Source organism: Brevibacterium sediminis (assembly GCF_013623905.1).
GTDB classification, from domain to species: domain Bacteria; phylum Actinomycetota; class Actinomycetes; order Actinomycetales; family Brevibacteriaceae; genus Brevibacterium; species Brevibacterium sediminis.
Genome location: NZ_JABKDD010000022.1, coordinates 1 through 42,297, shown reverse-complemented (window position 1 = coordinate 42,297; position 42,297 = coordinate 1). Strand labels below are relative to the sequence as shown.

At 65.8% G+C, this 42,297-nt stretch carries 36 protein-coding genes, 1 pseudogene and 1 riboswitch; of the genes and pseudogenes, 12 read left to right on the top strand and 25 right to left on the bottom strand.

Annotation, left to right across the window (positions count from 1 at the left end; translation table 11 throughout):
• Positions 1-150: 150 nt before the first annotated feature.
• Complete coding sequence (locus tag HK108_RS17520; protein WP_181272469.1) at positions 151-1,056, bottom strand: LysR family transcriptional regulator; 906 nt, start codon at positions 1,054-1,056, stop codon at positions 151-153.
• 190 nt (positions 1,057-1,246) lie between these two features.
• On the opposite strand from HK108_RS17520, the gene HK108_RS17515 reads away from it, so the two are divergent.
• Complete coding sequence (locus HK108_RS17515; RefSeq protein ID WP_229664243.1) at positions 1,247-1,972, top strand: LysE family translocator; 726 nt, start codon at positions 1,247-1,249, stop codon at positions 1,970-1,972.
• A gap of 91 nt (positions 1,973-2,063) precedes the next feature.
• Here the strand turns inward: HK108_RS17515 and HK108_RS19010 are convergent, their stop codons facing one another.
• The 4 genes and pseudogenes from HK108_RS19010 to panB form a co-directional block, all read right to left on the bottom strand.
• On the bottom strand, positions 2,064-2,837 hold the full coding sequence (locus HK108_RS19010; RefSeq protein WP_229664244.1) for a mechanosensitive ion channel: 774 nt from the start codon (positions 2,835-2,837) through the stop codon (positions 2,064-2,066).
• Positions 2,838-3,106: 269 nt separating this feature from the next.
• Positions 3,107-3,463 (bottom strand): annotated as a pseudogene (locus HK108_RS19005) (mechanosensitive ion channel); the annotation flags it as partial.
• A 211-nt stretch (positions 3,464-3,674) separates the two neighbouring features.
• Positions 3,675-4,586: a pantoate--beta-alanine ligase gene (panC, locus tag HK108_RS17505; RefSeq protein WP_181272467.1), complete on the bottom strand. Its 912-nt coding sequence runs from the start codon at positions 4,584-4,586 to the stop codon at positions 3,675-3,677.
• Entirely contained in the window at positions 4,586-5,572 is a 987-nt protein-coding gene (gene panB, locus HK108_RS17500; RefSeq protein ID WP_219922536.1) for a 3-methyl-2-oxobutanoate hydroxymethyltransferase, read from the bottom strand. Before panB ends, panC begins: the two co-directional genes overlap by 1 nt.
• A gap of 316 nt (positions 5,573-5,888) precedes the next feature.
• Here panB and nadA point away from each other — a divergent pair, with 316 nt between their 5' ends.
• The 5 genes from nadA to HK108_RS17475 all read left to right on the top strand — a co-directional run bounded on the left by nadA (position 5,889) and on the right by HK108_RS17475 (position 11,223).
• On the top strand, positions 5,889-7,172 hold the full coding sequence (gene nadA, locus HK108_RS17495; RefSeq protein WP_181272466.1) for a quinolinate synthase NadA: 1,284 nt from the start codon (positions 5,889-5,891) through the stop codon (positions 7,170-7,172).
• Positions 7,172-8,803, top strand: a complete 1,632-nt coding sequence (nadB, locus tag HK108_RS17490) for an L-aspartate oxidase (protein ID WP_181272465.1) — start codon at positions 7,172-7,174, stop codon at positions 8,801-8,803. Before nadA ends, nadB begins: the two co-directional genes overlap by 1 nt.
• Entirely contained in the window at positions 8,797-9,648 is an 852-nt protein-coding gene (nadC, locus tag HK108_RS17485) for a carboxylating nicotinate-nucleotide diphosphorylase (protein ID WP_181272464.1), read from the top strand. The genes nadB and nadC overlap by 7 nt, the downstream gene beginning before the upstream one ends.
• Before the next feature lies 1 nt (position 9,649).
• Positions 9,650-10,879 (top strand): cysteine desulfurase family protein, encoded by a 1,230-nt coding sequence (locus tag HK108_RS17480; RefSeq protein WP_181272463.1) that lies wholly within the window; start codon positions 9,650-9,652, stop codon positions 10,877-10,879.
• Between the two features lie 128 nt (positions 10,880-11,007).
• A complete protein-coding gene (locus HK108_RS17475; protein WP_181272462.1) occupies positions 11,008-11,223 on the top strand; it encodes a hypothetical protein in 216 nt (71 codons plus the stop codon).
• An 85-nt stretch (positions 11,224-11,308) separates the two neighbouring features.
• On the opposite strand, the gene HK108_RS17470 is transcribed toward HK108_RS17475, so the two are convergent.
• The 13 genes from HK108_RS17470 to guaB form a co-directional block, all read right to left on the bottom strand.
• Positions 11,309-12,049, bottom strand: a complete 741-nt coding sequence (locus HK108_RS17470) for a TenA family protein (RefSeq protein ID WP_181272461.1) — start codon at positions 12,047-12,049, stop codon at positions 11,309-11,311.
• 84 nt (positions 12,050-12,133) lie between these two features.
• The gene (gene thiD / locus HK108_RS17465) at positions 12,134-13,003 is read right to left on the bottom strand and encodes a bifunctional hydroxymethylpyrimidine kinase/phosphomethylpyrimidine kinase (RefSeq protein ID WP_181272460.1); all 870 of its coding nucleotides are present in this window, start codon (positions 13,001-13,003) and stop codon (positions 12,134-12,136) included.
• Positions 13,000-13,758 carry a thiamine phosphate synthase gene (gene thiE / locus HK108_RS17460; protein ID WP_181272459.1) on the bottom strand — a complete coding sequence of 253 codons (759 nt, stop codon included), beginning with the start codon at positions 13,756-13,758 and terminating at the stop codon, positions 13,000-13,002. The genes thiD and thiE overlap by 4 nt, the downstream gene beginning before the upstream one ends.
• The gene (gene thiM, locus HK108_RS17455; protein ID WP_181272458.1) at positions 13,755-14,684 is read right to left on the bottom strand and encodes a hydroxyethylthiazole kinase; all 930 of its coding nucleotides are present in this window, start codon (positions 14,682-14,684) and stop codon (positions 13,755-13,757) included. Before thiM ends, thiE begins: the two co-directional genes overlap by 4 nt.
• Positions 14,672-14,805: riboswitch (TPP riboswitch) on the bottom strand. (Overlaps the previous gene by 13 nt.)
• Before the next feature lie 151 nt (positions 14,806-14,956).
• The gene (locus HK108_RS17450; protein WP_139468402.1) at positions 14,957-16,168 is read right to left on the bottom strand and encodes a sugar ABC transporter permease; all 1,212 of its coding nucleotides are present in this window, start codon (positions 16,166-16,168) and stop codon (positions 14,957-14,959) included.
• Positions 16,165-16,989 carry an ATP-binding cassette domain-containing protein gene (locus tag HK108_RS17445; protein WP_181272457.1) on the bottom strand — a complete coding sequence of 275 codons (825 nt, stop codon included), beginning with the start codon at positions 16,987-16,989 and terminating at the stop codon, positions 16,165-16,167. Before HK108_RS17445 ends, HK108_RS17450 begins: the two co-directional genes overlap by 4 nt.
• A 98-nt stretch (positions 16,990-17,087) precedes the next feature.
• Entirely contained in the window at positions 17,088-18,182 is a 1,095-nt protein-coding gene (locus HK108_RS17440; RefSeq protein ID WP_139468400.1) for a substrate-binding domain-containing protein, read from the bottom strand.
• Between the two features lie 92 nt (positions 18,183-18,274).
• Positions 18,275-19,372, bottom strand: coding sequence for a LacI family DNA-binding transcriptional regulator (locus tag HK108_RS17435; RefSeq protein WP_181272456.1), 1,098 nt, complete (start codon positions 19,370-19,372; stop codon positions 18,275-18,277).
• Positions 19,373-19,465: 93 nt separating this feature from the next.
• Positions 19,466-19,813, bottom strand: a complete 348-nt coding sequence (locus HK108_RS17430; protein WP_181272455.1) for a TfoX/Sxy family protein — start codon at positions 19,811-19,813, stop codon at positions 19,466-19,468.
• 258 nt (positions 19,814-20,071) lie between these two features.
• Positions 20,072-22,702, bottom strand: coding sequence for a GNAT family N-acetyltransferase (locus HK108_RS17425; protein WP_229664245.1), 2,631 nt, complete (start codon positions 22,700-22,702; stop codon positions 20,072-20,074).
• Positions 22,699-24,132, bottom strand: a complete 1,434-nt coding sequence (locus tag HK108_RS17420) for a lysine N(6)-hydroxylase/L-ornithine N(5)-oxygenase family protein (protein WP_181272454.1) — start codon at positions 24,130-24,132, stop codon at positions 22,699-22,701. The genes HK108_RS17425 and HK108_RS17420 overlap by 4 nt, the downstream gene beginning before the upstream one ends.
• The gene (locus tag HK108_RS17415; protein ID WP_308423791.1) at positions 24,129-25,781 is read right to left on the bottom strand and encodes a pyridoxal phosphate-dependent decarboxylase family protein; all 1,653 of its coding nucleotides are present in this window, start codon (positions 25,779-25,781) and stop codon (positions 24,129-24,131) included. Before HK108_RS17415 ends, HK108_RS17420 begins: the two co-directional genes overlap by 4 nt.
• Before the next feature lie 499 nt (positions 25,782-26,280).
• Entirely contained in the window at positions 26,281-27,807 is a 1,527-nt protein-coding gene (gene guaB / locus HK108_RS17410) for an IMP dehydrogenase (protein WP_139468395.1), read from the bottom strand.
• Positions 27,808-27,978: 171 nt separating this feature from the next.
• On the opposite strand from guaB, the gene HK108_RS17405 reads away from it, so the two are divergent.
• Positions 27,979-28,293: a hypothetical protein gene (locus tag HK108_RS17405; RefSeq protein ID WP_181272453.1), complete on the top strand. Its 315-nt coding sequence runs from the start codon at positions 27,979-27,981 to the stop codon at positions 28,291-28,293.
• A gap of 64 nt (positions 28,294-28,357) precedes the next feature.
• On the opposite strand, the gene HK108_RS17400 is transcribed toward HK108_RS17405, so the two are convergent.
• A complete protein-coding gene (locus HK108_RS17400) occupies positions 28,358-29,020 on the bottom strand; it encodes a GntR family transcriptional regulator (RefSeq protein WP_025776861.1) in 663 nt (220 codons plus the stop codon).
• Positions 29,021-29,029: 9 nt separating this feature from the next.
• Positions 29,030-30,115: a pseudouridine synthase gene (locus HK108_RS17395; RefSeq protein ID WP_181272452.1), complete on the bottom strand. Its 1,086-nt coding sequence runs from the start codon at positions 30,113-30,115 to the stop codon at positions 29,030-29,032.
• Between the two features lie 207 nt (positions 30,116-30,322).
• On the opposite strand from HK108_RS17395, the gene HK108_RS17390 reads away from it, so the two are divergent.
• Positions 30,323-30,775, top strand: coding sequence for a hypothetical protein (locus HK108_RS17390; protein ID WP_181272451.1), 453 nt, complete (start codon positions 30,323-30,325; stop codon positions 30,773-30,775).
• Between the two features lie 139 nt (positions 30,776-30,914).
• Here HK108_RS17390 and HK108_RS17385 read toward each other — a convergent pair whose 3' ends face one another.
• Positions 30,915-32,588 carry an acyl-CoA dehydrogenase family protein gene (locus HK108_RS17385; protein ID WP_181272450.1) on the bottom strand — a complete coding sequence of 558 codons (1,674 nt, stop codon included), beginning with the start codon at positions 32,586-32,588 and terminating at the stop codon, positions 30,915-30,917.
• The gene (locus tag HK108_RS17380) at positions 32,585-33,187 is read right to left on the bottom strand and encodes a TetR family transcriptional regulator (protein WP_181272449.1); all 603 of its coding nucleotides are present in this window, start codon (positions 33,185-33,187) and stop codon (positions 32,585-32,587) included. The genes HK108_RS17385 and HK108_RS17380 overlap by 4 nt, the downstream gene beginning before the upstream one ends.
• 135 nt (positions 33,188-33,322) lie before the next feature.
• Here HK108_RS17380 and HK108_RS17375 point away from each other — a divergent pair, with 135 nt between their 5' ends.
• From HK108_RS17375 to HK108_RS17365, 3 genes are all read left to right on the top strand, one after another.
• A complete protein-coding gene (locus HK108_RS17375; protein WP_181272448.1) occupies positions 33,323-34,840 on the top strand; it encodes a class I adenylate-forming enzyme family protein in 1,518 nt (505 codons plus the stop codon).
• A 90-nt stretch (positions 34,841-34,930) separates the two neighbouring features.
• Complete coding sequence (locus HK108_RS17370) at positions 34,931-36,145, top strand: lysophospholipid acyltransferase family protein (RefSeq protein ID WP_181272447.1); 1,215 nt, start codon at positions 34,931-34,933, stop codon at positions 36,143-36,145.
• Between the two features lie 158 nt (positions 36,146-36,303).
• Positions 36,304-39,075: a PEP/pyruvate-binding domain-containing protein gene (locus HK108_RS17365; protein WP_181272446.1), complete on the top strand. Its 2,772-nt coding sequence runs from the start codon at positions 36,304-36,306 to the stop codon at positions 39,073-39,075.
• A 149-nt stretch (positions 39,076-39,224) separates the two neighbouring features.
• Here the strand turns inward: HK108_RS17365 and HK108_RS17360 are convergent, their stop codons facing one another.
• On the bottom strand, positions 39,225-40,646 hold the full coding sequence (locus tag HK108_RS17360) for an FtsX-like permease family protein (protein WP_181272445.1): 1,422 nt from the start codon (positions 40,644-40,646) through the stop codon (positions 39,225-39,227).
• Positions 40,643-41,419 (bottom strand): ABC transporter ATP-binding protein, encoded by a 777-nt coding sequence (locus tag HK108_RS17355; protein ID WP_181272444.1) that lies wholly within the window; start codon positions 41,417-41,419, stop codon positions 40,643-40,645. The genes HK108_RS17360 and HK108_RS17355 overlap by 4 nt, the downstream gene beginning before the upstream one ends.
• A 264-nt stretch (positions 41,420-41,683) precedes the next feature.
• On the opposite strand from HK108_RS17355, the gene HK108_RS17350 reads away from it, so the two are divergent.
• On the top strand, positions 41,684-42,088 hold the full coding sequence (locus tag HK108_RS17350; protein WP_181272443.1) for an SRPBCC family protein: 405 nt from the start codon (positions 41,684-41,686) through the stop codon (positions 42,086-42,088).
• Between the two features lie 88 nt (positions 42,089-42,176).
• Here the strand turns inward: HK108_RS17350 and HK108_RS17345 are convergent.
• Positions 42,177-42,297, bottom strand: a 121-nt coding sequence (locus tag HK108_RS17345) for an integrase core domain-containing protein (RefSeq protein WP_181272442.1), incomplete at its 5' end; no start/stop codon positions are given.

Genomic DNA, 42,297 nt, shown 5'->3' with positions numbered 1-42,297 from the left:
GAGCTCAAACGCAAGCTCAAATGGTATCTAGCGCGTCGGGTCTTCAGGATTCTCAACGGGTTAGAAACTAGTCCCGCGCCGGCTTGACAGACATAGAAGGATCGGCCCAGCAACCTGGCGCCAGGTTGCTGGGCCGCCGTCGGGTAGCAATTAGAGGGTGGCGAGGTGAGACTCGACCGCTTTCGACGTGGCTGCGGCGAAGGCGCGGACGTGGGGTAAGTGCGCGTCTTTGTCGCGGATGTGCATGACGACCCGGCGCATCGGGACGGGGTCGGTGAGGTCGACGGCGACGAGGCCGGGCGGCAGCTGCAGAGTCGAGAGCCGTGGGAGGACCGTGATGCCCATGTTTGAGGCGATGAGGGCCAATGCCGCGAAGTCGTCCTCGCAGGCGGCGAAGCTTCTGCGTTCGAATCCGGCCGCGGCGCACGCATGGTCGACGACCTTGCTCGAGGGGCCGGCCCACATGTCGTAGTCGACCCAGTGCTCGTCCTCGAGGTCGATGAACGGCACGGACTCACGGCCTGCGAATCGGTGCCCCTCTTCGACGACGACCCGATAGTCGTCGTCGAAGAGCGGGATGCGCGTCATCTCCGGCAGATGGTTCTCCCCGTCCTGCGGAGCCTCGGCGCGGATCTCGATGAGGCAGTGCCCGCGGCGGTTCTTCGCCGGTTCGTTGAGCTGGATGTCGAAACGCAGATCCGGATGTTCCAGGGCCACAGCATCGATGATGCCCGGCAGCAGGCGCGCATTGAATGAAGTGAACGCCGCGATCCGCAGCCGGGGCCTGCTGACGCTGCGGAAGCCTTCGACCAGATCGTCGAGGCGGCCGACCGCAGTGAAGACCTCCGCCGAATCATCGGCCAGACGCCGGCCGAGCTCGGTGATCTCGATGCCGCGCCCCGACCGCCGGTAGAGCGGCGCCCCGACGGCCTTCTGCAGCGTGGTGATGTGCTGACTGACGGTCGCCGGTGTGTAGTTGAGATTCTTCGCCGCGTCGACCACGGAACCGGTGGCCGCGACGGCCCGCCACACCCGCAGACGATTGAGATCCCACATGCCTCCAAGAGTAGCCGCTGAGCGCCGGATAAATCATTAGGCACTGCCTGATGATCATTCGTGATCAATTGCTTTTCCCGATTGATCGGTTCCGGCAGAATGGTGTTCGTTCCCGATGCCATCGAACGATGCCCCGAGACACCCGTGCACCATCCCCGCTGACCATTCCCATCATCCCCGAAGGAGTGCCGTGACCGGACCCGAGATCCTCACCATCACCGGAGCAGCGGCCGCGCTTGCCGTTACCCCCGGACCCGAGACGATCCTGACGATCCGCCTGTCCTCGCTGCGCCGCAAGGCCGGACTCGTCTATGCGCTCGGCACGGCCACGGGCACCGTGATCTGGATGGTCCTCGCGCTCACCGGCGTCTCCGCACTGCTGACCGTCTACCCGGCTGCCGTGCAGGTGCTCAAGATCGGCGGCGGCCTCTATCTGTGCCTCCTCGGCGTCCTCGCCGGTCGGCAGGCGCTTCGCCTGCGTCGGGATCTGATGGCCGCCGAGGCGACCGACCGCCCCACCACGAACGCCATCCCCACCCCATCGACCGCCCCCGACTCCCCAGACGGGCCCGTGACCGAGATCGCTCACGTCATGGAGTCGACCTCGTGGGGCCACTTGCGCTCGTTCGTGTCGTATCGCCGCGGCATCATCTCGTCGCTGTCCAACCCGAAGGTCGGCCTGTTCTTCCTCGCGATCCTGCCGACCCTCGTCCCTGCTTCCCCGACCGGCATCGACTACACCGTGCTCGTCGCCCTGATCCTCGGCGTGCTTCTGTCGTACCAGCTTGTCCTCGCATGCCTGGCCAGTCTCGCGGCATCGGCGATGGCCCACCGCAGCGCCGACTTCTTCATCGAAGCCGCCTCCACGCTCATCCTGCTCAGCATCGGCATCGCCGTCATCGCGATCCCCATCTGAGCCGCGGTTGCCCGGAAAACAAGATAAGGGCGGGGCACCGAGGTCGATCCTCGGTGCCCCGCCCCTTTCGGTTCGGTGGGCAGACCCTCACTCAGCTCTCATTCGCCGAGGAGGCTCCCCCGTTCCCGCTGCCACCTCCGTCAGTGCGCGTTCCGGTCCCCGGTGCGCCGCTGTCCACGGCGTCCGGGTTCGTCTTTTCGGCCGTCTCGGCAAGGTCGACCTTGTCGAGCATCTTCGCGGCCGCCTCTCGTCCGCCGAGGCCGAAGGCCAGAGCGGCCGCTGCGGCACCGCCGATGACGACGGCTCCGAAGGCGAGGTTGATGATCGAATCGGCCAGGCCCATGTAGCGCAGGCCCATGGCGATGAACAGGGCGATCGCCGAGTAGCGCAGCACCTTGCTGGCGAGGTTGCTCGTGATGAACTTGCCGATGATCGCAGCGATGAGGAATCCTGCGGCGATGATCGCAGCGCCGAAGAGCACGCTGCCGCCGAGGTCGAGGATCTCGTTGAGGATGTTCGTGATCTCGGGGAATCCGAGCATCCGGGCGGCCATGATCGCGAAGAAGATCATGATCGCCACCTGCACGAGGCGGGTGATCACGTTGGAGGCGCTGATGCCTTCGGGCACGATCCCGATCTCGTTGATGGCTTTGTCGGTGCCGATGCCCTGGAGGATCTGTTCGAGCAGATTGCCGAGGAACTTGGCGATGACTAAGCCGATGGCCAGCAGGATGCCGGCGGCGATGATGAGCGGGATCGCGTTGAGGAAGATCTGTAGCATCTGCTGGGCAGGCTCCGAGATCGCCTTGATGCCGAGGACCTGCAGCGCCGAGATCGCAACGACGATGATGATGATTCCGAACACCAGGTTGCCGATGAGGTTCGAGATCTTCGCGTTCGCCTCGCGTTCGGGTTCGGTGCATGACCGGGGTGTCCGCCCTGCGGCGGCATACCCTGCTGCCCCTGCGGCGGCATGCCCTGCTGACCCTGTGCGGCGTACTGCTGAGTGGCGTCGGGATGCGGTTGAGCATTTCCGGCGCCCTCGGCCACTCCGGTGGCTTTGTCGCCGAGCGAGCGGAACTTCGACGTCAGCTTCGTCAGATCCACGGCGTTGAGAGCGGTCTGGACGAGCTGTTTGGCGATCTTCGCGAAGACATAGCCGATGAAGAAGATGAATCCCGCGCCGATGATATTGGGCAGGAATCCGAAGATTCCATCGAGCAGACCCTGCAGCGGAGTCAGCACCTGATCGAGCTTGAACAGCTGGAGCACGGTGATGAGTCCGAGCAGCCAGATGCCGAGACCGGCGATCTGCCCGACCGACTTTCCGATCTGCTGACCATTGCTTCCATCGCGTTGAAGTGCGGGAACCTTGGTGACGAGTTTGCCGATCGCCCATTTGACGATGGCGGCGAGAATCCAGGTGACAATGAGAATGACGATTGCCAGTCTGACTTTCGTCAGGACCGACCAGATATCCAGATCTCGCATGTCGCCTATCTCCTTCGAACTCAGCGAATCGGCAAGTTTCATTTTCTCTTGCTGATTTTGAGTCTATTCTCAGCGAACACTGAGAACAAGGGCCCGGCGACTGATAGCCGACATTTGAAACCACAGTTGTCGATGATTCTCGATCGGTTACATATGCATATGTCGATCGCTCAACAGAATCTTCACAAACTCATCACAATTGCGTACCGCGTCAGAATTCCAGCGGCAGATTGTCGATGAGATGAGTCCCACCGACCGTCGCGGAGACGAGCAGCAGAGCCGATCCCGTGAAGTCCGGCGGGCACGGCCGCAGGGTCGCGGCCTCGACGAGACTGCAGTAGACGATCTCGAGATCCCCACGTTCAGCAGCCGGCTCCAGCTCGGCGAGCGCGGCCGCCTCGACGGCAGCGGGCAAGCCAGCAGAGATACCACTGGTGCCGGCCCCAGAGCCAGAACCGCCACCGATGCCGGACTCCGCCGCCCCACGGCCTCGCTCGGCCACCTCGGAGGCGGCGGTGAGAGCCCGTGGAATCGCCAGAGCACGGGCACGGTCGTCCGGCGCCAGGTAGGAGTTGCGGCTCGACATGGCCAGCCCGTCGGCGTCCCGGACGACGGGTAGGCCGATGAGTTCGATATCGAAGTTGAGGTCGGCGATCATGCGTTTGACCAGGACGAACTGTTGGATGTCCTTGAGGCCAAATACCGTGACGTCGGGGGCGATGAGGGTGAAGAGCTTCGCCACGACGGTGAGCACGCCGTCGAAGTGCCCGGGCCTGGCCGCGCCTTCGAACACGGCCCCCATGCGCCCGGCGACGACTCGCACTTCGGGTGCGGACGGGTATAGCTCGGCCAGCGCCGGGGCGAAGACGAAGTCGACTCCGGCCTCTTCGCACTTCCTTAGATCCTCTTCGATCGGCCTCGGGTACTGGACGAAGTCCTCGTCGGCACCGAATTGGAGCGGATTGACGAAGATCGAGGCCACGACGAGTTCGGACTCTGCGCGTGCACGTGTCATGAGTGCCTGATGCCCGGAGTGCAGGGCGCCCATCGTCGGGACGAGACCGATGCGGCCCGACTGCTCGGCCCGCCACCGGCGCAGTGCCTGGATGCCGCCGACCTCCATCAGTCGAAGCTCCTCTCGGGCTCGGGGAAGACCCCGGACTTCACTTCGTCGACATAGGTGCCGACCGCCTCGGTGAGCACGGAATGCAGGTCTGCGTAGCGCTTGACGAAGCGCGGGGCCTTCCCCGTACGCAGGCCCGCCATGTCCTGCCATACGAGGACCTGGGCGTCGCAGTCCGCACCGGCGCCGATCCCGACGGTGGGGATCGTCAGTTCGGATGTGACCTGGCCGGCCAGCCCGGAGGGCACCATCTCCATGACCACGGAGAAGGCTCCGGCTTCGGCCACGGCGCGGGCATCGTCGAGCAGGGCGCTGCCTGCGTCGCCGCGGCCCTGGACCTTGTAGCCGCCGAGGTTGTGCTCGGCCTGCGGGGTGAAGCCGATGTGCGCCATGACCGGGATCCCCGCCGTCGTGATCGCCTTGATCCGCGAGGCCATCCGCGCCCCGCCCTCGAGTTTGACCGCGTGGACTCCGGCTTCCTTCATGAACCGCACGGCCGTGGCCACGGCCTGTTCATCGGAGATCTCGTAGCTGCCGAATGGAAGGTCGGCGACGATGAGCGCCCGGCTCGTCGCCGAGGCGACTGCTCTGGCCAGCGGGATGAGTTCGTCGACGGTGACCGGCAGGGTCGTCGTGTGGCCATAGACATTGTTCGCCGCCGAATCGCCGATGAGCAGGGCCTCGACACCGGCCTGCTCGAACAGGGCCGCCGTGTACTGGTCGTAGCTGGTCAGCATCGCCCACCGCCGGCCTTCGGCCTTGGCCTTGATGAGATCGAGGGTCCGGATTCGCCGAGTCGGCGCTGCCGGTGCGGACACCGGACCGCCGTACGGGGCTGGTTGTTCCGCCGAGGCGGCCCCTGCCGTCGCGTCGGGGCTGGCCGGGGCGCCGAGGCCGGCCGGGGCATTGTCACCGGCAGCAGCGTTGCCCGCGATGCCGGTGGTGGAGGGGGAGGTGAACTGGTTCGAGTGTGCCGCTTCGGGCATGAGAATCCTTCAGATATGCGATGTCGTCGGTGCCGGCGCGGGCGGGGCGAGACCGACGCTTCGGTCCGAAGCCTCGGTGACTCTCACGGGGGCGCCCACCGCAGTGCGCATCGACTCGGATTGCGAGCCAGACCACAGCCTATTGCATCCCCCGGCGCAGAGCCATCGCCGGCGAGTTGTACATCGCCCGCCGACAGGATTAAGCTCAAATCTGCGCAAAGAAATAAACGCACAATTGCGCAAAAGATTTCGGGCGGCTCTCACCACGTGCGAGGCACTTCAGGCACGGGTCCCGCCCACCGAGCGAAGGACGATGATGACCACAACAGCTTCGATCGAACTCACCCTCAAGGACATCTCTGCCTCGGGAGCGAACGACGAAATGTGCTCGACGGACCTGCTCGATGCCCCGTGGGATGTCGACGAACGTCCCGGCTACGGTCCCGGTTCCTCGATGGCCGACCCGATTCCGGTCGCCGCCCCACGTCAGGGCGATATCCCCGAGGAGTACAAGCAGGCCGCGCCTGAGGAGCTCGATGCCCGCATCCGCGCCGCCAAGGCCGCCCTCGGCGATCGTGTCGTCATGCTCGGCCACCACTACCAGCGAGTCGAGGTCGTCGAACACGCCGACTACATCGGCGACTCGTTCATGCTCGCCCAGGCCGCCCAGAACCATCCGGAGGCCGAGGCCATCGTCTTCTGCGGCGTCCACTTCATGGCCGAGACCGCCGACCTGCTGTCGAAGCCGGAGCAGTCGGTCATCCTGCCCAACCTCGCCGCAGGCTGTTCGATGGCCGATATGGCCAGCATCGACCAGGTCGAAGACTGCTGGGAGCAGCTCGCCGAGGTCTTCGGCACCGAAGCCGATGCCGACGGTCGCGTCCCGGTCATCCCCGTCACCTACATGAACTCCTCGGCCGCGATCAAGGGCTTCTGCGGCCGCAACGGCGGAATCGTGTGCACCTCGTCGAACGCCGAGGTGGTTCTGGAATGGGCGTTCGAACGCGGGCAGCGGGTCCTGTTCTTCCCCGATCAGCACCTGGGCCGCAACACCGCGGTGAACATGGGCATCGGTCTCGACGAGATGCCGCTGTGGAACCCCGCCAGGCCAATGGGCAACAACGACGAGCAGACGCTGCGTGAGGCTCGGGTCATCTTGTGGCAGGGATTCTGCTCCGTGCACAAACGCTTCACCCCCGCCCAGATCGACAAGGCCCGCACTGAGCACCCGGACGTGCGCGTGATCGTTCACCCCGAATGCCCGCGTGAGACCGTCGAGGCCGCCGATGAGGCCGGATCGACCGCGTACATCACGAAGGCCATCGAACAGGCGACCGAACCGACGACGTTCGCCATCGGCACCGAGATCAACCTGGTCCAGCGGCTGGCCGCCGAACACCCTCAGCACGAGATCTTCTGCCTCGACCCCGTCATCTGCCCGTGCTCGACGATGTACCGCATCCACCCCGGCTATATCGCCTGGGTCCTCGAATCGCTCATCGACGGACAGGTCGTCAATCAGATCTCCGTCGACGCCGAGGTGGCCGAACCTGCCCGTGTGTCCCTGGAGCGGATGCTCGCCGCGAAGCCGCGGATCTGATGAGCCGCGTCATCGTCGCAGGCTCCGGGATCGCGGGGCTGACCGCGGCACTGCACCTGTCCGGCCGCCACACGGTCACGCTCGTGACGAAGGGCCGCCTCGGCGAGTCGAACACCGAGTGGGCGCAGGGCGGCATCGCCGGTGTCATCGGACCCGACGACACGGTCGATTCCCATATCGCCGATACGCTCACGGCCGGCGCCGGGCACTGTGATCCGGAGGCCGTGCGCTCCCTGTGCGAAGCCGGTGGGGACGCGATCGTCTCCCTCGCCGAGGCGGGGGTGGACTTCGACACCGATCCGACCGGAGCCTGGGCCAGGGGTATAGAAGGGGCGCATTCCTATCCGCGCATCTTCCATTCCGGAGGTGATGCGACCGGTCGGGCGATCAGCACCGCCCTGGCGCAGAAGCTGCGCACCGAAGTCGCCGCAGGGCGAATCACCCTCCTCGAGGACACGATGCTCGTCGACATCCTCACCACCGACGCCCACGAGCGCCGACAGGGTCGAGCCACCGGAGTCGCCACAGCCACCGGAGTCACCGTGCTCCGCGAAGGCCGCGTCGCGGCCCTGGCTGCTGATGCGATCGTGCTGGCCACCGGCGGTGTCGGGCAGCTCTTCGCACACACGACGAACCCGGCAGCTGCCACCGGAGACGGTTTGGCCGCTGCCATTCGCGCCGGTGCTAAGGTCTCCGATCTCGAGTTCTTCCAGTTCCACCCCACCGCCCTTCCAGGTCCCGGTTTCCTCATCTCCGAGGCCGTCCGCGGGGCCGGCGCTCTCATCCTCGACGAGCACGGCCACCGGTTCATGACTGACATCGATGATCGCGCCGAGCTCGCTTCTCGTGATGTCGTCGCACTCGCCCTGCACCGTCGCCAGGCGGCTCAGGACGGACGCCCGTGCTTCCTCGATGCGCGGGCCGTCCCGGATGTGCAGGCGACGTTCCCGAGCATCACCGCCGGTCTGGCCGCTCACGGTCTCGATCTGTCCCGGGACCTCATCCCCGTCACTCCCGCCGCCCACTACTTCATGGGCGGGGTGACCACGGATCGCGATGGTCGCACGAGCATCCACGGAGTCTTCGCTATCGGCGAGGTCGCGTGCACCGGCGTGCACGGAGCCAATCGGTTGGCCTCGAACTCTCTGCTCGAAGGCGCGGTCTTCGCCGCCCGCGCCGCCGCGGCGATCGACGCGCTGCCGGTCAACAGAGACCATGAACTCCCACTCCCCCAGTCCCGTTCACTCCACCAGACGGCACTGACACGAACCGAGCTGCAGGACCTGACCTGGGCTCATCTCGGCGTGGAGCGCACCGCCACGGGCCTACGGACCCTGCTCGACCGCCTCGGTGACGGTGCCCGCAACGACGGGACCCGCAATGCCGGCACCTCCGCCAACCGTGCCCACAACGCCGATGATCACCCCACCACCCCAGCTGCGGCCCTCGCCGACGCACTCGAGACCGCGAATCTCGCCCTCATCGCCGAACATATGGCTCGGCATGCCCTGGCCCGCGAGCACAGCCTCGGCGCGCATACCCGCACGGATACGACACTCACGCCGTCGACGACCGCGCCGTCCACCGCCACTCCGCCCACCGCTCTGCTTCAGGAGGCCTCCGCATGCTGACCGTTTCAACCATCGATTCCGCACTGCGCACAGCCCTTGACGAAGACGCTCCCTGGGGCGATATCACCGGCGAGGTCTTCATCCCCGCCACCGCCTCGGCGAGGGCCGAGCTGCGTGCCCGCGAAGACGGGGTGCTCGCCGGAATCGAGGTCTTCGCCCGTGCCTTCGCACTCGTCGACCAGAGCGTCACGGTCGACCTCGCTGCCGCCGACGGAGACGCTTTCACCGCAGGTCAGGTGCTTGCCACGGTCGCCGGTTCCGCTCGGGCGGTGCTGCAGGCCGAACGGATCGCGTTGAACTTCTGCCAGCGCATGAGCGGAATCGCCACCCAGACCCGCGCCTATGTCGATGCCGCCGCCGGGCGGGCGCGCATCGTCGACACCCGCAAGACGACTCCGGGGCTGCGCGCGTTCGAGAAGCACGCCGTGGTCTGCGGCGGCGGGCACAACCACCGCTTCGGCCTCTCCGACGCGGTCATGGCCAAGGACAATCACCTCGCCGTGCTCACCGGTGCCGGACTCAGCGTTGCCGAGGCGATCCGCACCGCCCGTGCCCGTCTGCCGCATACGACGATGATCGAGGTCGAAGTCGACCGGCTCGACCAGGTGCCCGCGGTGCTCGACGGCGGCGCCGATATCATCATGCTCGACAACTTCACCCCGGCTCAGCTGCGCGAAGGCGTAGAACTCGTGGGCAGCCGCGCCGTCGTCGAAGCCAGCGGCAACGTCACCCTGGAGACGATCCCGGAGATCGCCGCCACCGGCGTCGACGTCATCTCCTCGGGCGCGCTGACCCACAGCGTCCGCGCGATCGACCTCGGTCTCGACCTTTCCCTCGAGGCCTGAGATGACCGGACGCCTCTACCTCGACACCGCGGCCGCGGCTCCCGTGCGCAGGGAGGCCCTCGAAGCCGCTTGGCCGTATCTGGCCGGGGCGTTCGGCAACCCGTCGAGCCATCACGAATTCGGGCGCGGACCCGCCGAAGCCCTCGCCGATGCCCGTGCTCGCGTGGCGAAGGTGCTGGGAATGAGGGCCACGGACATCACGTTCACCAGCGGCGGCACCGAGGCGGACAATCTCGCGATCATCGGCATGGCACTCGGCGCTCGGACTCAGGATCGGGCCCAGGGTCGTGCTCAGACCCAGGGTGGGTCCGGGACCGCGGCGCCGCCTCGGCGACATATCGTCACCTCTCCCATCGAACACGAAGCGGTGCTCGCCTCGGTGGAGTTCCTGACCCGCGTCCACGGATTCACCGTCACCGAGGTGGACCCGACCTCCGATGGGACCGTGACCCCCGAAGCCCTCACGGCGGCGATCCGCCCGGACACCGTGCTTGTGAGCTTGGGTTATGCGAACAATGAGATCGGCACCGTTGCGGACGTTCCGACCCTGGCCGGAATCGCCCATGAGGCCGGTGCCCTCTTCCATACTGACGCCGTGCAGGCGGCCGGGTGGCTGCCGCTGACCGGATTGGGCGTCGATGCGCTCAGCCTGGCCGGGCACAAGGTCGGAGCACCGAAGGGCATCGGTGTGGCCGCGATCCGCGCCCGCGTCCCCGTCGAACCACTCATCCACGGCGGCGGGCAGGAGTCGGGCCGACGATCGGGCACGGAGAACGTGGCTTTGGCCGTTGCGTTCGCCACGGCACTCGAACTCGCCGAGGCGGATCGGCATGAGGCCGCCGATCGTGTCCGAGCCATCCGCGATGAGTTCATCTCCACAGTGCTCAGCCATGTCCCCGGGTCGTTTCTGACGGGCGCGGCGGGCACGGCCGGCCCTGACGGCCGGGCGACTCGGACTCCGAATCATGCGTCGTTCTGCTTCTCGAACACCTCCGGCGAGGCAGTGCTGCTCGAGCTCGAACGCCTCGGGGTGACGGCCTCGAGCGGTTCCGCCTGCGCGGTCGGCTCCGATGAGCCCTCCCATGTGCTCACGGCCTTAGGGGTCGCGCCCGAGGTCGCGCAGACGAGTGTGCGCTTCACCTTCCCGTCCTCGATCACCCCCGACCAGGGACGAGCGGCCGCCCGAGCCGTCATCAGCGCTGCCGAGAGCCTCGCCTCATCCTTTGCATGAACGGCGTCTCACACCCGAGTTGATTTTGATCACCTTCACGCTCACCAGGTGGGATAGCCCTATCTTTCTCTTTATTTTGGGGCGAGACTGAAAGAGAGGCATTCGTATCAGGATGTGAGGGGGCCGCCATGGATCTTTTGATTCTGTTCATGATCGCAGTGATGTTTGCGACCGTTGTGTTCTTCATCGGTCGGTTCGCCTGCCCGAAGCACGACCGAGTGCCCCTCATCGAGGTCGATCACGTGCTTCTGTGGATGACTCTGCGCCGCGGTTGGCATGCTCTCGGATCGTTCGGTCCGCTCACGCATTACCCGGATGACCCTTATGGAGCCTCCCGCGCCTGAGGCGGGAACGCTTCCGCCCGCCGACCGAGGTGACCGACTCAAGGTCAGGGCCACCTCGGCGAGGGGGATCCGATGCTCCCTGGAATCAGACAGCAGCTTCCTGGGGCAGGAACACGGAGACGTCCCAGTTCTGCATGGCGTGCGCCGAGGCCCAGAAGTGGAGTTCGAAGACGCAGGCCTGCTCGAAGGCGGCGCGCATGCGGGCGGCTTCCTCGCTCGGGGCCTTAGCGAGTTCCTGTTCGAGGATCTGCACGGCGTGGCGGGTCGATTCGTCGAAGTCTGGTGAATCGTAGGTCTGCACCCAGGTGCGGTAGGGGTGGTCGTCGGCCATCTGCCCGGCCCGGTCGACAAGCACCTTGCCCATATGCGCGTACACCCAGAAGCAGGGCAGGACTGAGGCGACGCCTTCGCCGTAGGAACGGCTGGCGGCCGTGGCGACGAGGAAGGACACGTAACCCAGCGTCGTCGGGGAGGCCTTGAAACGGGAGCCTTCCGCGGTGAGTTCTTCCAGCGCCGAGGCGAGTCGGGCATCGGCGAGCAGCTCTCCGTGCATCTCCTCTTCGACGGTGATCGCCTCAGCGGCGGATCCGGCCCAGAATCGGGATTCGTCACGGTCGACGGTCTTCGCGGCCAGGAACGACATGGCCTTAGCGTAGCCATTGAGATAGAGGCTGTCCTGCGAGATGTAGTTGGCGAATGCCTTCGGATCGAGGCTGCCGTCGGCGAGCTGGGCGAGGAACGGCAGCTCTTCGATCTGCTCGATGATGGGACCTACGCGGCCCCACAGCTGGGTGGTCAATGGGCCGGCGGTGAAGGTGACGGTCATGGGAACTCCTCTGTGCTCGTGTGACGTGGTGGATCGAGTGAGATGGCGGTTCGCGTGCGGCAGCGGTCAGGCGGGATGGATACGTCAGGCGGGTCGACCGCGGACGATGTCGACTTGATGATCGATCGGTCCGTGGGCGCCCTCCGGATTCAGGCTCAGTTGCCAATCCGCGGCCGAAGTGAGAGCGCGAGCAAGGTAATCGAGGGCATTGTCGACGGCCCGGCCGAGGATGTCCGACCCGATCTCTGTGCGTTCGCGGCCGAGGACGGCCACCTCGGCGGTGATCGCGGCCGACAGAGTGCACCCGGTTCCATGCGTATTCATCGTCGTCACACGGGGGTGGGTGAACTCGCGGACCTGACCGTCGGCGGTGGCGAGGATGTCGATGACCTCGTCCTCGCTGCCGTGTCCGCCCTTGAGCAGGACCGCTCCGGGCCCGCGTTCGAGCAGGCGCCGAGCCTGGTCACGCATGGCTTCAGTCGTCTGCGCTTCGGGTTCGTCGTCGGAGATCAGCAGGGCCGCCTCGGGGAGGTTGGGGGTGATGAGGTCGGCGACGGGCAGCAGGTGGGTGCGCACGGCCTCGACGGCATCGGTCTCGAGGAGGCGGTGGCCGGAGGTCGCGATCATCACCGGGTCGACGGTGTAGAAGCCGAGCCGGCCTTCGGCGGCGCGATCGACGACGAGTTCGACGAGGTCACGGCTGCCGAGCATCCCCGATTTCGTCGCATCGACGGGCAGGTCGCCGAGCACGGAGTCGAACTGATCGGCGACGAAATCGACGTCGATCGGATAGACGCGGGACACACCGTGCGTGTTCTGCGCGACGAGGGCGGTGATGACGGTCGTGCCCATGGTCTTCCGCGCGGTGAAGGTCTTGAGGTCGGCATGGATTCCGGCACCGCCGGAGGGATCGGTGCCGGCGATGGACAGGGTGATCGGCGGGCGGGTTGTCACTGTGCACTCCCGGCGTATGCGGCGAGCAGCTCCTCTGCTGCCGTCTTCGGATCGTCGGCCATGCAGATCGCCGAGACCACGCAGATCCCGATCAGCCCACGTCCCTGCAGGTCAGGGGCACGATCGGCGTTGATGCCGCCGATCGCGACCGCGGGGATGCCCGCTTCTGCCACCAGTTCCCCGAGGCGGTCCGGTCCGATTCCGCCGGGGGCGTCTGCTTTCGTGGAGGTGTCATAGACCGGTCCGATGCCGACGAGGTCGACGACTCCGGAGTCTCGGGCGGCGGCGAATTCGTCGCTGTTCGCGGCCGAGAGACCGATGAGCGGTTCCGCACCCAGGGCGGCGCGCACCTCGGCGACGGTGGTGTCAGTTTGGCCGACGTGGATGTGGATGTCCTCGCCTTCGTCGATGAGGCGGCGGGCCACCTCGACGCGGTCGTTGAGGACGACGGGGACCGTGCGGTCGGTGTCGCGGGTGGCGGCGTCGACGGCGGCGATGACTTGGCGGGTGAGCGAGTAGAAGCCTGCATCGTCGACGTCCTTGTCGCGGACCTGGACGATGCCCACTCCCCCGGCGACGGCGGCCTGCACGGTCTCGGCGACGCTGCGGCCGGCGGCCTCGCACTGCGCGGAGTCGGTGACGAGGTAGAGGCGCGTGTCGATTCCGGCGAAGCGGTCGGCCGAGCCGTCTCGGTCGTTCACGGTCGCGCTGTCGTCAGCCGGGTTGTCGGCGATGTGGGCGGATCCGGCGGTCATGCCTGGACGCCTTCGCCGGCGGTTTCATTCGCAGAAGTGAGCGTGTCGAGGCCGATTCTCGCCTGTGCGAGTCGGTCACCGTCGACGGTGTGGAGTGCGTCGAGGAAGTTCACCGAGTAGCTGCCGGGCCCCTTCGCACCATCGGCGGCGAGTTCCCCGGCGACCGCGAAGTGGGCGTGGGCGGCGACGACGGCTTCGAACTTCGCCGAGGCGGCCCCACCGTTCGCGGACTGCTCAGTGGCGTTGACGGCTGAGACGTCGGCGTCGGGGTCGGCGAGTCCGGCTCGGGCGGCGGCCAGGTAGGCGACGGTGACGGCACCGAGTGAGCAGCCGGTGCCGATGACGAGCGGCATGAACTCATGTCCACCTGAGACGCGGGCGACGTGGTCAGTGCCGTCGATGTGGGCGACGACGGCATCGGTGGGTCCGGAGACGGCGACGATGGCACCGGTCTCTCGGGCCAGCTTCGCGGCAGCGGGTAGGACGGCGTCGACTTCATCGGTGGAGTCGACTCCACGACCACCGAGTCCGACTCCGGCGAGTGCGGCGATCTCGGAGGCGTTGCCGCGGATGGCGGTCGGGTGATCGGCGGCGGCGCGGCGGATGCGGGAGGTGCGGAAGTCGACGGCGCCGACGCTTACGGGGTCGAGGACCCAGGGTTTTCCGGCGGTGTTGGCGACGTCGATGGCGGCATCGGCGGCGAGCAGCTGGTGGTTCGAAGCGGTTCCGAAGTTGACGAGGATTCCGCTGGCGATCCCGGCAAACTGACCGGCGTCTGCTTCGTGGTCGAGCATTGCCGGGGAGGCGCCGATGGCCAGGAGCACGTTGGCGCTGAACTGCTGCACGACGGTGTTCGTGATGCACTGGATGAGTGGATTGCTTGCGCGCAGACGCGCATTCGCAGAACGCAGGTCGAAGTCAACCATGACGATCCCTTCGCTAGTATGGCCCAGATCAGGTTCGATGGGTGTTCTCTCAGCCTCGGTGTCCTCCGTGCGCAGCGTCTTGGTGCGAACGGATCCTCATGAGGCACCCCATGTCATTGGCTCCGACTGTATCAGCCCGGTCGGACACGGGCGACTCCATACTCTGCTTGGATGCTCAGCACCGACCGCTCGACTCAACGTCGCTGTATCAAGCTATGCATTGCGCGCTCGACGCTAAGGCGAGCGGTCGGCAGAGAGAGCTTCACGCCCCACTACCCGCGCCCGACGTACCTCTGTCCGCGGCGGCTGAGCGCGTCGATGACGACGGCGGTGAGCAGGACGAGTGCGGTGATGATCTGCTGTGCATCGGAGTTGAAGCCGATGAGGTAGAGACCGTTGTTGATCGCACCGACGACCAGAGCACCGAGCACGGCTGCCCAGGCGGTTCCGCGTCCGCCGAACAGCGAGGTGCCGCCGATGACAGCTGCAGCGATCGCATTGAGCAGGTCCTGCGTGCTCACCAGCGTCGATCCCGCATTTGTCGTCACACCGGTCTTGATGAAGCCGAACAATGCGGCCAGCACTCCGGCTGCCATGAACACGCTGATGCGCACCCAGGTCACGCGGATGCCGGCACGCCGTGCAGCTTCGACCTTTCCGCCGACGGCGTAGATGGAACGACCGTAGCGGGTCTTGCGCAGCACGAGGTCGATGATGATCGCAATGACGATCATGAGGAAGAAAGGCATCGCCAGGCCGAAGTCCTGATTGACGAGGATGAGGAACCCGAACACGATCGCGGCCAGCAACACGATCCGCACGATCACAGAGGTCCAGCTCGGAGCGCTGAGACCCTCCCGGTGGCGGCGCAGCTTCGAATAGATGATGCCGCCGCCGAAGCCGATGATCGCGACGGCGCCGAAGATATAGGCCCAGATCGCAGGAAAGTAGAAGCTGGCGAAGTCGAAGGCGAAGGTGTCCGACATCGACAGGTTCTTCTGCGTGCCCAATGTCGTCAGAGTCAGACCGGTGAACGCGAGCAGACCGGCCAAGGTGACGACGAACGCCGGGATGCCGACGACGGCGAAGAACCAACCTTGAATCGCGCCGACGACCAGGCCGAGCAGCAGCATGATGACCAGCGCCAAGGCCGGCGGCACACCTTGCCTTACCACCAAGACACCGAGCAGCGAGGCGGCCAAACCGCCCAATTGCGCCAGAGACAGATCGATCTCGCCGAGGAGCAGGATGAGGTTGATGCCGAGAGCCAGGATCGCGAGGAACGCGACCTGAGTGGAGAGGTTGACTAGGTTGGCCGGAGAGATGAAGTTCGAGTCGGCCGACTGGAATACGATGACGATGACGATGAGTGCGAGGATGACCGGGAACGACCCCAGCTGCCCCTCTTTGACCCGGCGGACGAAGGTGCCGATCACGCCTTCGGAGGAGATCCGCTCATCGGTGATGAAGGAATTGCGGGTCATCGACGCTCACCCCTCCGTGCGGCGCGTTTGGTCACGACGTTGTCGCTGGCTCCGGTGATCGCGGCGACCAGCACATCGGTGCGCTCGTCACCGGGGAAATCACCGGCGTCCTTGCCCAGCCGCAGCACGTGCACCCGGTCGCACACCGCCTGCACATCGGCCATATTGTGGCTGACGAGCAGCACGCCGAGGTCGCGTTCTTTGAGCCGTTCGATGAGGTTGAGCACTTCGGCCGTCTGGGCGACGCCGAGTGCCGCCGTCGGTTCATCGAGCATGACCAAGGATGGTTCGCCGAGGAGGGACCGGGCGATCGCGACCGTCTGACGTTGACCGCCGGACAGGGCCGCGATCGGTACGCGCACGCTCGGGATCTTTGCCGAGAGGCTGCGCAGCAGCTCCCAGGATTTGGCTTCCATCGTCACTTCGTCGAGGACGCCGCCGCGGGTCTTCTCATGTCCGAGGAACAGGTTGGCCACCACGTCGAGGTTCTCGCACAGGGACAGATCCTGGAACACTGTGGCCACTCCGGCTGTCTGTGCATCCTTCGGGGAGGAGAATCTCTGCGCCGTCCCGTTCATGATGAGTTCGCCGTCATCGGCGGCGTGGACTCCGGCGATGACCTTGATCAGGGTCGATTTGCCGGCGCCGTTGTCGCCGACGAGGCCGACGACTTCGCCGCGACCGACGCTGAGATGGATGTCGGTCAGGGCTTGGACTGCACCGAACCGTTTGTTGATTCCGCGCAGTTCGAGCACCGGCTCGCTGTCGCTGCCCGGCGTCCGCGTCGCCTCAGTTGCCGGGTCGGGTGTCTCTGATGTCATCTGTTCCTACTTGTCGCAGTCGTTGACCCCGGCAGCCGGCGACCGGTGGCGGTCGCCGGCTCGAGGTCGGTCACGTCAGATTGTGAACGCGCACGCGCTCACTTCACGCCGGCATCGGCACAGAGCTTCTCCACCTTGCCTGTGCAGATGTCCTCGGCCTTGATCTGGTCACCAACGATGTCTTTGATGGTGTCGGTGGTGACGACCTTGGCTTCGACGAAGTCCGTGGGGGTGTCCTTGTAGGTCGTGCCCGCGTCGACGTCCTCGCCTGCGGCCAGGGCCACGGCGGCTTTGGCGGCGAACTCGGCCTGCGGTGGGATCGACTTGTAGATCGTGGCGTACTGGTCACCCTTGAGGATGTTCTGCAGACCGTCGACCTCGGCGTCCTGACCTGTCACGACGGGTTCGACCTTGGCTTTCTTCGTTGCGGCGATGACGCCGCCGGCGGTGCCGTCGTTGGCAGAGTAGATCGCGATCGGCTTCTCGCCCTTGCCCTGCAGCTGACCTTCGACCCACTGGCGGGCGTCGTCGGGGTTCCAGTCGAGGGTGTCGTGGCTGGCGGCGATGTCCACGCCTGCGCCCTTGAGGGTCTCTTCGGCGCCGGCCTTGAAGTCCGCGGCGTTCGGGTCCTTCGGATCACCATTGACCATCCAGACCGGTCCCGATTTCGGGTCGACGCCGGCGTCTTTGAGCCCGTCGAGGACGGCCTGGCCCTGCAGGTTGCCGATCTTCTTGTTGTCGAACGAGGTGTAGTAGTCCGCACCTTCGAAGAAGCGGTCGTAGGAGATGACCGGGATCTTCTTCGCTTCGGCTTTCGACAGCGCGGATGAGACTGCGGAAGCGTCGACGGGGTCGAGGACGATGGCGTCGACGCCTTCGGTCACGGCCGCCTCAACCTGTTGCTGCTGCTGAGTCGCGTCCTGATTGGCGTTGCGGTATTCGACCTTCGCGTCTGGGTTGGCTTCTTTGAGGTATTTCTCGAAGTTCGGCTTGTCGAGCGACTCGTACCGGGTGGTCTTCGACTCGGGCAGCAGCAGCGCGATGGTGACGTCCCCGTCGCCGCCGGATCCGCTGTCGGCCTCGTCGTTTCCCTGGCCCTTCTGATTGCCGCAGCCGCTGAGCGCAAGAGCGCCGATCGCGACGGAGGCACCGAGGAGCGCCAGCTTTTTGTGGGACTTAAGGTTGTGCCTCATTGTGAACCTTTCAATCTTTCTGACAACGTTGTCAGGCTGTTGAATATGATTCGCTGAACGCCGCCTGCTGTCAACTGTTTCGACAAAAATCTTCAGCGGGTGTCCGGCGGCTCTTCACCGCTGCCACGAGCGATGACGCACAGCGCATTGTCGAAATCGAGCACGCCGTCGTCGACTCGATCGCGCCGGTTCGCCTCCCCCGCAATCGGGCCATCCCCTTCGCCGAGGCGGTCCGCGCCCTCGCCAGCATCGCTGGGTTCGACACCGACCCGGAGTCGTCGGACCGCCTCGGAGGCGAGGGATTCGACGTTGCGATCGACGACGGTGACATCGAGGAGTTCGGCCGTGGGGAAATCGTCGATGCCGACCAGGGCCGGCCATTCGCCGAGGCGGCGGCAGGCGTCGATGGCACCTTGGGTCACTGTGGCGGACAGGGTGATCAGGGCTCCGGGTGCGCTGCGGGAACCGAGCCAGGCGGCGACGACGTTCTTCGCGCTGGCTTCGTCGTGGGCGTCTTCGCGCATATAGGCGCGCCAGCCGACGCCGCGGCGGCCGGCGATGGCGTCCTGGATTCCCTGCAGTCGGCGGGTGGTGATGAGGCTGGGCGAATGGTCGCCGATGACGCCGAGTGCCATGTGCCCGTGAGCGAGCAGCTGTTCGGCCGCGAGGCGTCCCGCCTCACGATCGTCGCCTGCGACGATGCTGATTCCAGGGCCTTCGACCGCTGGGTCGAGGGAGACGATTCGAGTGCCCGGCGCCGAGGCGGCTCGTGCGTAGGTCTCGGCCGCCTCGGGGTGGGCGCGGATGACGATGAGCCCGGTCAGGTCGTTGGCGAGGCATTCGTCGAGGAAGGCTTCCTCTCGGTTCGGGTCGTCACCGACCACGGTCACCACCGGGCGCAGGTCGAGGATTGCGAGCTCGGCTTCCACTGCGGCGAAGGCACGTGATTGGAAGGCGTCACCGGCGTCCGAGAGGACGACGCCGATATAGGGTGAGCGGCCTCCGGCACGCAAGCGTCTGGCCGTGGGGTTGAGGCGGAATCCGAGCTCTTCGGCGGCAGCTTCGACTTTCTCCGCCGTCGAGGCGGCAACGTGCTTTTCGCCGTTGAGGACGCGGGAGGCGGTTTTGATGCTCACGCCGGCACGCGCAGCGACCGTGGCCAGGGTCGGCCGATCGTTCTGCTTCGCCATGCGCACACCTTTGAGTCTGAGAACCGGTTCGTGAATCTGCGCATCGACGCACAGGCAACCGTTGGAATGATACTAACCGCTCGCGCGGCGGACTCAGTTGTGCTGGCCTGTCACCGTCCGGTTGAAGTCCAAGGCGGTCTCGACCCAGAATGCCAGCTGTTCGTCATCACGGACAGACTCTGCGCTCACGTTGATCCACCCCGGTCCCATGTCCCGACCGGTTCCCATCTCGGCTTGGGCAGCTTCGGGTCGTTTGAGGAGCTCATCGTGACGGTCGGGATCGATGTGCGCCAGCAGATCGCCCGTCTTACCAGCACTGACGATCATCTTCTCGTTGACCATGACCGCGCGGCCTCCGAACATCGAGACCTCTCGAACCACGGGCTCTTCGACAATGAGTGCACGGATTCGTTCGATAAGTGAAGTCTGCTCGGGAGTCATACAGTGGTCTCCGGTCGGCTCTGCAGCAAAGGTCGGTTTCACTGTCAATGGTACTCGCCGAGGCGGGACTCCTTTCCGGAGTCCCGCCTCGGCGAGTGGCATGTTCTGCTGCGTCGAATCACAGACCGCTCAGCGCAGCGGCGAGCGCACGCACTGGCTCAGTCATCCTTCACTGAGCGCTCGAGTTGCCGTCGCTGTATCAAGTTATGCGACGAGCGGTCGCCGCTCAGGTGAGCGGTCGGCGTGGCCCCTTATGGCTCAGCGAGCCACCGGGTTGGGCATCGTGCCCGCGTAGAGCAGTGATTCGGCTTGGTTGCCGATGTCGACCATCTGCTTCGTGTTCTTCAGCTGCAGCCGGTTGAGGCACGAATGAGCGAAGTGGTCGGCACGCAGATCCACGTCGCCGCTGACACCGCGCGCATCATCCGGGTGCTCCGCTTCGTAGTCGTCGAGGGTCTCGGCGACGATCGCCCAGAATCTCTCGGCCGGCAGCAGTCCATCGCCGTCGAGGATGCCGGAGAGGTGCCGCAGGACCCCGTCGAACATATCGGTGAACACCGACAGGGCCTTCTCCTCCCCCGACACCACGGCGCGGATGCGCTCGACATCGGCAGGCAGCTCGCGGTGGCCGAGCACGGCGACCTCCTCACCGATGTCCTTCATGAACGCCCCGGTGACCACATGCTCGTCGAGGACGAGGATGAGGTTTTCCCCGTGCGGCATGAACACGAGATCGTGGGCCAGCAGCGCATGGACAAGCGGCTTCAGGTACGCCCGCAGGTAGCTGCGCAGCCATGCCGCGGTGCTCAGGCCTGATGCGCTGATGAGCTCGCCGGCCAGCGACACCCCCTGGTGATCCCGGTGCAGCAGGGCAGCCATCGTGATGAGCTTCTGACCTGGATCGATCTGCTCGACGGGGTTCTCCCGCCACAAGGCGGCGAGCATCTTCCGGTGCGGGTTCGTCTCCTTCGTCCGGTGGTAGACATCACCGGTGTAGCCGAGTGCGGCGCGCTCCCGCAGCACTCGGAAGCCCGCCTCGGCGAAGGTGGGGTCGGAGCCCACCAAGCCAGCAACCCAGTCGTTGATGGCTGGAGTGTCGCGCATGTACTTCGGCGACAGCCCACGCAGGAATCCCATGTTCTGCACGGCGAGCGCGACCTTGACATACGGAGCTCCGGCCCGCGAATGGTTGAAGAACGTGCGCAGGGACTGCTGCGCCTGGTGCTTATCGAGCCCTTCCCCGAGCGGCAGAAGATCGCCGCGCGCGATGTCCGCGGCGAAGGTGATCGCCAGGCGGTGGTCGGCCTGCCAGGGATGGATCGGCATGAGGTGGAAGTCCGCAGGATCCTGTCCCGCCGCCCGGATCCGGGACCCGAAGAGATCCCGTTCGGCTTCGCTGAGAGCCTCACCGAGGTGGCTCTCCTCGTCGAGTCCGACTCCCAAAGACAGATGGCTGAGTTCACGCCTCACTGCCACCCATTCGATGCGGTTGAGCTGTCCGTTCTCCGGCGCCCACTTGCGGAAGTCACTGAGACCGAAGCCGATGCGACCATTGTTCGCGAGGAACCCCGGATGGCCTTCGGTCATGGCCGCCTCGGTGGTCTGGAAATCCGCTTCGACGAGTGCACGTGCATCGGGTCTGCGCCCGGCTCGGGCGTCCTCGAGTTTGAACGCGGCCCCGGCCAGGGTCGAGGCGAGTTCCTCGAGGTAGGTGGAGATGAGGTCCTCCGGGATGGAGAGTTCGTCTTGGAGTTCGACGACGAGTTCCTGCGCGTCGAGCGGCACCTCGGTACCGTCGCGCCACCGGGTGATGCTCGCTTCGTCGATCACCCAGTGCTCGAGCGGCAGCACACGCGCGGTGAACGTGTATCGGCTGGCGCCGTCGATGCTCAGTTCCCAGGTCTGGCCCTCGCCATTCGCCGAGGCGGCTCCCCCGACCGGATGTGCACTGCCGTTCGCGGCCGCTCCTTCACCCTCGCCGAGGCTCACCGGTGCGATGAGTCGTTCGTGGGCGAATTCGGACAGGGCTTTGGCGACGAGGTGGCGCTGCACGACGGCGAACGCATCCCCGTTGAGGTGGGCGTACGGTGCCGGCGGGGTTGCGAATGTCCGGCCCGTGCGTGATTTGGTGGACCTCCGGTCACTGTCCGACTCGCCGGTCTCTGCCACGCGCGACTCCCGAGCACCGGCCGTGACGAACGGAGCCAGCGCGCTGGCCTCGAAATCCGCGCGAGTGCACACACTGACGAGCGCCGGTTTCTCGATCTCGCCCATCATGATGGTCGCTTCGGTGATGGGGGTGAAACCGGCAGCTCGGTTCTTCTCGATGATCGCGTCGTTCCTGGCATCGGGTTCGACGATGACGCGCTCGGCACCGCGTCCTCCCTGGTCAACAGGCTTCAGGCAGAAGTCGATGACCTCCGCCATGATGCGGTCGGTGAGGCCATGCACGGCCGGTCCTGCCGGCGGTGCGACGAGCAGGTGCATCCCGATGTCCGCGGGCCCGGTCGCCACGATGTTCTGCGGGATGAGGGTGTCCGGAGTGTAGGTTTCGACGTAGAAGCAGTCGGTGCCGTCGACGGAGCCAACCCAACCGGCGTCGTCCGCGGAGTCGCGAATGCCATTCAAGTAGGTCCGGACCTCGTTCTCGTCGAGGTCGGTCATCATCCAGTAGTGAGCGCGCGGGTGGGTCAGCCACCCGTGGATCCGGGCGGTGTCCCGGTCGACGTCGAGCGGACGGATGGTCACTGTCGCCGAGGCGGCCGTGAGCTTCATGTCCGAACTGCGGTCCGTGCGCGTACAGGTGGCGTTCGCACCAACAGCAGAATCGGTCGGATCGGTTTCGTCCGCCTCGGTGGTGGTCAGGCTGGTGATGAGTTCGGTGGTCATGCGTGTGACATCTCCTTGGAGTCGTCGAGTGCGAAGGCGGCATCGGGCACGGCATCGGATTCGTCGGCCGGCACCCCGAAGGTCTGGAAGGCGATGGTCCGTTCGATCGGATAGGGTTCCCGGCCGGTCACTGCGGCCAGCACCACCGAGGCCCGCCACGGGCCGAAGCCGAGGTCGGGGGCGGTCACGCCGTGGGTGTGCTCTTCGCCGTTGAGGACGTGGATGGTTCCTTCGTCGTTGATCGTGTAGTGGCGGCTGACGTCGAGGCGGCCTCGGGAGTCCAGACGGATGTCGTCGCCGAGAGGGCTGAGGAAGTCCGGAACCTGCGATTTGTATCCGGTGGCGGCGACCACGGATCCGGACCGCCGAGTGAACGTCTTGTCCAGTGCCGTGTTGCGGAAGCCGAGCAGGTATTCGCCGCTGATCGGATCAATCTCGGCGGTCTCGAGTTCGGCTTCGGAGACGAGGTTCGTCAGCAGCTGCCGCCCGCCGCGGCTGAGTCGGTAGAGAGTGTCGTGGATGTCGTCGACGAGGTCGGCGGAGATGCCCTTGTACAGCGTGCGCTGTTCCCGGCCGACACGTTCGCGCAGTTCATCGGGCAGGGCCCGGAAGTGGTCGGTGTACTCCGGGGAGGTCATCTCTAGGGTGAGCTTCGTATACTCCATCGGGAAGAACCGCGGCGAGCGGGTCACCCAGTCCAGGCGCACTCCGCGGTCTTCTGCGTCGTCGACGAGGTCACGGTAGATCTCAGCGGCGGACTGGCCGCTGCCGATGATCGTGATCGCCCCCGAGTCGAGCAGCGCATCCCGGTTCTCGAGATAGTCGGCGGTGTGGATGAGCGGGCCGGCAGCGGGCAAGCCGGCGGCACCGTCCGGGCCGGCAGCGGGCGAGTCGCCGGCTCCTCCCCCGAGCCCCTGCAGCACAGGTGGCAGCACCGGCTGCGTTCCCACCCCGAGGATGAGATGCCGAGCGCGGTAGGTCTCGGTCGTCAGGATCGAGCCGGAGTCATCGACCACCTCGGCGAGGGCGGTGTACACACCGTCGTCCCTGGTCACGGACACGACGCGACGATTCCATCGCAGCGTATCCAGTTGGGCGGCGACCCACCGGCAATATTCGTCGAATTCGGCGCGCAGGGGGTAGAACGATTCGCGGATGTAGAACGGGTAGAGCCGCTTGCGCTCCTTGAGGAAGTTGAGGAATGAGTACGGCGAGGTGGGGTCGGCCATGGTGACGAGGTCGGCCAGGAACGGCACTTGGATGGTAGAGCCTTCGATCATCATGCCCGGGTGCCAGCGGAATTCGGGGCGCTGGTCGAGGAAGATCGCGTCGACGTCGTCGAGCGGTTCCGACAGTGCGGCCAGGCCGAGTCCGAAGGGTCCGATGCCGACGCCGAGGATGTCGTGAATGTGTGTGGAATCTGCGCTCATGCTGCGCCTCCTTCTGTCGCTGCGTCCTCGAGGTCCCGGCCGGCGAGGATGCCGTGCCCGGTGGCACGGACGAGGTCGAGCACGGCGGTGACGTCGTCGATGCGGGTGTCGGGATTGAGCAGGGTGAGTTTGAGCCACGGCGTGCCGTCGATGACGGTGCGGGCGATGGCTGCGCGGCCGGAGCGGAAGAGGACTCGACGGATGAGCGGGACGAGTTCGTCGCAGGTGTCCTGGTCCGCGGTCGCCGGGGTGAATCGGAAGAGCACCGTGGACAGGTCCGAGGCGCCGAGCACTTCGAAGTCCGCCTGGTCCTCGAGCAGCGCCCGGACGTCGGTCGCGAGGTCGCAGACGGTGTCGAGCATCGATCCGATCTCCCCTGCTCCGCGGGCGCGCAGCGTTGTCCAGAGCTTGAGCGCGTCGAAGCGGCGGGTGGTCTGCAGGGACTTGTCGACTTGGTTCGGTTCGGCGTCGGCTTCTTGCGCTTCGGCTTCGGGGTTGAGGTAGTCGTGGTGGTGGATCGTCGGCGCGAACAAGCTCGCGTCCCTGATGAGCAGGGCCGATGAGGACACGGGCTGGAAGAACGTCTTATGGAAGTCGATGGTCACCGAGGTGGCCCTGGAGATCCCGTCGAGCAGGTGGGCGCGTTGTGGGGCCCAGAGCAGTCCGCCGCCGTATGCGGCGTCGACGTGCAGCCACACGTTCGCTGATTCGCAGACCTCGGCGATGGTCTCGAGCGGGTCGATGACACCGAGGTCGGTGGTTCCTGCGGTGGCGACGACGGCCATGGGGATCTGGTCGTTCGCCTCGATCGCGAGCAGGCTGGCGTTGAGCGCTTCGGCATCCATGCGACCGGACCGGTCGGTCGGGACGGTCACGACCGCCTCGGCGTCGAGACCGAGGAGGAACGCAGCGCGGGACACTGAGAAGTGGGCCTGGTCGGTGGCAAGGATCCGCAGCCGGGACAGCAGGTCGCGGCGGTTGGGCGCGCCCAGGTCAGGGCCGCCTCGGCGGGATTCGGCGTCATTGGCCTCAACGTGTCCCGCTGCCTCGGCGAGGACGTTTTCGCGGGCGAGGAACAGTGCCTGGAGGTTCGACTGGGTGCCTCCGGAGGTGAAGATTCCGTCGCCGCCGGCGAAGCCGAGGTGGCCGCAGGTCCAGTCGATGAGGCGGCGCTCCATGAGGGTGGCAACCTCGGATTGGTCGTAGGTGTCGACCGAGGTGTTGATGGCGGCGAGCATCGCTTCGGCGGCGACGGCGGGCACGGCGACCGGGCAGTTGAGGTGGGCGACGTAGCTGGGGTGGTGGAACCACACGGCATTGTCGGCGTAGAGAGCGTCGACCTCGCGCAGGGCTTCGGCGTTGCCGACGCCTGCGGTGTCGAGATCCACGGCGTCGACGGCGGCCTGGAGTCCGGAGCGTTCCTTCGCCGAGGCGGCCCGCTCAGTTGTGCGGAACCGATCGCCGAGGATGTCGACGACGTCGTGCATGAGCGATGTGTACTCGTCTGCGCTGTGGGCGCCGAGGAGGGCATCGGTGTGGGCGCCACGATCGCTGAAGGTGCCGGCGGCGTCCGGGTGGGGAATTTCGGGAGTCTGAAGGGGTGCTGAAGTGGGTGTCGCTTCGGTGTCGTAGAGCAGAGAAGTCGTCACTGTGAGGTTTCCTCCTTCGATGATGCGCACCGCGAAGCGCGGCTCGCATTAGGGAAACCTACCCTAAGTTCTTTTGTTCCCGAAGAGCCTCCGGGCGGATTCGATGACTACGGAAGTAGACCCCTCACCAAGGACGATGCCCCGCTTCCCAGCGTTCACACGGCAAGGCGGCCGTTCGCACTACGGGTGCATCGGCCGGAAAATGGGCGAGTGGCATTCGTCACATCGGGGTGTGTCATCCAGCATCGTGAGACCAAGGGCGCCCGGGTGACCGCGATTTGTTGGGTCGATCCACGGTGGTTTCAGACCGCAGAACACCGTGGATCGATCCAACAATTTGCTCAGGCACTGCAGAGTCACAGATTTCCGTTGAACAGCCAGGAATTCGCCCCGTGCCCTCAGCCGACCGCACACGCAAGAAGCCGCAGCCTCCGCTCAAACGCGGAAGCTGCGGCTTCTCACTGACCAGAGGCATCTCCGTCAGATGTGCCTGCCTACGTCACTTCACGACGTAGTTCGGGGCCTCGACGGTCATCTGGATATCGTGCGGATGGCTTTCCTTCAGCCCTGCCGTGGTCAGGCGGACGAACTTTCCCTTGGCCTTGAGCTCGCCGACGGTGCGCGCGCCGACGTAGAACATCGTCTGGCGCAGACCTCCGGTGAGCTGGTGGGCGACCTGCTTGAGGTGACCGCGGTAGGCGACTCGGCCTTCGATGCCCTCGGGGATGAGGTCGGTGTCGGTGGCGATATCGGCCTGGAAGTAGCGGTCCTTCGAATACGACTTGCCCTTGCGCGGGGCCATCGCGCCCAGCGAACCCATGCCGCGGTAGGCCTTGTACTGCTTGCCGTTGACGAAGATGAGGTCGCCTGGCGACTCGTTGCATCCGGCCAGCAGAGAGCCGAGCATGACGGTATCGGCACCGGCGACCAGGGCCTTGCCGATGTCACCGGAGTACTGGAGGCCGCCGTCGGCGATGACCGGCACCCCGGCGGCCTGAGCGGCCTGAGCCGCGAGGTGGACGGCGGTGACCTGCGGGACGCCGACACCGGCGACGACGCGGGTGGTGCAGATCGATCCGGGTCCTACGCCGACCTTGACGGCGTCGACTCCTGCCTCGACGAGCGCCTGCGCGCCTTCCTTCGTAGCGACGTTTCCGCCGATGATCTGCACGGCGGAGAACGCCGGGTCGGACTTGATCTTCTTGATCATGTCGGTGACTCCGCGGGCGTGGCCGTTGGCGGTGTCGACGACGAGGACGTCGGCTCCTGCCTCGGCGAGCAGTCCTGCACGCTCGTAGGCATCTCCGTAGAACCCGACGGCGGCACCGACGCGCAGGCGGCCTTCGTCGTCCTTGGTCGCGAGCGGGTATTCCTCGGTCTTGACGAAGTCCTTGACGGTGATGAGGCCCTGGATGACGTTGTTGTCATCGACGAGGGGAAGCTTCTCGACCTTGTGTTCGGCGAGCAGCTCGAAGGCCTTCTCGGCAGCCACGCCGACGGGCGCGGTGACCAGCGGCATCTTCGTCATCGTCTCGGCGACGGTGCGTGTGGGGAATTCGCTGCGGGTGACGAAGCGCAGGTCGCGGTTGGTCACGATGCCGACGAGCACATTGTTCTCGTCGACGACGGGCAGTCCGGAGATGCGGTACTTTCCGCAGATCTCGTCGAGTTCTTCCAGCGTCTTGTCCGGGGTGATCGTCAGCGGGTCGTTGATCATGCCCGATTCGGAGCGCTTGACGTAGTCGACCTGGTTCGCCTGATCCTCGGCGGAGAGGTTGCGGTGGATGATGCCCAGGCCGCCGATGCGGGCCATGGCGATCGCCATCCGAGATTCGGTCACGGTGTCCATCGCCGCGGAGACGAGCGGGATGTTGAGCTCGATCTCCTTGGTCAGCCGGGAGGCGGTGGAGGCTTCGGAAGGGATGACATCGGTGTCGCCTGGCAGGAGGAGGACATCGTCATACGTGAGTCCCGTCAGCGAGAACGGATCGTTTGCGGCCTGTGATTCCTGCTCAGGGTTTCCCATGAAGACAGCCTTTCGACGCGAAGATACGGTGGCTCAATGCTATCGGAGCGAGAGAGTCGACCGCTATGGGTTCAAGCACCGGGCACTGTGAGACTGGCTACACAGGCACTGGCGCTGAAATCAGCACGTCGATGCGCCTCGCGCTGGAATCCGGTCCAGTAGCCTGGCTCCATGATCAAGACGCCGGAGATCCGCATGTTTCCCAGCCACGGACGCCGCTGGCCGCTCTGGGGCGACGTGGAGCATGACGAACTGTGCCTCAAACCCTCTGACCTCGATCTCTCCGATGAGCTCACTCTGAATCTCCGAGCACTCCATGACTTCTGGGAACGCCATGACACCAGCTTCTGGACCACTCCGACAGCAACAGGGTGGGACACGAACGAGAATATGCGAGTGTGGGAGTTAGCCGAGGCCGAAGCGAGGCGCCAACTGGTCGATGAGGTCGCTCAGTACGGCATCGCTGTCGAGCACAGAGATGACTGACTCCGCCCCGCTTTCCGTGCCCTACAGGCACAGATCGTCGCTGCGCCCCATCCTCACCGAAGCGCTAGCGCCCCTCCCCCACAGACCGTGCGAGGTCGAGGGTCGAGGCTTCGGAATCGTCGAGGTGGATGCGCAGCAGTCCTTCGGCGCCCTGCCGGTCCCCGGATTTCATCTTCTCGAGGATGTCCCGGTGCGGGTTCGCCCAGTGCGAGTGGTACTTGCCGGGTTCGGGCGAGCGCGAGAACGTCGTCGACAGTCGGGCCATGAGATTGAGGTAGAACTCGTCGAGAAGCGGTGAACCCAGCAGGCCGACGATCGCACGGTGGAACGATGCCGAGTGCTCCTGCGCATCGGCCCAGGTTTCGTTCTTCGGTGCGGTTTCGGCCCGGACCACGGAGGCTTCGACGGCGGCCATCGCCTCGTCGGTGGCGTCCTGGGATTCCTGGACGGCGCGGATCTCGAAAACCCGGCGCGCGCGGTAGAGGTCCTTGAGTTCGTCGATGCCGAAGGTGGAGACGAAGAAGCCCCGGTTGGGTTCCTGAGTGAGCAGCCCGGCGTGGCGCAGCAAGCTCAGCGATTCGCGGGCGGTGTTGCGCGAAACGTTGAATTCCTTGGCCAGGGCACCATCGCGGACCGGGCTTCCTGCCGGGTATTCACCGTCGGTGATGCGGGTGCGGACAAGGGCGACGATGGCCTCTGATGTGCATCCGGGGGCATGTGGACTCATAACACCAGGCTACCGGGTTTCGCCTGGATCGGAGCTGACTGCGGCGGGTTCGAGTTCGAGTCCGCTCTCGAATCGTCGGCTCAGCCCGTTCAGCGGATCATCGAAGGCGATCTCCGCGGCCAACAGCTGCAGCGGTGATGAGAAGTCGTAGGGGTCCGGGGCGAGGTCGACCGGGTAGACCGGATCACCGAGGATGGGCAGCCCGAGCGCGTTCATGTGCACCCGCAGCTGGTGCGTCTTGCCCGTGACCGGACTCAGCTCGTATTCGGCAATCGCATCAATTCGCCGAGGTGGTGCTCCGTTTCCGTCCCCCGCCCGTTCGGACGGGGCACCGTCAGCTCCACCTCGCCGAGGTGGCGGCAAGGTATCCGTGTCACCTCGCGATGGCTCGCCGTCCGGTGGGGTGATGGTCCGAAGCAGTCGGATCCGACTGACCGCATTCGGCTCCCCTGCGACTTCGTGCACCTGGCGTCCGCCGACGGGTTTGACCAGGCGCGATTCGCGGACGAGCGGGAATCCGAGCTCTGGCGGCGGGGCCGGCGCCAGGGCACGGTAGGTTTTGCTGACTCGTCGGTCTTGGAACAGGCGCTGGTAACGGCCGCGCGTCTCGGGCCGTTTCGAAAGGACCAACAGTCCGGCGGTGATCCGGTCGAGGCGGTGGATGGCGACGAGATCGGGCTGGCCGAGGTCGACGCGCAGACGAGTGACGACGCATTCGCGGACGAATCGTCCGTTCGGGGTACTGGCGAGGAAATGGGGTTTGTCGACGACGAGGAGGTCATCGTCCTCGAAGACGATCCCGACCTCAAACGGGATTCGCTCTTCGGGCGGGACCGGACGGTGGAAGAAGTAGAACCCGCCGGGAATGACCGGATCGTCCCAGGCCACCGGGAGCCCCGCCTCGTCGCGCATGTCCCCATCTGTCAGCAGCGCCCGTCGGGAATCGGGGGCCGCTTCGGGGAATTCGGATTCGAGCCACTGACCGATCGAGTCGGGAACGGGCAGGTGATTCTTCGCGTGGGTGGCCTTGCCGCCGGGGGCGCGCAGCGCGGTCGCCGAGATTCCTTCTCGGGGCGAGAGCGGACTGCGGGGCATGGGGTCAAGTCTATGCGGTGCCATCTCCGTCCCAGTCTTTGCGGCGTCGTCTCCGTCCCAGTCTTTGCGATGCCCCGTCGTCGCGGTCGCGGAAGCATTGGCGTGGAACCGCACGAAGTCTGCCGCATACCGCAGATCGGCCGCGGTTTCCGCAAAACTCCGAGACGCCTTCGAACTCCCGACGACTGAGCACATATGGTGGGACACATGGACCGCATCGAACTCACGCAGGATGTCCTCTGCGAGAAGGTCGTCACTCCGATCGTTCTCGCGATGTTCGCCGATCACGAGTGGGACAGCATCGCGATGCTCCGCGATACCGAAGACGAGCGTCGGCTCTTCGCGCGGATCGTCGTCGCCGGGGAGGCCATTGAAGTCCTCCTCGATTACCCAGGCAACGATGAGAGCCTCTACGACATGCAGGAGCGCCTGGTCGCGGAGTTCCGGTCGTTCATCGAAACTTCTGAGTTCGGTGCGCGACGCGCCCCGGAATGGGAGGCCGATTCATTCGCCCTCGAGCACAAACCTGCTGTCGTCTCTCGCACTCCGCGACCGGATTTCGAGGGACCGCCGGACTGCGTTCAGCGTCGACGGCGCAACCGCGGCCGAGTCATGCGCGTCGACCGCCGCCGCTGCGTCTCCGCTCACCGACGCGACTGAATTCCGCCGCGTCTTCGCACTTCGTCGCGGCTGAGAACACAGGTCACCCGAGGGTTGCAGCACAGTTTGAGTTGAATAGCCCATGTTTGAAACTGGGCTATTCAACTCAAACTGTGCTTTCAGCGCCCGGGCCGCCCGCTCACGCTCGGGCGACGAGGAAGTCGATTTCGACTCCGTCGGGCAGGGCACCGTATTCGCGGCCCCGATCGGCACCGAGGCGGGCCGCCGCAAAACTGGCCGCCACTTCAGCTGGGGCGGATTCGAAGAGGATCGACGCCTGCATGAGCAGCGCCATCTTCTCCACAAGGACACGGCCTCGCGCCTGCAGCGCCGCTTGCGCTGCCGCATCCCCGGAATCCAGATCCTGCACCGCTGACTGCAGCGACCGGGCCAACGACTCGTACGCCGCATCGAAGTCCGCGTGTCTGCCCAGCCCGGTCTCGAGGAAGCCGAGGAACGTCTTCGCGCTGCGCGGTTCGCGGGCCAAGGCACGCAGCACGTCGAGGACGATGACGTTTCCGGAGCCTTCCCACACGGCCATCACCGGCTGCTCTCGGTAGCGGCGAGCCAGAGGGAAGGACTCCGTGTAGCCGTTGCCACCGAGGCATTCGAGCGATTCATAAGCATGTTCGGGACCGCGTTTGCAGATCCAGTATTTCGCTACGGCGGTGGCCAGACGTCGGAAGTCGGCCGCCTCGTCGCTATCGTCGTCATAGGACGCGGCCAGGTGCAGCGCCGTATAGGTGGCTGCCTCAGCTTCAAGCTGGAGGTCGGCAATGACGGCGCGCATGAGCGGCTGGTCGATGAGCGCAGCCCCGAAGGCCGCACGCCCGCGAGCGTGCCAGGCCGCTTCGGCCACGCATTGGCGCATCCCAGCGGTCGAACCGAGGACGCAGTCGAGGCGGGTCTGGGCGACCATCTCGATGATCGTGCGGACACCCTTGCCCGCCTGCCCGAGAAGCCATCCGTGTGTGGCGTCGAACTCGACCTCCGAGGAGGCATTGGACTTGTTCCCGAGCTTGTCCTTGAGCCGCTGGATCCGGAACGTATTCCGTTCTCCGCCAGGCAGAACACGGGGTACGACGAAGCAGCTCGGGCCCTCATCGAGTTGGGCGATGACGAGGAACGCGTCGGACTGCGGAGCCGAACAGAACCATTTGTGGCCGGTGATGAGGTAGTGGTCGCCGAACGCAACGCCGTAGGTGGTGTTCGCGCGGATGTCCGATCCGCCCTGCTTCTCCGTCATCGCCATGCCGAAAGTCACTGCGGACTTCGACGCCGGGTCCATCCGCCGCGGATCATAGCCGGCGGCCGTGGCGCGTGGCACCCAGAAATCGGCGAGCGCGGGATCGGCACGCAGGGACGGCACGACCGCGTGCGTCATCGACACCGGGCACGCATGTCCGGGCTCGACTTGGGAGAAGAGCATGAACCGTACGGCACGTTCGACATTGGCCCCCGGCCCGGGATGAGTCCAGGCGTAGGAGTGAGCTTCCGCCTCCAGCGCATCTCCGATAATACGGTGATAGGCCGGATGGAAGTCGACCTCGTCGATGCGGTTGCCCCAGCCGTCGTGGGTCCGCAGCTCCGGTCCGTGGACGTTGACCAGGCGGGCGTCGCTGATCAAGTCCGCACTGCCGACGAGCGCTCCGATGCGTTCGACCTCGTCAAGCGAGGCATCCGGCGCATAGTGGGCGAGCGCGTCCTTCAGGGCCGTATTCAGCGTGAACTCGTTGATATCTCGCCGAGGTGGTGCCTGGTTGAACACGGTATGCGTCGTCCGCGGGGCGGTCGGTTCTGCGGTCGTGGTCATGGTTCTCCTAATGCCGATCGGGTGAAGGTGATCAGTGCCTTGACGAGAGTTTCGATCTCCGCAGGACTCGGGTTCGCGGTAGTCGGGTCGAGGATGTCGACGAGGTTCTCTCCCACGCATCCGACGATCGAACGGGCGGCCACCTCGGCGGGGATCTGCGTGCCGCCCACGCGGTCCAGGGCGGTTCCGATGACGGCGACGTATCCTCGGCGCAGCCGCAGCCGTTCGCTCTGCACGGGTTCGGGGACCTCTTCAAGCAGCAGCGCGTGGGCGAGCCTGCGCCCCGCGACGGCTCGGCGAACGAAGACCTCGACAGTCGATTCCGCGATCTCCGAGGCCGTGGATGCTTCGGCGACTGTGCCGGCGATGACATCCAGCTCGTGACCGGCTGCTTGGGCGAAGACGAGACGCAACAGCTCATCCCGGTTGCTGAAATACGTGTAGATCGACCCGGCGCTGCAGTCGGCCTCGACGGCAACGGCGGCCACATTCGCCGAGGCGAATCCACCGCGGGCGATGACGTGTCGGGCAGCACGTTCGATGCCTGCGCGGCGCGCCTCGGCGTTGGCCCGAGTGCGCTGGGTTGCGCGATATGCCATCCTCACCCCATCGGTCGCAGCGGCACCACGGTGTCGACGTCATCAACCTCGGCGCCAGCCCGAACTGTCGCTTCCCCAAAGAAATGAATCGTGGTTCAATTGTTCTCAGTATGGCACTCGTCACAAGGAGAAGCAATGAAGCTTGGAACCATGCTCGACACCACCGTCCTGCGGAACCCGGACAAAGAGGCCATGGTCTACGAGGATCAGCGCTTCACCTATGCCGAGCTGCGGCACCGGGCGCTCAAGGCAGCGCAGGTGCTCGCCGACAACGGAATCCGGCCCGGCGACGCCGTTGGCATCATGACGTTGAATGTTCCAGGTTTCGTCTTCGCCGCTTTCGGTGCCTGGTACCTCGGGGCGACGGTTGTGCCGATCAATCACAAGTTCCAAGCTCCGGAAGTCAAATACACGGTCGAGCATTCGGGAGCGAAGCTCGGCATCGTCAGCACCGAACTCGCCGGAACCGCGCGGGCCGGGGCACCGGACGTCACCTGGCTGGAGACAGAACCCAACGATCCGGGCAGCTTCGATGTCCAGGTCGAGAACGCCACGGAGGCGCTGCCAGGCGACTTCACCGATGAACAGGTCGCGCAGATTCTCTACACCTCGGGCACGACGAGCTCGCCGAAAGGGTGCGTGCATTCGCATCGCAATATCGTCCAGGTCGGCACACTCATCAACCTCAATATGGGCTACCAGAGCGATGACCGGTACCTCATCTGCATGCCGATCTGGCATTCGGCGCCGCTGAACATCGCCCTCGTCCCCACCATCCAGATGGGTGGAACCGTCGTCCTCCAGCGGGCGTATCACCCGGTCGAATCGATGCAGATCATCGCCGCGGAGCAGATCACGACGTTCTTCGGACCCACCGTCGCCTATGTTGCGCCGATCATGACCGCGAAGAAGCTCGGCCTCGACTTCGGTGATTACGACTTCTCCTCCATTCGCCGGTGGAACTACGGCGGTGCCCCGATCGACCGATCGACGGCAGCCATGCTCATCGACGCCTACGGGACCAACCAGTTCTACAACCTCTTCGGCATGTCCGAGATGGGTCCGACCGGTTGTCTTCTCGGGCCCGAGGATCAGCTGCGCAAGGCAGGATCCATCGGTCGGCACGCGATGGTCGGCAACGCGATGCGGGTGGTCACGGCCGACGGGGCCGAAGCGGGTCCCGGGGAAACCGGCGAGATCTGGTTCGCCGGTGACACCCGGATGCGCGAATACCTCGGCAATCCCCAAGCCACCGAGGCGGCCTTCGAGGGCGAGTGGTACAAGACCGGTGATCTCGCCCGGCTCGACGCGGACGGGTACCTCTATATCGTCGACCGCTCGAAAGACGTCATCATCGTCGGCGGTGAGAACGTGTTCTCCCTCGAGGTCGAGGAGGCCATCATCACTCACGACCGGGTCGCCGATGTCGCGGTGGTGGCGAAGCCGGATCAGCAATGGGGCGAGCAGGTCGTCGCCTTCATCACGACTGCAGATGGTGAGGACTTCGGTGTCGAGGAACTGCGCGACCACCTGGCTGACAAGCTCGCCCGCTACAAGCTGCCACGCGAAGTCTTCGTCATCGACGAACTTCCGCGCAACCCTTCAGGCAAACTGCTCAAGCACAAACTGCGCAGCGAGGTGGCTGCCGACTGACGAAGGCCGAGAGCCGCGGTCGTCCTGGCCGACCGTCGATTGCATAGCCAGGACGTCCCATCCCACCCGGACCTGTGGTGGACTGGTGTCATGAGCGATGCCTCACTGAGCCTGCGCCACCGGATCATCAACGCGGCCATGCGCACCGTGTACTTCGGCCGCATCCGCGTGCTCGACCTCAGCTCGAGCCCGGATTCCCAGCCACCGAAGTCGGCATCATCTCCCGCCGAGGCGACCCCCGCCTCAGGTGCCGGCCGTCCCGCCGCATCCGCTGACTCTCCTTCCGCGCCCGACGGAGGTCCCGCCCGGCGACCGCGCCTCATCATCGCCAGCCACCGCAACGGCGCGATCGATGGCCACCAGGTGCTAGCAGCGTTCCCGCACGCTCAGTTCCTCGTCTCGATCCAGCTGCTGCGCCATTGGTTCCTCCGCCTCTTCATTGCCGGCATCCCCGTGGTCCGTCCCAAAGACGTCGAGCGCTACGGACTCGATCCCGCCTCCGTGGCCAGCCCCGTCGAGGCAGGACTCGCCCACCTGCGCCGAGGCGGTGACCTCGGCATCTTCCCCGAGGCCAGCAGCGATTGGGGCCACCGTCCGCAGCCGTACAAGTCCGGCGCTGCCCGGATCGCGTGTGCCCTCATCGAAGACGGCATCGACGTCGAGGTCATCCCCGTGGGCCTGTTCTATTCGACCCCGGATCGGTTCCGCTCCCGCGCCGAGGTGGTCCGCGGTCGCGCGGTCACGATTCCCGACCGCGACGGCAGGGAGGTCAAAGAATGGGAGGCGGCGGTCGCCTCGGCGATGGGTGCCGCCCTTGACGATGTGTCGGTGAACTGCCCGGACGAAACGACGTTCGCCGCTGTCGAAGCCCGTGCCCTCGACCGGGCGCGGAGGACTCCGGGCGCCTCGGCGAGCTATGCCCAGTCGTTCCTCGAGCTGCAGAATGAGGTCGGATCCGCCGTTCCCGACGGCGACCGCCCTACCGGTGCGGGCCAGGCGGACGGCGGCCCCACCTCGGCGAATGTCCCCACGACACCGCGCACCTTTCCCGTCATCAGGTGGGTCGGATTCTTGGCTCTGTGGCTCTTCGCCCCGATCCTTGTGGCCGCCGCGGTCGCCGGGTCACGCGCGGACGGTCGCAATACTGTCACATTCTTTCGCATCCTCGTGGGCTTCGCAGCGGTTATGGTCTGGGTACCGGCGCTGATCATCGCGGCGTTCTTCTGGCCCGCGGTCATCGGCGCAGGTGTCCTCAGCGGAGTGCTCGGCTGGCTGCTGCTGGGAGTCCGCCGCATCCGACCGTGAACCCCGGCAAGCCACCCATCGCACCGTCCCTTCAACCCCACCGACCCAACGACCGCATCACCCTCTCAACCGCACCGACCTCTCAAACGCACCACCCTCGACGAACCGCACCGCACCCGATGAACTGTTTCGTGAACCGCAGATCCGAAGGAGCCCCGATGAGCCTCACACTCCGCTTCACCGATCCCCTCGCCACCGAGCTGGCCCGCAGCGGCGGCAAGGGCGCAAGCCTGGCGAAGTCCGCGCAGAACCTGCCCGTGCCCGGCGGTTTCATCGTCACCGCCGACGCCTATTCCCAGTTCATCGCACCGCTGCAGTCGCGGATCTCCGAGCTCATCGGCACCGACTCTCCCGCCGAGGCGATCGCCGACCTCATCCGTGCCACCCCGTTCCCCGATGCGTGGCTGTCCGAATTCGACGGAGCCGTTGCCGAGGCGGGCCTGACCGGGCAGGCCGTGGCAGTGCGGTCCTCGGGCACGATGGAGGACCTGCCGGGTGCAGCGTTCGCCGGGCAGCACGACACCTACCTCGGCGTGCGTGGAACCGCCGCCATCGCCGAGGCGGTGCGCGACTGCTATGCCTCCCTGTGGAACGAGCACGCCTTCCGCTACCGCCGGCAGCTCGGCGTCGATCAGCTTGAGGCGAAGATGGCCGTGGTCGTCCAGCTCATGGTCTCAGTCAGCGCCGACGAAGCCGCTGGAGTCGCGTTCTCCGTCGACCCGGTGCGCGGCAACACCGACGAGGTGCTCATCAACGCGGCCTTCGGTCTCGGCGAAACGGTCGTCGGCGGGGAGGAACCGGTCGACGAATTCCGGGTCCGCAGGGAAACCGGCGAGCAGGTCGCAGCCGAGATCGCTGAGAAGCCCACCGCGCTCATCATGAGCGGCGGTGGGAACGGCGCGGGCGACGGGGCCGGCCACGACGTCGGAGGCGACCGCCTCTGTGAGGGAGGCGGCGCGCGGACGAGGGTCGTCGACCTCGGCGCGGAGCAGCGCACGCGTCCGGCGCTGACAACGGCGCAGGCGAAACAGGTCGCCGAGCTCGCGGTGGCCGCGGAGAACCATTTCGGGTTCGCTCAAGACATCGAATGGGCGCTGCATGACGGCGATCTCTATCTGCTGCAGTCGCGGCCGATCACGCGGGTGGCTCCGCGGTGGACCCGCGATGAGTCCGCGGAGCGCTTCCCCACCCCGGTGACACCGCTGACCTGGGATCTCGTGGAGGCCGGCTTCCATCATTCGCTCAATCACAGTTTCGATCTCATGGGGCTGCCGCCGTTCGATGACAAATGGTTCGTCATGCGCGATTTCTATATCTACGGCAATCAGACCGCGGTCGATCTCTACGCCGGTCGGCTGCCGACGAACATGCTCTCCAGCGTCGAGACGATCACCGAGTCGCTGCCCCAGATCGCTCGGCAGTTCGGGTGGGTGCAGGAGCTGCCGGTGCAGTGGATGCGTGATCTCGACACGTATCTCATCGGGATCGGTCGCCTGTCGAACGAGCCGTTGGAAGACAAGTCACTGGCACAGGTGTGGGATCACGTCATTGCGATCAGTGACCTCGGCACCGAGTATTTCCGGCCGAACATCGCGATTTCGCTGACCCAGGGCACACTCTATGCGGCTCTGCAGCACATGCTCTCGCTCGCTCTCGACGAGGATCAGGCACAGGTCGTGTTCGAACGCCTCATGGCGTCGACGGAGACGAAGACGTCACAGGTCAACGCCGAGCTGCGCGAGCTCTCGCAGCTTGTCGCCGCCGATGCTGATCTGCTCACTGCGCTCGAGGCCCACCATGGTGAGGCCGGGGTCGCGGAGCTGGAGAGGTTCCCGCAGTTCAAAGCATCCTTCGACCGGTTCCTCGAGCAGCACGGACACCGTGAACTCGACTTCGACGCCTACCATCCGACGTGGGTCGAGGCTCCGCACATCGTGCTCGACCAGATCCGCCTGCTCGCCGCACGGACCGTGGCCGAAGCAGAGGCTTCGGACGTCGGGGCCAGTCCAGCGGGTGGTGGAGATGGTTCTGCCGCTGCGGGAACCGGGTCGCCGGAGCCGGGCGCAGGGTCCGCGACCGCGCCGATGACGGACATGGAGCGCAAGATCGTGCAGGCAGAGACCGAACTCGCCGTCGTCAATGCGGCACCTGAGAAGCTGCGCTATCTCGTCCAGGAAGTCATCCGTCTGGCCCGCACCTACACGGCACTCGATGACCTCGAGCACTATCAGACAACGCGGCTGACCCTGCCGATGCGGCGCGCGCTGAAGGAGCTCGGCGGCAGGCTCGTCGATGCCGGGGTCCTCGTTGAGGCCGCGGACGTGTACTTCATCGACTTCGAGCACCTCGACACGGCGATCCGTGCCGACGCCGCGAACCGTGACCTAGACGCCACCGACGCCGACGCCGCGGACCGCGAGGTGGACACCGCCGACGCTGCCGCAACCCGCGCCTCAACGAGCCCGGTCACAGGCACCACGGGAACAGGATCCGCTCTGACGAGCCTCACAGAGATCGCCGCACAGAACAAGGCCGCCTACCAGGCCGCTGTCGATCGCACACCCGAATGGGAGTACGGCAAGGAAACAGCAGCAGTCGACGCTGACAGCGACCACATCACCGGCACCGCAGGCAGTCCGGGGACCGTCGAAGGCGAGGTCTTCGTCGTCCACTCCCCCGCTGACTTCTCATCATTCCCCGACGGAGCGATCCTCGTCGCGCGCACCACGAACCCGGCATGGACCGCCCTGTTCTACCAGGCCGGCGGGGTGATCACCGAAAGCGGCGGAGCACTTTCACATGGAGCGGTCACCGCTCGAGAACTCGGACTGCCCGCCGTCATGGCCGTGCGCGACGCAACCAGCAGATTCACCTCCGGCCAGCGCGTCCGCGTCGACGGATCCAACGGAAACGTCATCGAACTCGACTGAGGCGCAGAGCTCGATTCAGCCCGGACGACAGTTCTACACAGTCTTAGTTGAATAGCCCATGTTTGAAACCGGGCTGCTCAACTCAAACTGGGCTGCTCGCCGCGGCCTTGCCGGACGCCTCGGCGGTAGCCATCCGCAGCACCCGCACCTCACACGGCTTCGAGCGCTTCGACGGGGCTGATCGATGTGGCCGCGCGGGCAGGTTCGCGGCTGGCGACGAACACGGCGATGAGGGTGCCGACGATGACGGCGATGACGACCGTCCAGGGCACGCTCGGTGCGAAGAGGCCGAGCAGCGGCGAGAGCAGGGTCAGCGCGCCGACCCAGCCGAAGCCGATGCCCAGCGGGACGGCGACCGCGCAGGCGGTCAGACTCAGCTGCAGGCCTTCGGCCGTGATCATCCGACGCACGCGCTTCGGAGTCTGGCCGAGCGCCATGAGCAGCCCGATCTCCTGAGTGCGCTGACGCACGGAGAGCATGAGTGTGTTCGCGACGCCGATGACGGCGATGATCACGGAGAAGAGGATGAGGGCCAACGCGAACAGCATCGACTTGTCGATGACGGTGGCCAGCGCGTCTTCGAGGCCGCCCCACCCTTCCTCGCCGAGCGACCTGGCATACCGCAGCAGCTGATCACGGAAGGTGGTCATGGCGGTGGCGAACATGACGATGAGCGTGATGCCGATGACGAGTCCGATGACCGTGCGCGCGTTCCGGGTGGGATGGCGGGCGATCGTCGAGGCGGCCAACCGGGACACAGCGGTGCGCCCGCACAGCCAGCCGATCGCCGACTGCAGGGGCGGCAGGATCCACGGATGGCCGATGATGACGCCGAGGAAGGTCAGGCTCGAGCCGAATGCGGTGAGCACCACGCTGATCACGCTGATCCGATGATCGGCGGCCCCGATCACGGAATTGACGAGGAACGTCAGCCCCATGGACAGCAGAATCAGCGAGGCGGTGAGCCCGCCGAGTGAGGCGCGGGCATCCTCGGGCCGGGCCTCCACCGCCTGCGAGGTCGCCTCGATCGGTGAGATCCCCGTGATGCGGCGCGCGCCCAGGTACGCCGACAGCCAGGTCACGATGATCGTGGCGAGCGCTGGAACAGCCATGGTTGGGGTGAGGAGGGCGACCTCCTCGGTGATGGCGCTGCCCAGATAATTCTGGGCCGCTTTCGCCAGCCCGGTTGACGCCGCGAAGGCGAGCACCGCGGCGGGGACGGAGATGATCAGGCCCTCCACCGAGGCGGCCCTGCGCAGCCGTTTCGACGACGCCCCGATGAGGCGCAGCAGAGCCAGCTGGCGGCTGCGACCGGCGATGATGATCGAGAACGTGTTCGCGATGACGATCGCGGAGACGAAGAGAGCGATGAGGAAGAAGGTGACACCGATCATCGAGAGGAAGTTCTGCGCGGTCTCGGACTCGGCGATGATCTTCTCGGACGACAGCCACGCGGTCAGGATCGCGATGCCCTGCATGATTGCGGTGCCGAAGAGAGCGGCGATGAAGACGACGAGGATGCTGGGGAAGAACTGCCGCGGATTGGTTCGAATTTCGCGCAGCGGGTTCATCGACTCACCGCGGATTCGGCGCGTTCGTCGATGTCGAGCATGGTCGAGGCGATCGCTTCGGCGGTGATGGTGTCGTTCAGTTCCGTCACGGGGGTGCCGTCGGCGATGAAGATCACGCGGTCGGCGTGGGCGGCGACGATCGGGTCGTGAGTGACGAGCACGATGGATTGGCCGAAGTCGCGGACGGCCTCGACCATGATCACCATAACTTCGCGACCGGACTTCGCGTCGAGGTTGCCGGTCGGTTCGTCGGCGAAGAGGATGTCGGGGCGGGTTGCGAGCGCCCGGGCGATGGCGGTGCGCTGCTGTTGACCGCCGGAGAGCTCGTTGGGTCGGTGTTTGAGGCGGTCTTCCAGCCCCAGGCGGTGGACAACCGTGGTGATCCAGGCGCGTTCGTCGGCATTGGGCCGACGGTCGTCGAGTTCGAAGGGCAGGCGGATATTCTCTTTGACGGTGAGCGTGGGCACGAGGTTGAACGCTTGGAAGACGAATCCGATCCGGCGGCGGCGCAGGGCGGTGAGGTCGTCGTCGCGCAGCTTCGTGATCTCCTGTTCGCCGAGGTGGACTGAGCCCGAGGTGGGACGATCGAGTCCGGCGAGGACGTGCATAAGTGTTGATTTCCCCGAGCCCGAGGGCCCCATCACTGCGGTCAGTTTGGCCGGTGCGATGTCGAGGCTGACCCCGCTGAGAGCCGTGACCGCTGCCCCTTTCGGATCGAAGACCTTCGAAACGTCGCGAAGTCGGGCGATGGGCATCGTTGGGCCGGTGGTCATAGATTCCTCATGCGTCGGTGCAAGCTGTCGTTTCCAGACTAACGAGGATCGGGCTTAAGAAACATGAAAAGCGACTGGCCAGTAGGTGTGAGCGAGCTGTGTACGGTCTGCTGCGAGCGGCACGAGGGAGGGCACTCTGGGCCGGACCGCGTGCGAGGTACCGACCCGCGTGCGATGGCCGTCCCGCCTGCGATGGCCGTCCCGCCTGCTATGGTCCGCTCCCTTTCTCTGGCCGCGCGGCTTCTCATGTGGTCCACTTGGGAGATGACGAATCCAGCGCTCCACCTATCGACGTCCATCGACGCCTCACCCGCCGAGGTGGCGGCCTTCGCCGGCGATCCCGCGAACCTTCCGGCCTGGGCCGCAGGACTGAGCAATGGAATCCGCGAGGCGGGCGGCCGCTGGATCACGGATTCCCCGATGGGCGAGGTCGAAGTCCGCTTCGGCCCGCACACGGAGCTGGGCATCCTCGATCACGACGTGATCTTCCCCGACGGCACGATCGTGCACAATCCCCTGCGGGTGCTCGCCAACGGCACCGGCGCCGAGGTGGTCTTCACTCTGTTCCGTCTGCCAGGAGTCGACGACGCCCAGTTCGACCGGGACGCCGACATGGTTCGTGCCGACCTTGTCCGCCTGCGCACTCAGCTCGAGAGCGACCGCGCCTGAACACGCCCTGCCTGAGCACCCTTCGTCCAGGCCTCGCGCGCGTGCACAAAGCCGACACCAACGACACGGCCCCACGCCCGAGCACGCCCTAGATGTACTTCCCCGTGAGGTTGTGAACACGAGCTGATGGTGTGAGTCCGCCAATACCGGTATGGGGTCGATGGAAATTATAGTCATGGACCCACGCCTCGTAGGCCGCTGCACGCTCG

What these genes read in the sequence shown, in the direction of transcription:
- HK108_RS17395 (WP_181272452.1), bottom strand. Translation starts at nt 30,115, where the DNA reads ATGCCCCGCAGTCCGCTCTCGCCCCGAGAAGGAATCTCGGCGACCGCG.
- HK108_RS17440 (WP_139468400.1), bottom strand. Translation starts at nt 18,182, where the DNA reads ATGAGGCACAACCTTAAGTCCCACAAAAAGCTGGCGCTCCTCGGTGCC.
- HK108_RS17350 (WP_181272443.1), top strand. Translation starts at nt 41,684, where the DNA reads ATGACGAATCCAGCGCTCCACCTATCGACGTCCATCGACGCCTCACCC.
- HK108_RS17420 (WP_181272454.1), bottom strand. Translation starts at nt 24,132, where the DNA reads ATGAGCGCAGATTCCACACACATTCACGACATCCTCGGCGTCGGCATC.
- nadB (WP_181272465.1), top strand. Translation starts at nt 7,172, where the DNA reads ATGAGCCGCGTCATCGTCGCAGGCTCCGGGATCGCGGGGCTGACCGCG.
- HK108_RS17380 (WP_181272449.1), bottom strand. Translation starts at nt 33,187, where the DNA reads ATGGCATATCGCGCAACCCAGCGCACTCGGGCCAACGCCGAGGCGCGC.
- HK108_RS17365 (WP_181272446.1), top strand. Translation starts at nt 36,304, where the DNA reads ATGAGCCTCACACTCCGCTTCACCGATCCCCTCGCCACCGAGCTGGCC.
- HK108_RS17385 (WP_181272450.1), bottom strand. Translation starts at nt 32,588, where the DNA reads ATGACCACGACCGCAGAACCGACCGCCCCGCGGACGACGCATACCGTG.
- nadA (WP_181272466.1), top strand. Translation starts at nt 5,889, where the DNA reads ATGACCACAACAGCTTCGATCGAACTCACCCTCAAGGACATCTCTGCC.
- HK108_RS17430 (WP_181272455.1), bottom strand. Translation starts at nt 19,813, where the DNA reads ATGACTCCCGAGCAGACTTCACTTATCGAACGAATCCGTGCACTCATT.
- HK108_RS17360 (WP_181272445.1), bottom strand. Translation starts at nt 40,646, where the DNA reads ATGAACCCGCTGCGCGAAATTCGAACCAATCCGCGGCAGTTCTTCCCC.
- HK108_RS17520 (WP_181272469.1), bottom strand. Translation starts at nt 1,056, where the DNA reads ATGTGGGATCTCAATCGTCTGCGGGTGTGGCGGGCCGTCGCGGCCACC.
- HK108_RS17400 (WP_025776861.1), bottom strand. Translation starts at nt 29,020, where the DNA reads ATGAGTCCACATGCCCCCGGATGCACATCAGAGGCCATCGTCGCCCTT.
- HK108_RS17475 (WP_181272462.1), top strand. Translation starts at nt 11,008, where the DNA reads ATGGATCTTTTGATTCTGTTCATGATCGCAGTGATGTTTGCGACCGTT.
- thiM (WP_181272458.1), bottom strand. Translation starts at nt 14,684, where the DNA reads ATGGTTGACTTCGACCTGCGTTCTGCGAATGCGCGTCTGCGCGCAAGC.
- HK108_RS17370 (WP_181272447.1), top strand. Translation starts at nt 34,931, where the DNA reads ATGAGCGATGCCTCACTGAGCCTGCGCCACCGGATCATCAACGCGGCC.
- HK108_RS17355 (WP_181272444.1), bottom strand. Translation starts at nt 41,419, where the DNA reads ATGACCACCGGCCCAACGATGCCCATCGCCCGACTTCGCGACGTTTCG.
- HK108_RS17425 (WP_229664245.1), bottom strand. Translation starts at nt 22,702, where the DNA reads ATGACCACCGAACTCATCACCAGCCTGACCACCACCGAGGCGGACGAA.
- HK108_RS17390 (WP_181272451.1), top strand. Translation starts at nt 30,323, where the DNA reads ATGGACCGCATCGAACTCACGCAGGATGTCCTCTGCGAGAAGGTCGTC.
- HK108_RS17445 (WP_181272457.1), bottom strand. Translation starts at nt 16,989, where the DNA reads ATGACATCAGAGACACCCGACCCGGCAACTGAGGCGACGCGGACGCCG.
- HK108_RS17480 (WP_181272463.1), top strand. Translation starts at nt 9,650, where the DNA reads ATGACCGGACGCCTCTACCTCGACACCGCGGCCGCGGCTCCCGTGCGC.
- guaB (WP_139468395.1), bottom strand. Translation starts at nt 27,807, where the DNA reads ATGGGAAACCCTGAGCAGGAATCACAGGCCGCAAACGATCCGTTCTCG.
- panC (WP_181272467.1), bottom strand. Translation starts at nt 4,586, where the DNA reads ATGGAGGTCGGCGGCATCCAGGCACTGCGCCGGTGGCGGGCCGAGCAG.
- HK108_RS17470 (WP_181272461.1), bottom strand. Translation starts at nt 12,049, where the DNA reads ATGACCGTCACCTTCACCGCCGGCCCATTGACCACCCAGCTGTGGGGC.
- nadC (WP_181272464.1), top strand. Translation starts at nt 8,797, where the DNA reads ATGCTGACCGTTTCAACCATCGATTCCGCACTGCGCACAGCCCTTGAC.
- panB (WP_219922536.1), bottom strand. Translation starts at nt 5,572, where the DNA reads ATGCCCGAAGCGGCACACTCGAACCAGTTCACCTCCCCCTCCACCACC.
- HK108_RS17450 (WP_139468402.1), bottom strand. Translation starts at nt 16,168, where the DNA reads ATGACCCGCAATTCCTTCATCACCGATGAGCGGATCTCCTCCGAAGGC.
- HK108_RS17405 (WP_181272453.1), top strand. Translation starts at nt 27,979, where the DNA reads ATGATCAAGACGCCGGAGATCCGCATGTTTCCCAGCCACGGACGCCGC.
- HK108_RS17435 (WP_181272456.1), bottom strand. Translation starts at nt 19,372, where the DNA reads ATGGCGAAGCAGAACGATCGGCCGACCCTGGCCACGGTCGCTGCGCGT.
- thiE (WP_181272459.1), bottom strand. Translation starts at nt 13,758, where the DNA reads ATGACCGCCGGATCCGCCCACATCGCCGACAACCCGGCTGACGACAGC.
- HK108_RS17375 (WP_181272448.1), top strand. Translation starts at nt 33,323, where the DNA reads ATGAAGCTTGGAACCATGCTCGACACCACCGTCCTGCGGAACCCGGAC.